This is a genomic window from Pseudomonas sp. ICMP 10191, assembly GCF_001467335.1.
Taxonomy (GTDB): domain Bacteria; phylum Pseudomonadota; class Gammaproteobacteria; order Pseudomonadales; family Pseudomonadaceae; genus Aquipseudomonas; species Aquipseudomonas cerasi.
Genome location: NZ_LKGW01000157.1, coordinates 170097 through 227767 on the forward strand (window position 1 = coordinate 170097; position 57671 = coordinate 227767).

At 60.2% G+C, this 57671-nt stretch carries 31 protein-coding genes, 1 tRNA gene and 1 riboswitch (2 of these 33 cut by a window edge); of the genes, 20 read left to right on the forward strand and 12 right to left on the reverse strand.

All coding sequences use genetic code 11. The annotated features are described in order from the left end of the window. Window positions 1-530, forward strand: partial view of a phosphate ABC transporter ATP-binding protein PstB gene (pstB, locus tag AO388_RS23960; protein ID WP_002553918.1) — the 3' portion only. The gene continues 250 nt to the left of window position 1, outside the view; 530 of the gene's 780 nt are visible here — the last part of the coding sequence; its start codon lies off the left edge, out of view; its stop codon occupies window positions 528-530. Here pstB and AO388_RS23965 read toward each other — a convergent pair whose 3' ends face one another. Further along, the gene (locus AO388_RS23965; RefSeq protein WP_003371946.1) at window positions 531-1460 is read right to left on the reverse strand and encodes a LysR family transcriptional regulator; all 930 of its coding nucleotides are present in this window, start codon (window positions 1458-1460) and stop codon (window positions 531-533) included. A 216-nt stretch (window positions 1461-1676) separates the two neighbouring features. Between AO388_RS23965 and AO388_RS23970 the strand changes: the two genes are divergently transcribed. Further along, complete coding sequence (locus AO388_RS23970) at window positions 1677-2675, forward strand: alpha/beta fold hydrolase (protein WP_003435909.1); 999 nt, start codon at window positions 1677-1679, stop codon at window positions 2673-2675. Between the two features lie 68 nt (window positions 2676-2743). On the opposite strand, the gene nirD is transcribed toward AO388_RS23970, so the two are convergent. Both nirD and nirB read right to left on the reverse strand, forming a co-directional pair. Next, window positions 2744-3130 (reverse strand): nitrite reductase small subunit NirD, encoded by a 387-nt coding sequence (nirD, locus tag AO388_RS23975; protein WP_003435908.1) that lies wholly within the window; start codon window positions 3128-3130, stop codon window positions 2744-2746. Then, window positions 3130-5691, reverse strand: coding sequence for a nitrite reductase large subunit NirB (gene nirB / locus AO388_RS23980; protein WP_058417301.1), 2562 nt, complete (start codon window positions 5689-5691; stop codon window positions 3130-3132). Before nirB ends, nirD begins: the two co-directional genes overlap by 1 nt. Before the next feature lie 737 nt (window positions 5692-6428). Here nirB and AO388_RS23985 point away from each other — a divergent pair. Further along, entirely contained in the window at window positions 6429-6923 is a 495-nt protein-coding gene (locus AO388_RS23985; RefSeq protein WP_058417302.1) for a GNAT family N-acetyltransferase, read from the forward strand. A 55-nt stretch (window positions 6924-6978) separates the two neighbouring features. Here the strand turns inward: AO388_RS23985 and AO388_RS23990 are convergent, their stop codons facing one another. The 4 genes from AO388_RS23990 to AO388_RS24005 form a co-directional block, all read right to left on the reverse strand. After that, entirely contained in the window at window positions 6979-8985 is a 2007-nt protein-coding gene (locus AO388_RS23990; RefSeq protein ID WP_058417303.1) for a peptidase U32 family protein, read from the reverse strand. 105 nt (window positions 8986-9090) lie between these two features. Beyond that, entirely contained in the window at window positions 9091-9882 is a 792-nt protein-coding gene (locus tag AO388_RS23995; protein WP_058417304.1) for an ABC transporter ATP-binding protein, read from the reverse strand. Then, a complete protein-coding gene (locus tag AO388_RS24000; RefSeq protein WP_032609862.1) occupies window positions 9879-10901 on the reverse strand; it encodes a FecCD family ABC transporter permease in 1023 nt (340 codons plus the stop codon). The genes AO388_RS23995 and AO388_RS24000 overlap by 4 nt, the downstream gene beginning before the upstream one ends. Then, window positions 10898-11911 carry an ABC transporter substrate-binding protein gene (locus tag AO388_RS24005; RefSeq protein ID WP_003371964.1) on the reverse strand — a complete coding sequence of 338 codons (1014 nt, stop codon included), beginning with the start codon at window positions 11909-11911 and terminating at the stop codon, window positions 10898-10900. Before AO388_RS24005 ends, AO388_RS24000 begins: the two co-directional genes overlap by 4 nt. A gap of 130 nt (window positions 11912-12041) precedes the next feature. Further along, window positions 12042-12240: riboswitch (cobalamin riboswitch) on the reverse strand. Between the two features lie 316 nt (window positions 12241-12556). Here AO388_RS24005 and AO388_RS24010 point away from each other — a divergent pair. From AO388_RS24010 to AO388_RS24020, 3 genes are read left to right on the forward strand one after another with little or no spacing between them, the layout of a single operon-like run. Further along, the gene (locus AO388_RS24010) at window positions 12557-13252 is read left to right on the forward strand and encodes a histidine phosphatase family protein (protein WP_003371965.1); all 696 of its coding nucleotides are present in this window, start codon (window positions 12557-12559) and stop codon (window positions 13250-13252) included. Then, on the forward strand, window positions 13219-14121 hold the full coding sequence (locus AO388_RS24015) for a phosphatase PAP2 family protein (protein WP_044308774.1): 903 nt from the start codon (window positions 13219-13221) through the stop codon (window positions 14119-14121). Before AO388_RS24010 ends, AO388_RS24015 begins: the two co-directional genes overlap by 34 nt. Before the next feature lie 20 nt (window positions 14122-14141). Next, on the forward strand, window positions 14142-14816 hold the full coding sequence (locus tag AO388_RS24020; protein ID WP_003435895.1) for a response regulator transcription factor: 675 nt from the start codon (window positions 14142-14144) through the stop codon (window positions 14814-14816). A gap of 7 nt (window positions 14817-14823) precedes the next feature. Here AO388_RS24020 and AO388_RS24025 read toward each other — a convergent pair whose 3' ends face one another. Continuing rightward, the gene (locus AO388_RS24025) at window positions 14824-15861 is read right to left on the reverse strand and encodes an AraC family transcriptional regulator (RefSeq protein WP_003371972.1); all 1038 of its coding nucleotides are present in this window, start codon (window positions 15859-15861) and stop codon (window positions 14824-14826) included. 9 nt (window positions 15862-15870) lie between these two features. Further along, entirely contained in the window at window positions 15871-16785 is a 915-nt protein-coding gene (locus AO388_RS24030; protein WP_058417305.1) for a GGDEF domain-containing protein, read from the reverse strand. A gap of 565 nt (window positions 16786-17350) precedes the next feature. On the opposite strand from AO388_RS24030, the gene AO388_RS24035 reads away from it, so the two are divergent. From AO388_RS24035 to AO388_RS24060, 6 genes are all read left to right on the forward strand, one after another. Continuing rightward, a complete protein-coding gene (locus AO388_RS24035) occupies window positions 17351-19867 on the forward strand; it encodes a TonB-dependent receptor (RefSeq protein WP_058417306.1) in 2517 nt (838 codons plus the stop codon). A gap of 37 nt (window positions 19868-19904) precedes the next feature. Continuing rightward, window positions 19905-21839, forward strand: coding sequence for a phytase (locus AO388_RS24040; protein ID WP_058417307.1), 1935 nt, complete (start codon window positions 19905-19907; stop codon window positions 21837-21839). A 55-nt stretch (window positions 21840-21894) separates the two neighbouring features. After that, window positions 21895-22605 (forward strand): protein TolQ, encoded by a 711-nt coding sequence (gene tolQ, locus AO388_RS24045; RefSeq protein WP_058396306.1) that lies wholly within the window; start codon window positions 21895-21897, stop codon window positions 22603-22605. A gap of 9 nt (window positions 22606-22614) precedes the next feature. After that, window positions 22615-23061 (forward strand): protein TolR, encoded by a 447-nt coding sequence (tolR, locus tag AO388_RS24050; RefSeq protein ID WP_003371985.1) that lies wholly within the window; start codon window positions 22615-22617, stop codon window positions 23059-23061. Further along, window positions 23058-23909, forward strand: coding sequence for an energy transducer TonB (locus AO388_RS24055; RefSeq protein WP_058417308.1), 852 nt, complete (start codon window positions 23058-23060; stop codon window positions 23907-23909). Before tolR ends, AO388_RS24055 begins: the two co-directional genes overlap by 4 nt. A gap of 131 nt (window positions 23910-24040) precedes the next feature. Continuing rightward, window positions 24041-24116: transfer RNA gene (locus tag AO388_RS24060), tRNA-Asn, on the forward strand. A gap of 366 nt (window positions 24117-24482) precedes the next feature. Here AO388_RS24060 and mapR read toward each other — a convergent pair. Then, window positions 24483-25892, reverse strand: a complete 1410-nt coding sequence (gene mapR / locus AO388_RS24065) for a GntR family transcriptional regulator MpaR (protein WP_058417309.1) — start codon at window positions 25890-25892, stop codon at window positions 24483-24485. 429 nt (window positions 25893-26321) lie between these two features. Here mapR and AO388_RS24070 point away from each other — a divergent pair, with 429 nt between their 5' ends. Then, complete coding sequence (locus AO388_RS24070) at window positions 26322-27809, forward strand: SulP family inorganic anion transporter (RefSeq protein WP_003411446.1); 1488 nt, start codon at window positions 26322-26324, stop codon at window positions 27807-27809. 23 nt (window positions 27810-27832) lie between these two features. Here AO388_RS24070 and AO388_RS24075 read toward each other — a convergent pair whose 3' ends face one another. Both AO388_RS24075 and AO388_RS24080 read right to left on the reverse strand, forming a co-directional pair. After that, entirely contained in the window at window positions 27833-29008 is a 1176-nt protein-coding gene (locus tag AO388_RS24075) for a sensor histidine kinase (protein ID WP_058417310.1), read from the reverse strand. Window positions 29009-29013: 5 nt separating this feature from the next. Then, complete coding sequence (locus tag AO388_RS24080; protein ID WP_003435879.1) at window positions 29014-29703, reverse strand: response regulator; 690 nt, start codon at window positions 29701-29703, stop codon at window positions 29014-29016. Between the two features lie 98 nt (window positions 29704-29801). On the opposite strand from AO388_RS24080, the gene AO388_RS24085 reads away from it, so the two are divergent. The 7 genes from AO388_RS24085 to AO388_RS24115 form a co-directional block, all read left to right on the forward strand. After that, window positions 29802-31274: an efflux transporter outer membrane subunit gene (locus tag AO388_RS24085; protein ID WP_058417311.1), complete on the forward strand. Its 1473-nt coding sequence runs from the start codon at window positions 29802-29804 to the stop codon at window positions 31272-31274. A 19-nt stretch (window positions 31275-31293) separates the two neighbouring features. Beyond that, window positions 31294-32142: a MipA/OmpV family protein gene (locus AO388_RS24090; RefSeq protein WP_003435876.1), complete on the forward strand. Its 849-nt coding sequence runs from the start codon at window positions 31294-31296 to the stop codon at window positions 32140-32142. 16 nt (window positions 32143-32158) lie between these two features. Next, a complete protein-coding gene (locus tag AO388_RS24095) occupies window positions 32159-33292 on the forward strand; it encodes an efflux RND transporter periplasmic adaptor subunit (protein WP_050557993.1) in 1134 nt (377 codons plus the stop codon). Beyond that, window positions 33289-36342 (forward strand): efflux RND transporter permease subunit, encoded by a 3054-nt coding sequence (locus AO388_RS24100; protein ID WP_058417312.1) that lies wholly within the window; start codon window positions 33289-33291, stop codon window positions 36340-36342. The genes AO388_RS24095 and AO388_RS24100 overlap by 4 nt, the downstream gene beginning before the upstream one ends. Window positions 36343-36415: 73 nt before the next feature. Beyond that, a complete protein-coding gene (locus AO388_RS24105) occupies window positions 36416-37657 on the forward strand; it encodes a M20/M25/M40 family metallo-hydrolase (RefSeq protein WP_016568387.1) in 1242 nt (413 codons plus the stop codon). 615 nt (window positions 37658-38272) lie between these two features. Next, entirely contained in the window at window positions 38273-39982 is a 1710-nt protein-coding gene (locus AO388_RS24110) for a ShlB/FhaC/HecB family hemolysin secretion/activation protein (protein ID WP_058417313.1), read from the forward strand. A 39-nt stretch (window positions 39983-40021) separates the two neighbouring features. Continuing rightward, window positions 40022-57671, forward strand: partial view of a hemagglutinin repeat-containing protein gene (locus AO388_RS24115; RefSeq protein ID WP_236713948.1) — the 5' portion only. Its footprint extends 1157 nt past the window's final position; the window shows 17650 of its 18807 coding nt (coding positions 1-17650); the start codon lies at window positions 40022-40024; its stop codon lies beyond the right edge, outside the window.

Below are 57671 nucleotides of genomic sequence, written 5' to 3' on the forward strand. Positions count from 1 at the left end.
CAGGTTATTCGATGAACCGCCTGCGCAGTCATGTGGGCATGGTGTTCCAGAAGCCGGTGCCGTTCCCGATGTCGATCTACGACAACATTTCCTACGCCATCAAACATCACGAAAAACTATCGCGTCGGGAAATGGAAGATCGCGTCGAGCAGGCCCTGCGTGGCGCGGCCTTGTGGGACGAGGTCAAGGACAAGCTCAAGCAGAGCGCGACCGGTCTGTCCGGCGGTCAGCAGCAGCGTCTGTGCATCGCCCGTACCATCGCGCTGCGTCCTCAGGTATTGCTGCTTGACGAGCCGACCTCCGCGCTCGATCCGATCTCGACTGGTCGTATCGAACAGCTGATCACCGAGCTTAAAGAGCAGTTCACCGTGATCATCGTGACTCACAACATGCAGCAGGCGGCGCGTTGCTCCGACTACACCGCCTTCATGTTCATGGGTGAACTGATCGAGCACGGCGACACCGATACCATCTTCACCAAGCCCTCCAAGACCCAGACCGAAGATTACATCACTGGTCGTTTCGGCTGATCATCCGGCCAGGGCGGGCGCTTCCTGGCGCTCGCCCATGAACTCCTCGATCCTGCTGCGTAGCCAACGCTCGGCAGGGTCGCTGTCCATCACACTCAGCCACGTCATCGACAGGTCCAGCCCCGGTGTGGGGAAGGGCAGTGGCTCGTCATACAGCAAGCCCAATGCGCTCATGGCCTTTGCCGCATAGTCGGACAGCCCCGAAATCATGTCGGTGCCGGCCATCAATGCGGGCAGGGTGGCGAACTGCGGCACCGACAACACCACCTGACGCTTGCGCCCCAGCGCGGTCAGCCACTCATCGGCGAAACTGCTGACACTCGCGACGTGCGACACCACAACATGTGGGCGCGAGCAGTATTCGTCCAGGCTCATGGGGCTGGCAGGCTTGTCGGCGCGCACCAGCCTCGGCTGCACGTTACGCAGCGTCTTGCGCTTGGCATTGGCGGGCAGTTCACGGGTCAGGCAGACGCCAACGGTGATATCGCCGGACATCAGCACCTCGGAAATATTCAGGTAGTCGACGTGCTTGACCACGATCACCACGCCGGGCGCTTCCTGGCGGATGGCCTTGAGCATCGCCGGCAGCAGGCCGAATTCGACGTCATCGGTCAGGCCGATGCGAAAGGTCATCTTGCTGACCGACGGGTCGAAGTCGGTGGTCAGGCTGAGCGCTGTGGACATGGCGTCCAGCGCAGGCGTCAGGTGCTTGAGAATCTCGTGAGCGCGCGCGGTGGGTTCCATGCGATGGCCGACGCGGATGAACAGTGGATCATTGAGCAGACTGCGCAGGCGATTCAAGGCAGCGCTTATCGTAGGTTGGCCGAGAAACAGTTTTTCGGCTGCGCGGGTGACGTTACGCTCCTGCATCAATGTTTCGAATACCACCATCAGGTTGATGTCGGCCTTGCGCAGTTCATTTCGATTCATTGCTGTTCCTTGGCATCAGACCTGGACGGCCAAGTCTAGGCAGTCCACGCAGAAGGCGTCCAGCATTTTGCCTCTGCATGATGAAACGTCTGCTTACGGTTCTTCGGGCAGGAAAAGGGCGAATCTGTAAGGGGAAACAGGGTCTACTGGCAGGCCTGCGGTTTAACGTAAAAACCGCCTTGGATTCCCGATCCCTAGCTACAGGAGGTGCCCCTTATGCGGGCTGCAAAGATTGCCGGTATGTTGATGTCGCTGACGCTGTCAGGCGCAGCACTGGCTGAGACGCCCGGTTATGGCCAGCAACTGGAGGGTTTTACTTACCCTCACGCGCTGCATAAATTCAGTTTCCAGTCCCAGGGCCAGACGCTGGAAATGGGTTACATGGACGTCGCGCCGAGCGGCAAGGCCAATGGCCGCACAGCGGTGCTGCTGCATGGCAAGAATTTTTGCGCTGCGACCTGGGAAGACACCATCAAGGGGCTGAGCGCTGCGGGCTATCGCGTTGTCGCACCGGATCAGATCGGTTTCTGCACCTCGACCAAGCCGGAGCACTACCAGTACAGCTTCCAGCAGTTGTCGATGAATACCCATGCGTTGCTGGAAAAACTGGGTATCGACAAGGCGTCGGTAGTCGGTCACTCCACGGGCGGCATGCTGGCCACGCGTTATGCGTTGATGTACCCGAAGCAGACCGAGAAGCTGGTGATGGTCAACCCTATCGGTCTGGAAGACTGGAAAGCACTCGGCGTGCCGTACCGCAGCGTCGATCAATGGTATGAACGAGAGCTGAAGACCACCGCCGAAGGTATTCGCGCTTACGAGCAGAAGACCTACTACGATGGCCGCTGGAAGCCGGAATATGACAAGTGGGTTGACATGCTGGCCGGTCTGAACAAAGGGCCGGGGCACAAGATCGTGGCCTGGAACTCGGCGTTGATCTACGACATGATTTTCACCCAGCCGGTGTTCTACGAGTTTCCCAGGTTGCAGGTGCCGACGGTGCTGATGATTGGCGATGCCGATACCACTGCCATCGGCAGCGACATCGCGCCGCCTGAGGTCAAGGCAAAGATCGGCAATTACAAGGTACTGGGCAAGCAGGTGACGCAGATGATTCCAGGCGCCAGGCTGGTGGAGTTCAAGGGCAAGGGCCATGCCCCGCAGATGGAGGATCCGCAGGGTTTCAACAAGGCACTGGTCTCCGAGCTTCAATAAGCTGCACGTCATGCCATGCAGCAACCTGGTCCGACAGCCACCAGGTTGCCTGCGACCGGCACTGCAGATTAAACGGCAATTTCTACCAGATCACCCTTGAGCCTCACCGGCCAGACGTCCAGCCGCTGTTCCGGGTATTCGATGCAACTGCCGTCGTGCAGGCGAAAGTGCTGCTTGTACAGCGGCGAGGCGATGACCAGCTCGCCCGCGATCTGCCCGATCAGACCACGCCCGATCACGTTGGCCCCGGATTTGGGATCGCGGTTGTCGATGGCAAAGAGCTGCTCGCCCTGTGCGGTTTCGGGCAGGTAGAACAGCGCGACCTGCGCGCCGTCCAGCCACGCCACGACGCCTGAATTGGCAACCAGATCCGCGCGTCCGCACAGGGGCTGCCAGTGTAACTGCGCTGCCGCGGGCGCATTGTTGCCGGCGATTATTGTCTGAGACGCGTTCATCACACCACCTCCTTGAACAACGGGATAAGGGCCAGCTCTTCGGGTTTTGCCGGCCGGCGCTGGGCGCGTTCCTTGACGAACTGCACGTCGGGGTCAGCACGCCCGTCGTTGACGAAGGTGCGGAAGCGCTTGAGCTTTTCCGGGTCCTTGAGGGCGTTGGCCCATTCGCATTCGTAGCGGTCGACCACCAGTTGCATCTGCGACTCCAGCTCTGCGGCCAGGCCCAGGCTGTCGTCGATGATGACCGCCTTGAGATAGTCGAGGCCGCCTTCCAGCGATTCACGCCAGACCGAGGTACGCTGCAGCTTGTCGGCAGTGCGGATGTAGAGCATCAGGAAACGGTCGATGTAACGAATCAGGGTTTCATCATCCAGATCGGTGGCGAACAGCTCGGCGTGACGCGGACGCATGCCGCCGTTGCCGCACAGGTAAAGGTTCCAGCCGTTTTCGGTGGCAATCACGCCGACGTCCTTGCTCTGCGCTTCGGCGCATTCGCGGGTGCAGCCGGATACCGCAAACTTGAGTTTGTGCGGCGAGCGCAGGCCCTTGTAACGGTCCTCGATGCGCAGCGCCATGGCGACACTGTCCTGCACGCCGTAGCGGCACCAGGTGCTGCCGACGCAGGATTTAACCGTACGGGTCGACTTGCCGTAGGCATGGCCGGTCTCGAAGCCTGCCTCGATCAGCTCGCTCCAGATATCCGGCAACTCGTGCAGTTGCGCGCCGAACAGGTCGATGCGCTGGCCGCCGGTGATCTTGGTGTACAAGTCGTATTTTTTCGCCACCGCGCCAATCGCTATCAGGCCGTCAGGGGTAATCTCGCCACCCGGAATACGTGGCACCACCGAGTAGGTGCCGTTTTTCTGCATGTTGGCCATGAACGTATCGTTGGTGTCCTGCAGAGGCACCAGCGAAGGCTCGGTGATGGGGCGGTTCCAGCACGACGCCAGGATCGAGCCGACTGCGGGCTTGCAGATGTCGCAGCCATGCGCGCCTTTGCCATGGCGAGTCAGCAGCTCGTCAAAGGTTTCGATGCCTTCGACGCGGACCATCGAGTACAACTCTTGGCGGGTATGAGCGAAGTGTTCACACAGGCTTTTATCGACCGCCACGCCGCGAGCCAACAGTTCATGCTCGAAAACCTGTTTGAGCAGTGCGGTGCAACCGCCGCAGCCGGTGGCGGCCTTGGTGCAGGACTTGATTGCGGTCAGATCGGTGCACCCATTGTCGATGGCCGAGCACACGGCGCCTTTGCTGACGTTATGGCAGGAGCAGATGGTCGCTGTGGCGGGCAGGGCATCGGCGCCCAGCGTCGGCGCGCCTTCACCACGCGGCAGAATCAGGCTCGATGGATCGGCGGGCAGCGGGATGCCGTTCTGCGCATACTGCAGCAGCGTGTCGTAATAGCTGTTATCGCCGACCAGCACAGCGCCGAGTACCTGCTTGCCATCGGCCGACACCACCAGGCGACGGTAGCTGGCGGTGGCTTCATCAATGAAGCGATAACTGACGGCCCCGGCCAGCGCACCATGCGCATCACCGATGGAGCCGACATCCACACCCAGCAACTTGAGCTTGGTGGACATGTCGGCGCCGAAGAACGCGTCGGTATCCTGTTCGCACAACTGTGCTGCCACGCCGCGGGCCATTTGATAGCCGGGCGCGACCAGGCCGAACACGCTGCCGTTCCAGGCTGCGCATTCGCCGATGGCATAGATATCAGCGTCGCTGGTGCGGCAGTGCTCGTCGATTGCGATGCCACCGCGTGGGCCGAGCGCCAGCTCACACTGACGGGCCAGGGCGTCTTGCGGACGAATACCTGCGGAGAACACGATCAGGTCGGTCTCGAGAAACTCGTCGTTGGCGAAGTTCATCCGATAGCGATACTGCTTGCCGTCGCTGATCGACTGCGTGGCGCGGGACAAATGCACGCCGACGCCCAGCGCTTCGATACGCGCCTTCAATGCAGCGCCACCGAGGTCGTCCAGTTGCACCGGCATGAGACGCGGCGCGAACTCGACGACATGGGCTTCCAGCCCCAGGGATTTAAGCGCATTGGCCGCTTCGAGTCCGAGCAGACCGCCGCCGACCACTACGCCTCGGCGGGCCTTCGACGCGGCATAGCGAATGCTGTCCAGATCCTCGAGTGTGCGATAGACCAGCCGGGAATTGCCCCGCGCGCCTTCGATAGGCGGTACGAACGGGTAGGAGCCCGTGGCCAGGATCAGTTTGTCGTAACCGAAGCAGCCTTCGGCGGTGATGATTTCGTGACGATCACGATCGATTTCCAGCACCGGTACGCCGAGGTGCAACGTCAGGCCGGGTTGTTCGTAGACAGACATCTCGCTCATGGCCAGCGATTCGGCGTCGCGGCCTGTGAAGTATTCGGACAGGTGCACGCGGTCATAGGCGCGCTGTGTTTCCTCGCCAAAGACGTGGATGCGATAGCGTTCGAGTGCGCCGCCTGCGATCAACTGCTCGACGCAATGATGCCCGACCATGCCATTACCGACGACGATCAGGGTTTTTACATCGTTGAGGGGGAAGACTGTGGTGTTCATAGCGAGTCCCGGCCGAGGCCAATCAGGTTTTTCAAAGCAAAAAAAAGCGCCCGGAACCGTTCGGTTCCAGGCGCCTTTGCCTGTTGTCTTATTGGGTATTCGGGGGTGCCATCGAGCCACGTTGCCGGAAGCACCCGAGTAGCCCTCTGGTCTCTGCGAGACTGGCGATCCACGTCGATCAACCGGGGCGGCCCGACCACATTCATGGTGGGGTTGTTGAGGATTATGCAGAGGTTGTGCCAGCTTGCGTCGGCAGCGCTCCAAGCCCGAACTGGCAATGCACGCAAGGCTGCGCAGTGTTTACGACGGCGTCCGGCGCATGATTTTTCCTGCATTGCATTGGTGCGCATCGAAGGGTTTGCGCTGTAAAGCTGTGCGCCGTACGCGGAGCGTGGGTACGATAACGGCGTGCCTGCGGTCTGTCATTGATTCTGCCCGCAGGGCGCAGGAGCGACCGCGGCGATCCTCATTGTTCGCGAAGACGGTGGGTAAGACGACGCATTTCCTCAGACTGTACCGGCCCTTTCGCGAACAAGTTCGCTCCCACGGCCTTCGGCCAGAATCAAAAGCGGACTTGCGTACAACGCGGAGCGCTCCGCGTGGGAATGCCTGTCGTGACGCTCTGCGTCACAATTCTGCGCCGCACCGCTTGTTCTATAGTTAAGCAGTGCGTTCAAAAGCCCAAGTCTGGCGTAACATTTGTATCTCCCTGCAATTCCCCCAATAAGTCCGTGCTCATGAACATCACTATTACTGAGGTACACCCCTCCGAGATCCCGCACACCGTCGATTTCGTCATGCGTGCGCGTGCCGGAATCTTTCCCTTGCTCGACACTGTCACCGTTCCGCCCGATCTGGCCGGTTTCGAGCAGGTGTATCTGGCCGGGGAGGACGGCAAGTTTCTGATCGCCCGCAGTGAAGGGCAGATCATCGCGGCTGTGGGCTACCTGCCGTTTGATCATCGTTTCCCGCAGCTCGATTATCGCGGGCGCAGAACCGTTGAGATCGTGCGCCTGTTCGTCGCGCCGGAGTTTCGCGGCGACGGGCTGGCCAGCCGTTTATGTCAGGCGCTCTGGGCCCATGCCGAGGCAGGTGGCATAGAGGTTTTGTACCTGCATACCCATCCGTTTCTGCCCGGCGCGATCCGTTTCTGGGAGAAACAGGGCTTTGCCTTGACCGATGTAGAGAGCGATCCGGTGTGGAACACGACCCATATGGAGCGCGTTCTTTAAGAGGGCTTTGTCAGAAGACGAAAGGGGCTGGCAGGGCGCCAACCCCTTGCATCGATCAGTGCGGAGAACGCTGACGCGCAGTCTTGAGCAGGTCTTCCGGTGTGATATGGCCGACCACCGATTTGGCCGCCGCGCTGCCGGGGAGCGGCAAGTCGAGAATGTGACCTTTCATCTTGCCGATCACGTGCATTTCGCAAGGCTTGCAATCGAACTTGAGGGTCAGCACTTCATCACCGTGCACCAGTTGCATCGGCGCGACCTTGGTGCGCACGCCCGTCACACCTTTGGCCTGTTTCGGGCACAGGTTGAACGAGAAGCGCAGGCAATGCTTGGTGATCATCACGGGCACTTCGCCGGTCTCTTCGTGGGCCTCGTAGGCCGCGTCGATCAGCTGTACGCCGTGGCGATGATAGAAGTCGCGAGCCTTCTGGTTGTAGACGTTGGCCAGAAAAGACAGATGCGACTCCGGGTACACCGGTGGCGGGGTCGTCTCCGCCTTGCGGCCACCGCGCGGATGAGCCTTGATTCGCGCTTCGGTCAGTGCCTCGATGGCGTCGCGGCGCAGGGTCTTGAGCTGCGAGTTGGGTACGAAGAACGCCTGTGGCGCGTCAAGCCTGACGTCCTGGGCATGATAGATCGTGGTGCCCAGTTGAGTGAGCAGGTCACGCAACTGATCCAGCGCCTGTTCGGGCTTGTTGGCCGCGCCAAACGGTCCATCGAGACCGACCGTGACGCTCACGCCTTCTTCGCTGGTGGCTTCCAGGCTCAAGTGTTCTTCGCGCAGCGTGACCTGCCACTGAACGCCGATACGACGTTCGGCCGAGGTCTTGAGCAGCGCCTGTTGCCAGTTGTGGTCCAGGTTGCGGTTCAGCGGATGATTGGGGCGTACGCGCGACAGCGCTGCGGGCATCTCGTTGGGCTCTACGCGATAGCGCCAGCGCTTCTGGCCGTCCTCTTCGAACTCGCCCTTGAGCTCGGCGATGTTGGCACGGAAGCCCACCACTTCACGCTTGATCTGCACATTGAGGCCGTCGCCGTTGGACAGCGGCTCGTGGGTCACGGCGATCAGGTCGCGCTTGCCGAGCTTTTCAACGGTGCCCACCGCCAGACCGGTGAAGGTCGGCGTGTCGAACGCGCCGATGTCGATCTTGCGGTCGCTGACGAAATAATCGGTGCTGCCGCGATGAAAGGTCTTTTCCGGGTCCGGCACGAAAAAGTGCGCGGTACGGCCGCTGGAAGCGGGTGCGAGGTCCGTGCGGTCTTCGAGAATCTCGTCCAGACGCTGGCGATAATAGGCCGTGATGTTTTTCACGTAGCCCGCATCCTTGTAGCGCCCTTCGATCTTGAACGAGCGCACGCCGGCGTCCACCAAAGCACGCAGGTTGGCGCTCTGATTGTTGTCTTTCATCGACAACAGATGCTTTTCGAAGGCCACAACGCGACCCTGATCATCCTTGAGGGTGTACGGCAGGCGGCAGGCCTGCGAGCAGTCGCCACGGTTGGCGCTGCGGCCGTTTTGCGCGTGGGAAATATTGCACTGCCCGGAGAACGCCACGCACAGGGCGCCGTGGATGAAGAATTCGATGGCCGCATCGGTTTCATCGGCGATTGCGCGGATTTCCTGCAGATTCAGTTCCCGGGCCAGCACCAGCTGCGAGAAACCGGCCTGATCGAGAAACTTCGCCCGGCTCAGGGTGCGAATATCGGTTTGCGTGCTGGCGTGCAGCTCGATGGGCGGAATGTCCATCTCCATCACCCCGAGGTCCTGCACGATCAACGCATCCACGCCGGCGTCGTAGAGCTGGTGAATCAGCTTGCGCGCGGGCTCCAGCTCGTCGTCATGGAGGATGGTGTTGATGGTGGTAAAGATCCGCGCGTGGTAGCGGTGCGCGAATTTGACCAGCTCGGCAATGTCGCTGACCTCGTTACAGGCATTGTGCCGCGCACCAAAGCTCGGCCCGCCGATATACACCGCATCGGCACCATGCAGGATGGCTTCACGGGCGATGGTCACATCCCGTGCAGGGCTGAGCAATTCCAGGTGGTGCTTGGGTAACGACATGGCAACGGGATCCGGCTGCGGGCAAAGCGCGCATTGTAGTGCCACAGACCGCGCGGTGCACCTGTTGCAGATGGCAGCAGGTGCCGGACTGACCATCGGCGTGGTTCAGCGCGAGCGCAGGCGCAGAATCTTCGCCCCGTCACTGGGGTCGGTCAGCCAGTGCGCCACCACGCCGAAGGTGCTCAGCAAGCGTTCCGGAGTCAGTACCTCGAGCGGCGCACCCAGCGCGACCAGCCGACCCTTTTCCATGACCGCCACACGGTCGCAGTCCAGCGCCTGATTCAGATCGTGCAGGGCAATCACGGTGGTCACCGGCAAGGCCCTGACCAGGCCGAGGATGGTCAGTTGATGCTGGATGTCCAGATGATTGGTCGGTTCGTCCAGCAGAAGGATCTGCGGACGTTGCGCCAGCGCCCTGGCGATGTGAACACGTTGCCGCTCGCCACCGGACAAGGTGTGCCAGGCGCGTTTTTTCAGGTGCAGCATGTCCACATCCTGCAGCGCCTGGCGAACGATTGCATCGTCCTCGGCGCTCCACGGCTCGAGTGCCGACAGCCAGGGCGTGCGGCCCAGTTCGACGGCATCCAGCACGGTCACGGCGTCGCTGGTTTCAGCCTGCTGCTCGACCACCGCCAGCAGGCGCGCCACGTCCCTGCGGCTCAATGACTCAAGTGCTTGCCCGCCCAGGCTGACCGAGCCGCTGACCGGCTTCTGAATACCGGCCAGTAGCTTGAGCAGGGTGGATTTGCCCGAGCCGTTGGGACCGACCACGGCCAGGGTTTCACCTGCGGCAATGCTCAGGTCGACATCGCGCAGCAGCGCTGCGCCACGTACCGAATAACCCAGACCGGAACAACCGAGTACCGGTGCACTGAGCGGATGAGGTAAGGCATTCATCGCGTGCTGTTGCCCCGGATAAGAATCAAAGCGAAGACCGGTGCGCCGATCAGTGCGGTAATCACCCCGATCGGCAGCGCCTGCCCCTTGATCAGTGTGCGCGAAAGGATATCGGCAGCGATCAGAAACAGTGCGCCGCTCAAGGCGCTCAACGGCACCAGCCGGGCGTGCCGGACACCGACCAGCATCCGCACCGCGTGCGGGATCACCAGCCCGACGAAGCCGATGGAGCCGACAATCGAGACCATCACCGCGGTGACCAGCGCAGCGCTGGCGATCAGGATGATCTGCACGCGCCGTACCGCGATCCCCAGCGATGCCGCCGAGTCGCTGCCGAAGGTGAACGCGTCCAGCGCTCGCCGGTGCCAGAGGCACACCAGCAGGCCTGCCAGCACCGTCGGCACAGCCAGCCAGACCGAGTGCCAGCGCACGCCGCTGAGGTTACCCAGCAGCCAGAACATGATGCCGCGTGCCTGCTCGGAGCTTGCCGATTTGGTGATCAGAAACGAGGTCAGGGCATTGAACAGTTGCGACCCGGCGATCCCGGCCAGAATGATCTGCCCGGCTGCCGTCGTGCCGCGTGAGGAATGCGCCAGCAGGGCGACCAGCGAAAACGCCGCCACGGCCCCGACAAAGGCGCCTGCCGACATCGAGATCGCACCTGCACCAAAGCCCAGAATGGCGACCAGTACCGCGCCTGTCGAAGCCCCTGCGGAAATCCCCAGCAGATACGGGTCTGCCAGCGGGTTGCGCAATAACGATTGCAACACCACACCACAGATCGCCAGCCCGGCCCCGCAGGCCGCCGCGACAATGGCGCGGGTCAGCCGGTAGTTCCAGACGATGCCTTCGTCTATAGGGTCGAGTACATAGCCAGCGCCCCAGAGTTTGTTGGCCAGCACCTGGAAAACCACGTTCAGGCTGATCGAGGTTTCGCCGATCGCGGCCCCGATCATGATCGCCAGCACCAGCACTGCCGAGACCCAGAGCACATGAACCAACGCTATCGGCAATCTCATTTGGCAGCGTTGAAACGGTTGGCGGCGTCAGCCAGTTCCTCGAAACCGGTAAACAGACGCAGGCCCGCCTGCATGCCCTCGGCGTCGATGATCACGATCCGGTCATGCTTGACCGCGTCCATGTTGCGGGTCACCGGGTCGGTCTTGAGGAATTCGATTTTTTTCAAGTAATCGTCAGCCGGGAAGCGGCGGCGATCCATGCGCGCGATGACCAGAATGCTCGGGTTGGCTTTGGCGATGGTTTCCCAGCCCACAGTCGGCCATTCCTCGTCGGACTGAACGATATTGCGCATGCCCAGGCTGTTGAGCATGAAGTCCGGAATGCCTTTGCGGCCGGCCACGAAAGGGTCGCTGGCGAGGTCGGAGCTGGAGAACCAGAACAGCGCCGAGACGTCATTGGCCTTGTTCTGCCGGACGTTGGCGATCGCTGCGCTCAGGCGGGCCTTGAGGTCGGCAACCAGCGCGTCGCCGCGATCCCGCACATCGAAAATCTGCGCCAGTTGCTCGATGCTCTTGTAGATGGTGTCGATGCGGAACGGCTCCAGGCGTGTGCCATCGGCACCGACCAGATTGTCCTTGCCTTCGCAGTCGGACGGCAGGATGTAAGTGGGTATCTTCAGGTCATGGAACTGCTCGCGGGTGCCGACCACGCCCTGTTTGCCGACCATCCACTCCAGTTGCACGGCCACCAGTTCCGGTCGCTTGCCAATCACCGCTTCGAAACTGGGCTCGTTGTCGGCCAGGCGCTCGACCTTGTCGTTCTGCGCCTTGAAGCGTGGCAATACATTGTTGAACCACAGGGAAGTGCCGACCAGTCTGTCGCCGAGGCCCAGTTCGTAAAGCATTTCGGTGCCGGCCTGGCCAATGGTGACGGCCTTGGTCGGCGCATGCTGGAAGGTCAGGGTCGCGCCACAGTTTTCAAGGGTCAGCGGGTACTGAGTGGGGGCGGCGAGGGCCAGGGTGGACAGCGTCAGGCTGGCAGCGAGTGCGGCGAGGCGGGGCAGCGACATGAAATGCGGTCTCCGTTGGAGCAGGTGCCAGGGCGCAATGCACATCAGGAAACACATCCCCGGATGATCACCGGGCACGACAGGAAATGCCGACGCGTGCGGATGTCCTTCCCGGACACCCCGCCGGTTAGTGGATTGAAGCGGGTCGGCAGGTCTCCTGACTGACACGTCAGCGCCAGGCTCCGGCCTTCCCGGATCACGATCCAGTGGCAGTCATGGAGCAGGCTCGGTGCCTACAGTTGCGGGGGCAGTTTCGTTTTTCGCCTGGTGAGAAAGGCGTGCGAATTCCCTGTTAGTTCCTCTCGGAAACCGACGCGCGGCATGGTAAACGATAAGCGTTTTAGTGGCTAATCCTTTGCGCACAGCTGCTGCAGCACACGGTCTGTGAGTCCAAAACCGTCCCGATGGGCACGGAACTTTCGGGAAAAACGCTTAAATTATCTTCATGTTCACGTCCGTAAAACCGCAAAGGCCCATTCCAGAGCGTTCGCGTGAAAAACATGGCGCTGGGCCACAACACGTTTTTCACATCTTCTTCACCGCATCGGGACGATGCTGAACCTATCTTGCCTGCATGGGAGCGGCACAGACCTCGGGCACTCCCTGGGTCAACGCCACACATAGGTTCATGGCAGGAGTGGTCCCTTGACCGACACGATAATCAACAAGAATGTACTTCCCGGTTCGGGCATCAGTCAGCGCTACAAATTGCATCGGCACATCGTATCGATGTCCGTTGCCGTCGTGCTGACGGCTATCTGTGCATGGTTCTACTCGGCGTTCTCGGGTGTGCATGTGGTGGACCTGGGGGTCGGCAGCAACCTGAGCGTTTCCGGCCTTCGCGAGCACTGGCGGCAAGGCAATGTGGTGGTGATGATTCGCCACGCCGAACGCTGTGACCGCTCAAGCAACCCGTGCATGAGCGACGCCGACGGCATTACCTCCAACGGCCGCGACGCCGCTCTGGCGGTGGGCGCCGGGTTGCAGAAAATGGGCATGGACCACGCGCGCATGATCGCCAGCCCCAAGACCCGCACGCAACAGACTGCGCAACTGTTGGCCGGGCACGCGGTGGCTGGCCAGGACTGGATCAACGACTGTGACAGCGGCTTCATGAAAGCGGTGCAGGCCCACAAGGTCAGCGGCGAGAACATGGTGCTGGTGACCCACAGTGGCTGCATCGATCAGTTCGAGCGCAAGGTCGGCGTACCTGGCGGCGAGCGCTCCAGTGAGTACGCCCAGGCGTTTTTCGTACAAATAGACGGCAGCCATCCGCCGAAAATCCTCGGCTCCCTGAATGCCGGGCAATGGGCAAACCTCAACAGCGAGCAATTCAATTGACGACATCTTCCAGCGCCAGGCTGCGGTTCTACGGCATCAACCTGGGTGTACCGGTGTTTTTCGCGTTACTGGTCTTCGTCACCTTCGACTTGACCACGATCGACCGGCAACTGAGTGACCTGTTTTTTGATTCGACGGCCGGGGTGTTTCCCATCGGCCAGAGCCATCTGTTCGAGAACATCACACACAGATGGGCGCGGATCCTTCCGAACTGGACCGGAGAGCTGGCGATCATTGGTGCGATGCTGTCCTTTGTCTGGCCGTTGCTGGAAAAATATGATGATTCGCGCCTCGCGAGGCGGCTGACGGGCTCTCGGTTGGGCACCTTCCTGCGCTTTGCACGCAGGCACCGGCTGGACTTCTTTTTCGTCATCGTTGCCTTTGCGCTGAGCACCGCCATGATCCATTACCTGAAAAGCCATACCAGCGTTTACTGTCCTGTCGAGACTACCTTGTACGGTGGCAGTCAGGCGCACATCGAGTGGTTCAGGAACTTCAACCTGCTGCACGAGGCCGGCGCCGGGCGATGCTGGCCGGGCGGTCACGCGTCAAGCGCGTTCAGTCTGCTGGCCCTGTACTTCGTGGCTCGTCGCTATTGCTGGCGGCATTCGAATACTCTGCTGGCGACCATTCTGCTGCTCGGGATGATTTACGGCACCACGCGGGTGCTGCAAGGCTGGCACTTCATGTCGCACACCTTCTGGGCAGGTATTGTGGTGTGGCTGAGCACGTTGCTGGTTGCCTTGTGCTTCTATGGCCGATCGAGGTTGCAACAGCCGATTCGCCAGGCGTTGGCCGTCAACAAACCTGATGCATTCGTCACTCGACCTGCAGACGCACTGGCGACAGGTTCCCGGTCGGCCGGGTAGAACAACAACAAGGCGCGGCAATGAACATTCTGGTTATTGAAGACCATCGTGATATCCACGATAACCTGCTGGAATTCTTCGAGCTCAGGGGGCATGCGGTAGAAGGGGCGCTGGACGGCCTGAGCGGGCTGCATCTGGCCGCGTCGAAACGCTTCGATGCGATCATTCTCGACATCATGCTGCCCGGCATCGACGGCAACCAGATCTGCCACAGCCTGCGCCAGTATTCGAAGTCGGAAGTCGCGATTGTGATGCTCAGCGCGCGCGATGAACTGGATGATCGGCTCACCGGTTTCAAGGTGGGGGCCGACGACTACATCACCAAGCCGTTTGCAATGTCCGAAGTGCTCGCCAGGGTAGAAGCGATCGTTAGCCGACGGCAGCGCCAGGACAACCGGATGATGGTGGTTGCCGACCTGCAGTTCGATCTCGACACCCTGGAGGTCACCCGCAAAGGCGTGCCTTTGAAGCTCAACCCGACCAACATGAAGCTATTGGAACTGCTGATGCGCAAAAGCCCGCATATCGTCAAGCGGGCCGAGCTGGAAGAGGCGCTTTGGGGCCGTGATGCCCCGAACAGCAGCAGTTTGCGCAGCAACATCCATGTGCTCAGGCGGGTACTGGATGGCGGGCACGACACGCCGTTGCTGCACACGGCCCATGGCCTGGGTTACAAGCTGTGCGCGCAGCGCTGAGGCGGACTCATTCGAAGTTGAATAGGCGCTGGATCAGGGTCGGTGTGCTGCCGGTCCAGCGTTTGAATGAGCGGCGGAAATTGGCCGGGTCGTTGAAGTTCAGGTAGTCCGCCACAGCTTCGTTGCTCATCCCCTTGATCTGATACAGGTACAACGCGACGTGCTTGCGCGCCAGGTCGTGCTGCGCCTGAAAGTGCGTGCCGTGCTTGTGCAACTTGCGCTTCAGCGTGGCCGGGCTCATGGCGAAAGCGTGAGCGACCTGTTCCAGGCTGGTGGCCTGTCGCACATGTTCACGCAGGTGCTGGTGCAAGCGGTCCAGCAGGCTGAACGACATGCCCAGCGCGGCGAGTTGCCCGTCGGCTTCCTGCTGCGCGACCTGCACGGCAATGGGCGATGCGCCAGGCCAGGCATGGGTAAGGTAATGCCTGGGCAGGCGCATCATGTTCAGCGGGCGGCCAAATGCCGTGTTTTCGCCCAGATGAACCCAGTACTGCTCGATGTAGCGTGGCTCTTCGTGACAGAAACTGCATTCCCACGGCAAACGCTCGCCGCTCAGCGACTGACTCATCGCCACCAGTGCGGTCATGCCGGCTTCGAGCAGGAAGCGTTGCTGTTCACCTGCACCACAACTGTCCAGCCAGTAGAGATAGGCGAACTGTTCGTCCAGCTCCAGACGCGGTATCAGCAGCGGGCTGAGCAGCGCCTGTTGGCGGATCAGTATCTCCAGCGCCTGATGCAGGTTTTGCGCATGACGCAGCGCGTGACTGGCCGCGCCGTAGTGGCCGGGAAACAGCCGCTGGCCGAACAGGAAGCTGGTGTCGTCGGCTTCCATCTGACGTTGCGCGTTACCGATCAGGACGAAAAACTGTTGCGGGCTCAGGCGCGTCTTGCCCGCAACGATGTCCTCGTAAAACAGCCCGGTGCCTTTGAGCAGGCGATGGCTGTCAATGCCGCGCGACAAGGCCAGATCAATCAGCGTTGCCGGCTGGTAGTGGCCGGGGATGAAGCGGCTGTCGATTTCATACCAGTCACTTTTAAGCGTCATGGCAGGCGCTCAGGCAGTGCAGGTCAGAGGGCGTCGGGCGCGAGCCAGCGACAGATTGAGGCGGCGCAGCAGGTTGTCCGGCGTTTCATTGAGTGCCATGACGACCGCCACGCTGGCCGACAGGTGAATGCGTTCGCCCTGTTGGCGGGTCTTGTGCGCCAGACTGGCGACCGCCTGCTGCAACTCAAGCGCCAGCAGCTTTGCCTGGCTTTCTCCGGTGTTGGGCAACAACACCACGAAACGGTCGCCAGCCAGACGGCAGAGCAGGTCCTGACGGCGCAGATTGAGCACCAGCAAGTGGCTGAGCGCCGACAGCACCTCATCGCCTTCGGCATGCCCGAAGGCATTGTTGATCGCGCTGAAACCATCCACGTCCAGCGCCAGCAGCGACAGCGGCTGCTGTTGGCAGACACTCTGTTCCAGGCTGACCACCAGTTGGCGCTTCAGGTAGTCGGCGCTGCCCAGCGGGGTGAGTTTGTCGTACAACCGGTGCTCCCGGAAGCCGCGCTCGCGTTTTTCCATTTGTGCGCTGATTGCCAGTTGTTCGCGATGCCAGTGGTAGATGCCCAGGGTCAACAGAATCAGGCCGACCGGCATCGGGCCGGATTCCAGCCAGTGATCCCATTCGATCGCAGCGGGCAGGCGGATTAATTCGTCGAGCGCGTCGATCCACCACGAGAAGAACACGCAACTCAGGCCGATCGACAGGTAATTGGTCACCCGGCCGGCCGGTCTGCTCTTGAACACCAGAAACAGCCAGACCAGCGACAGCAGGGCTGAGCCACCTTCACCGACGATGTCCAGCCACTGCCATTCGCTGACATGTTTGAGCGTGCCGAATGCCAGAAACGCCAGCAGGCCGAGATTGGAGGCGACCATCAGCACGGCGAGTTTCCAGCGATGAGGTTGGATGATCCTGAACATGAACAGACGGCTCCCGAGGTGCTGATTATCGGCCAGCAGAACAGATGCACATGACACTTCGGTGACGGGTAACGCGAACCGCGAAAGGTCGAATCAGCTCACGTGTGTTGCAGGTTTTTGCTTCGCATCTGACGTATAAGCCACCTCTGATCAGCGCCAGGACTCAGCCGTCACTTACGTCGCACTCTGCGTCGTCAGTGCCATTGCTGCGTTGGCAGCGGTTGCGGGTAACGCATGAGGTTGTGTCGTATCAGAGTTGCCTGCCTGTCGGCGTTTGATTCTGGCCAGCGGCCGTGGGAGCGAGCTTGCTCGCGATCTGTCGGGAACCGACAGTAGAGTCGGTATATACAGTGCGCCAGACACACCGAGCATCAGTACGGCCTACAGCTCCAGCCCCGCCTGAAAGTCAAATCAGCTCATTTACCTGCTCGATTCCCCTCAAACCCGCTGTTTTCAGCCCCTGGGCCCGTTACCTGTCACAGAACCGTCACTGCACGACTCTAGCTTGCGCCTCCAGTTGCCGGGCCATTTGCCTGGTCTGTCGGGTTTATGGGGGAGGACTTACATGCACAGGCGTCGCAGCAGGGCCCAACTGGTCGGTTTCACACTCAGCGCGCTGGCGTTTGCCATCGGCAGCGAACGTTTGCAGGCCGCCGAAGCCGATACCACCGAGCACGTGCAAGTGGTCGGCCAGGCCGCGAGCATCGACAACGCGCTCAAGGAGCAACGCAGCTCCGACAGCATAAAGAGCGTGGTGCATGCCGACGGTGTTGCGCAGTTACCGGACCAGAACGTCGCCGAAGCGGTGCAGCGCCTGCCGGGCGTCAGCGTCGAGCGCGATCAGGGCGAGGGGCGCTTTGTAACCGTTCGTGGCCTGGCCCCCGACCTGAACAGCGTGACCATCAACGGCACCATGGTGCCTGCCCCGGAAAGTGATCGACGCGCCGTGGCGCTGGATGTCCTGCCCGCCGAACTGGTGCAGTCCCTGTCAGTGATCAAGACCCTGACCCCGGACATGGACGCCAATTCGCTGGGTGGCACCATCGATGTCGAGAGCCTCTCGGCCTTCGACCACAAGGGCCTGTTCTACACCGGCAGCAGCGAGGCCAGCTACGACAAGAACACCCGTCAGACCAGTCCCAAGTTTTCCGGCGCGGCGAGCAATCGTTTCAGCCTCGGCGACGGCATCGACAACTTCGGCGTGGCAGCAGCGCTGAGCTGGCAGAAGCGTGACTTCGGCTCCGACAACGTCGAAACCGGCGGTGACTGGGATGGCGCGCGGCTGCAATCATTCGAACAGCGCGACTACGACATCAGTCGCGAGCGCGCCGGTGGCGGCCTGAACTTCGATTACCGGCCCGATGACGTCAGCAAGTATTACCTGCGCACCCTGTACAGCCGCTTCAAGGACGACGAAGTCCGCACCACCAACGGTTTCGAGTTTGCCGATGCGCAAAGCGCAGGGCAGACAGGCGATGCCGAAGGCACGCGCAAGCTCAAGGCGCGTACTGAAACCCAGGAAATCCAGTCCTACGTGTTCGGTGGCGAGCGCATGGTCGGCCTGTGGACCCTCAGCGGCCAGGCCGGTTACAGCGAATCCAGCGAGGACAGCCCTGGCCATATCGCAGGCGCCACGTTCGTCGGCAACGATGACTTTGCCGACACCGGTTTCTACGACCGCGACAAGCCGCGGCCGATTGTCGGCTCCTCGTTCTACGACAACTCGAACTTCACCCTGGACAAGGTCGACTGGGAAAAGCAGTACACCAAGGACACCGAGAAAAACCTGCGTCTGGACCTGGCCCGTGATTACGATTTCAAGGGCTATGCCTCGCAGTTCAAGTTTGGTGGCAAGGTCAGCCGTCGCGACAAGAGCAATGACCTGGAAGTCTGGAAATACGAGGGTTTCGATGACTTGGGCTTCAGCGACCAGCAACTCAACCTGACGCAGTTCCAGAAAGGCAACATCGACTACCGGCTGGGCAACTTCGGCAGCGGCATCAGTCCCGGTGCGATCAAGGGGCTGATCGGTGGCCTCAACGCTGCTGACGCCTACGACGAGGCCGAAAGCCGCGCCAATGACTTCAAGATCAACGAAGACATCAACGCCGGTTACTTCATGAATACCCTGGATGTCGACAAGTGGCGCTTCATCGCCGGCCTGCGCTACGAAGGCACGGAAATGGACGCCAAGGGCACTGGTGTGCGTGATGGCGCGTTCGAGTCCAGTACCACCAGCCGTCGCTATCATCACTGGCTGCCGGGCCTGCATGCCCGTTATCAGATCGACAAGAGTACCCAACTGCGTGCTGCATGGACCAAAACCGTGGTACGTCCCACGTTCGGACAACTGGCACCGGGTTTTGTGATCGATGATGACGAAGCGTCTTTCGGTAACCCGAATCTCAAGCCGCTGGAGTCAAGCAACCTGGACCTGGGCATCGAACACTTCATGGGCCGCGCAGGCACGGTGTCGGCGTTCGTGTTCTACAAGGACATCCAGAATTTCGTCTACAACACCGACCTGGCCGGCACCGGGCAGTGGGCGAACTTCTCCGAGGCCAACACCTTTGCCAATGGCGACAAGGCCAAGCTGTATGGCCTGGAGCTGGCCTACTCGCAGAAGCTCGACTGGTTGCCTGCGCCATGGAACGGTCTGCTGCTGGGCGCCAATGCCACGTTGAGCCGCTCGGATGCCAGCATCAACGGTTTCGACCAGAGCACCGGCAGCAATCGCAAACGCGATATCGACCTGCCCAGCCAGTCGAAAACCGTCGGTAACGTCATGCTCGGCTGGGAGAACGACAAGCTCAGTCTGCGTCTGTCCGCCAACTACAAGTCGGCCTACCTCTACGAGCTGGCGGCGATCGGCGACAAGGACCATGACCAGTATGTGGACGCGCAGACCTTCGTTGATTTCAGCGCGCGCTATTCACTGACGAAGAACCTCAAGGTCAGCTTCGAGGCCCAGAACCTTACCGATCAGCCGTACTTCGTCTACAGCGGCCATCGCGCCTACAACGACCAGTACGAAGAGTGCGGCCCGACTTACAAGGTCGGCCTGACCTTCACCCATTTCTGATCGATCTGAAGCGCTCATTCAAAGGATTCAACCGTTCATGATGATTTCGCTATTACCCAAGCCAGTGTGCCTGGCGCTCTTGCTTTGCCTGACGGCCGGGGCTGCGCAGGCCTCGTCGCCGATGGATCTGAACCTGACGCGCTGGGCTGAAAACGCCTCGTTCAAGGCTCAGTCTGTCGCCTTCTTGCCGGACAGTGACGGCAGTCGGCGTCTGGCCGCGAGCATCAAGGCCGGCCTGTTGCTGCTGGATGAGCAGGGCCGCGAACTGGCAAGCATGCCCGGTTCATTTCAAGGGCTCGACAGCCGCTCAACGGGCGACAACGTCCTGGTCGCGACGCTGGACAACGCACGTCAACAGGCTTTGCTGACCCAGCTGGACCCGGCGAAGATGCACTGGTCGAAGCCGGTCTACCTGCCGGCACGCGACTATTCAGTGGCCGGCCTGTGTCTGTATCGCGATGACGCCAGCAACCTGTTTGTATTTTTGGTGGGCGAAGAGGGCAAGGGCGAGCAATGGCTGATTGGTGCGAACAACCGGCTCAATGGCGAGCCGCGCCTGGTGCGCAATCTGCCGCTGCCTCCCAACGCCGAGTTTTGTCAGGTCGACGATGCCGCGCACAGGTTGTTCGTCAATGAAGCGAACATCGGCTGGTGGGCTTACCCGGCGCATCCCGAGGCCGATGTCGCCCGGCAGCCGGTGGCGCTGCGCGAGCCGTTTGGCGAGCTGAAACAGGCCGCTGGGGCAATGGCTGTTGTGCCTGGCGGTCTGCTGGCGCTGGACCCGAAGGGCAAGTCGTTGCATCTCTATCAGCAGCAGGATGATCAGCAGCAGGCAGCCTGGGTGCCGGTGGCCGATCTGTCATTGATGAACCTGAAGAAGCCCGAAGGTCTCTCGGTGCATGAGAACAAGGGTGGTTTGCAGGTGCTGGTCAACGACAAGGACGGTGAGCGTCTGTATCAGGGGGCGCTGAACTGGACGCCCAAACCGGTCGCGGTTGCTGCGCCGCTGCCGAGTGTCATGCCGGCCATCCAGAGCCAGTCGGTCGGGCGTCAGGGTGACGCCGCCGACGACCCGGCGATCTGGGTCAACCCGAAAAATCCGGCACTCAGCCGGGTGCTGGGTACCAACAAGAAGCAGGGTCTGCTGGCTTACGACCTGAGCGGCAAGCAGTTACAGGAGCTGCCGGTCGGGCGTTTGAACAATGTCGATGTGCGCCCCGGTTTCATGCTGGGCAACAAGAACGTCGACCTGGCCGTGGCGAGTAATCGCGATCGCAACAGCCTGAGCCTGTTCAGCATCGACCGCGCCAGCGGCACGCTTCACGAGGCGGGGGAAATCGCCACGCCATTGGCGGAAATCTACGGCGTCTGCCTGTTCAAGCCTGCCAGTGGCGAGCTGTATGCCTTCGCCAACGGCAAGGACGGCAGCTTTCTCCAATACCGGCTCAGCGCCCCTGACGGCAAGGCCAGAGGCGAGCTGGTGCGCCGCTTCAAGGTCGACACCCAACCGGAAGGCTGCGTGGCCGATGACCAGCGTCAGCGCCTGTTTCTCGGTGAAGAAGACGTAGGTGTCTGGGAAGTCGATGCGCGGGCCGATCAGCCTGCAACGCTGTCCAGCGTGATCAAGGTGGGCGAAGTGGTGCACGCCGATGTCGAGGGGCTGGCGCTGTACCAGAGCGATGGCCATGACTATCTGCTGATTTCCAGTCAGGGCAACGACAGCTATGTGGTGGTGGATGCCGAGCCGCCTTATGTACTGCGCGGCGCCTTTCGGGTCGGCCTGAACGCGAAGGCGGGGATCGACGGCACCTCGGAAACCGACGGCATCGAAGTGACCGCCATGAACCTCGGCGGCCCCTGGAGCAAAGGCATGCTGGTGGTTCAGGACGGGCGCAAGCGCATGCCCGAGCAGGCGCAGAACTTCAAGTTCGTGCCGTGGGCGGAGGTCATGAAGACCTTGAAGCTGCCGTAAGTCGTTTGTCATCAAGCGGTGCTAATCATTCGTTCCATTACAGAGGACTACCCCGATGCACGCCACTCTCGAACACATGACCATCTGGGGCCTGATCAGCGATGCCAGCCTGCTGGTCAAGGCCGTGATGCTGATTTTGCTGCTCGCCTCGCTGGTCAGCTGGTACCTGATCATTCAGCGCAGTCTTGTCCTGCGTCATTACGAGCGCTCACTGGATGCCTTCCAGCAACGCTTTCGCAGTGCCGCCGACCTGGCGACGCTGCAGGCGCAGGCATCCTCTGCGCAGCGCGATGCGACTGGGATCGAGGACGTATTTCAGGCGGGTTACGCCGAATACATGCAGCTCAAGCAGCGGCCGGGTATCGAGCCTGATGTGGTGCTCTCCGGCGTCGAGCGCTCGCTGCAGGTCGCCATCAGCGAGCAAGAGCTGCAATTGGAAAAAGGCCTGCAGTTTCTCGCCACGGTAGGCTCGGTCAGCCCGTATATCGGCCTGTTCGGCACGGTGTGGGGGATCATGAATTCCTTCATCGGCCTGTCGCAGGTGCAGCAGGCCACACTATCGACGGTCGCGCCGGGTATTGCCGAAGCGCTGATCGCCACCGCCATCGGGCTGTTCGCGGCCATTCCGGCGGTGATCGCCTACAACCGCTTTGCCGCCCGTGGCCAGACCCTCACGGCACGCTACTACAGCTTCGGCAACGAACTGCAGGTGCGCCTGAATCGCACTCTGCAAGGCCTGACACGCAACATGGCCGCTGCTGCCTGAGGACTTGTCATGCTGGTCAAACCGCAACGCAAACATGGCCCGAAGGCCGAAATGAATGTCGTGCCTTACATCGACGTAATGCTGGTGCTGCTGGTGATTTTCATGGTGACGGCGCCGATGCTCACCCAGGGCGTGAAAATCGAGTTACCCAAAGTGGCCAGCGAAGCGCTCGTCACCGACACCCGGCAGCGCATCGTGACGTTGTCCGTCAAGGCGCAGGGCGGCTACTACTGGAACCTGGGCGATACCGTCGACACTCAGGCGCAGACCGATCAGGCCGCGAGCCTGGAAGACATGCAGGCGCGCATTGCCCAACTGGTGGCCGAGCGCAACGACACGCAAGTGTTCATCCGTGCGGATGACAAAGCCGATTACGGTCGTGTGGTTGCTGCCATGGCGGCCCTGCAACGCAGTGGCGTGACGCAACTGGGGCTGGTGACCGAGGCGCCGCAATGAACACCCTGACCCTCGACTATCAGCCGCCGCGCCGCGAATGGGGGAACCGGCCCTGGCTGCGCCGCAATGGCCTCGCGGCGGCGGTCGCGCTGGCGTTGCATGGCGCTTTGCTGAGCGGTCTGATGCTCGGCTGGAACGCCTGGGAAAAACCGCCCGAACCGGTCAGAACCCTGACCACCCAATTACTGATTCTGCCGCCAACGCCCGCGCCTGAGCCGGTTCCAGTGGCAGCGGCACCGGTAAGCGAACCCGTGCAGATGCCGCCACCCCCTGCACCGGCATCGTTGCCGGTCAGCAAACCGCTCGAAGCTGCGAAACCGCAGACAGAGCCGCAACGTCAACCCGACCAGGCTGCAGTGGCCCGCAAGCGCGTCGAAGAGCAAAAGCGCGAGCGCGAGCAACTGCAGAATGCCCAACGCCTGCGCGAGGCCGAGCAGCGCAGGCAGCAGGAACAGCAATTGGCCGAACAGCAACGTCAGCAAATCGAGCAGCAGCGTCAGGCTGAGCAGGCACGCCAGTCCGCCGAGCGTGCCCGCCAGGCGCAGCACTCATCACAGCAGCAGACTGCCGCTGCCGACAGCAGCCAGTACCAGCCGCTGAGCAAGGAGGCCCCGGACTATCCCGAACGGGCGCTGGACAAAGGCATCGAGGGTGATTGCACGGTGGTCTACGACGTGTCACCGCAAGGCACAGTGGTCAACCCGCAAGTGCAGGGTGCCTGCCATCCATTGTTCATCCGTCCGTCACTGGCCGCAGCGCAAACCTTTCGTTATCAGCCACGGGTTGTCGAGGGCAGGGCGGTGACCGTGTCCGGGGTGAAGAATACCTTCCACTATCGGATCAAGTAGGGCTACCTTGTCTGGCAGGCAGTCTTCTGAACCGTGCTCCTGTTTGGCCGCAAATGGCGCACGGATCAACGAGCAAGATTTTTTTCTGCTCTGCTTGACTTCCTTTTCCGAATCAGTAACATAGCGCTCATTCCGCGATAGCTCAGTTGGTAGAGCAAGTGACTGTTAATCACTGGGTCCCTGGTTCGAGTCCAGGTCGTGGAGCCAGACGATATTTCAAAGGCGATGTGTAATGCCTTTGAACAAGAAAAAACCCGCCTGATGGCGGGTTTTTTCGTTTTGGCGCTAATGCAGCGCGGCTTCAGCATTCCTGGCGCCTCAATACGGCGAAATAGTCCCCAACAAACCCACCGCAATCGCCAATAACAAAAAACCTATCAATGAAAGTCCGAGCTTGCCCATGAGCGTCTCCTGCTGATCGATCTGTCTGTAACGAGTCGCAGGCGCCACTCTTGGCGGTTGGCCTGCGCGTTTCAATGCGCTGCCATTATCGTGCTCGGACAGATTCTGGTACAGATTCAGAAACAGCTTAAAAATACGGATCAGTTGTCTTTGTGCAAGGCATGAAAACGCTCAGAACGACGCGATGATACGGCCCAGCATTGCCATGGCCTGCTCGCTGCGTTCGTCCCAGGGAGTGCCGTAGTTCAGGCGCGCGCAATTCTTGAAGCGCCGTGACGCGGAAAAGATCGGGCCGGGTGCCAGGCTGATGCCCTGCGCGAGTGCGAGTTGAAAGAGCTGCAGCGAATCAACCTGCTCGGGGAATTCGAACCACAGAAAGTAGCCGCCGACGGGGCGGGTGACGCGTGTCGCCGCCGGAAAATAGCGGGCGGCAGCGGCGAGCATCGCGCCTTGTTGCAGTTCGAGGGTGTCACGCAGTTTACGTAGATGGCGGTCATAGCCGCCGTGCTTGAGGTAGTCGGCGAGCGCGGCCTGAGCGGGGACCGAAGGGGAGAGGGTGGTCATGAGCTTGAGGCGGTCAATCTGCTCGGTGTAACGCCCGCCTGCCACCCAGCCGACCCGATAGCCGGGCGCGAGGGTCTTGGAAAACGAGCTGCAGTGCATCACCAGTCCGCTGCGATCCAGGCTTTTGACCGGGTGAGGCGCCTTGGCGCCGTAATACAGTTCGGCGTACACATCGTCCTCGATCAACGGGATTTGATGCTGTTCCAGCAGGTCGTAGAGCCTGATCCTGTTTTCCTGAGTCATGCTCGCGCCCAATGGGTTCTGAAAGCTGCTCATGAACCAGCAAGCCTTGATCGGCAGGCGTGTCAGGCTGTCCTGCAGCGAATCGAGGTCCACCCCGTCACGCGGATGCACGGGGATTTCGACGGCTTTCAGCTTCAGACGCTCCAGCACTTGAAGGCAGGCATAGAACGCCGGAGCTTCGATGGCGACCAGATCGCCGGGCTCGGTGACGCACTGCAGGCACAGGTTCAGGGCTTCCATGGCGCCATTGGTGATGACCAGTTCGTCAGCGGGCAAGCGCACGCCACTGATCATGTAGCGCAGGGCGATCTGTCGGCGCAGCTCGGGGTTTCCGGTGGTCATGTCGCTGACGATGCCCGCAGGCGTCAGCGCACGCACAGCTGAAGCCATCGACTTTGCCAGGCTCGCCAACGGATACAGGTGCGGGCTGGGAAACGCCGAGCCAAACGGCACGGTGTCCGGGTCCTTGAGCGAGCCGAGCACTGAAAAGATCAGGTCGCTGACACCCAGTTCGGTGCCTTCGCTGGCGTGTCTGATCAGTTCAGGTTCGGTCAGTGCATTGGCGGCATGCTCGCGCACGTAATACCCGGAGCGTGCGCGGGCCTGAATCAGTCCCTTGTCTTCCAGCAGGTAATAGGCCTTGAAGACCGTCGCCGGGCTGACGGACCAGGTGCGACTCGCGACGCGTACGGACGGGACTTTTTCCCCGGCGGGCAGGACGCCGCTGCGAATCATTTCCGAGATGTCGGCGGCGAATTTTTCGTAACGTTTCATAAGCGGCATCGAATGAACAAGGCTGCATCATGAGCGAAACCGGCCATAACGAACAGAGACACAACAACTGTAAAAAACAGAATCAGATGGCTTGTTCACGTGTTTCAGGGTGTTGCGTCATCCGTCACTCAGGTCGTTCGGGGAGATGACTTGCGCTTGAATCACTCAAACGGATAGGTCTATGATGCCAGCGCCTTACGACCCATCGAAGGAAATAGACGTGTCCCGTTCCAACTGGCTGCCTACGCCGCCTTAGCGCTACGCCCCCCCCTCGCAACACTTGACTGCCTTCTTGCTGCAGTCGCCCGTTGCTGCGCCCGTTTTTTGGTCGCCGCCACTCCCACTCTGACTACTTAATCGAAAACCGATGCTCCTGCTCGTCCGGCAATCGCTGCCGTGCGTCTTGCTGCGTCTGTCACAGGTATTTCCATGCTCGAAAAAATCAAAGCTACGTGGTTTTCCAACGTTCGTGCCGATGTATTGGCCGGGCTTGTCGTTGCATTGGCCCTGATTCCAGAGGCCATCGCGTTCTCCATCATCACCGGGGTAGACCCGAAAGTCGGGCTTTACGCGTCGTTCTGTATCTGCGTGGTCATCGCGTTCGTGGGCGGGCGCCCGGCGATGATTTCTGCGGCTACAGGTGCGATGGCCTTGCTGATGGTGAATCTGGTCAAAGAGCACGGGCTTCAGTATTTGCTGGCCGCCACCTTGCTCTGCGGGGTACTGCAGATCATCGCCGGCTATCTGCGCCTGGGTGAGTTGATGCGCTTCGTTTCACGCTCGGTGGTTACCGGGTTCGTGAATGCACTGGCGATTCTGATTTTCATGGCCCAGTTGCCGGAATTGACCCATGTGACCTGGCCGGTTTACGCCATGACCGCAGCGGGCCTGGCAATCATCTACCTGTTCCCGCGCGTGCCGGTGCTGGGCAAGTTGCTGCCTTCGCCGCTGGTGTGCATTCTGGTGCTCACCGCAATTTCCATTTACATGGGGCTTGATGTACGAACCGTGGGTGACATGGGCGCAATGCCCGACAGTCTGCCGACCTTTATGTGGCCGGACGTCGCGCTCAATCTCGACACACTGCTGATCATTCTGCCGTATTCCGCCGCGCTGGCCGTGGTGGGCCTGCTGGAGTCGATGATGACCGCGACCATCGTCGATGACCTGACCGATACCACCAGTGACCGAAACCGTGAGTGCAAAGGGCAGGGCATTGCCAATATCGCCACGGGTCTGATCGGCGGCATGGCTGGCTGCGCCATGATCGGCCAGTCGATGATCAACGTGAAGTCTGGCGGCAGAACACGTCTTTCAACCCTCAGCGCAGGTTTACTGCTGTTGATCATGATGCTGTTTCTGGGCGAATGGCTGGCGCGTATTCCGATGGCGGCGCTGGTGGCGGTGATGATCATGGTATCGATCAGTACCTTCAGTTGGGGATCGATCCGCAACCTCAAGGAATACCCGCTCTCGACCAACATCGTGATGGTGGTCACCGTGGTGGTGGTCGTGGCGACCCATAACCTTGCCTATGGTGTGCTGGTCGGTTCTCTGCTTGCCTCGATGTTCTTTGCCAGCAAGATCGCTCACTTCCTCGATGTCACGTCGCATCGTGATCCCTTCCACAGCCATCGCACCTACTACGTGACCGGCCAGGTATTCTTCGCCTCCGCTGACCGTTTCATGGCCTCATTCGACCTGCGCGAAAGCCTCGAGACGCTGGTCATCGATCTGCGCGAGGCGCATTTTTGGGACATCACCGCTGTGGCCGCATTGGACAAGGTGGTTTTGAAACTGAGAAAGGCGGGCATCAGCGTCGACGTTATCGGCATGAACCGGGCCACCGCTACGCTGGTGGACCGCTTTGGTGTGCATGACAAGCCGGACGGCATCGATTCGTTGATGGGGCACTGATCTGCGGGGCCGGGCAGGCAGGCTCAGCCCGGAATCTCCAGGCGGATGACGGATCCTCCGCCTGGCCTGTTGCGGACCTCGATAGTGCCGTCGTGCTCGAGACAAATCGCTCTGGCGATGGACAGGCCAAGGCCGCTGCCTCCCGAATAGCGCGCCCGCGAACGTTCGGCACGCCAGAAGCGGTCGAACACCTGTTCGAGGTTCTCCGAGTCAAAGCCGGGGCCGCGGTCCGAGACGGTCAGTTCCATGCGCCCTGCGCCGGCTTTGCCGACAATCAGCAGCTCACCACCCATCGCCGAATAGCGCAGCGCGTTATCGACGAGAATATTCACGACCTGACCGATCCGGTCACGGTCGGCGTTGACGGTCAATTTCCGCGGGATATCGATCGTCACGGCGACACCTGCCTCATCGAGCGGCGTGGCAAACCAGCCCAGACGTTCGACCACCAGTTTCTCAAGGGAAAACTCCGTCTTGTCCAGGGTCAACTGACCCGCGCTGGCGAGCGAGAGCAGGTGCAGATCACTCACCAGTTTGTTCAACTGGCCGAGCTGGCGGTGGACCATTTCCAGTTGTGCCAGGTCACGCGGGAACACTTCGTCGATCATGCCTTGTATGCGTCCCATGGCGGCATTCAGTGGCGTGCGCAGCTCATGGGCAATCATGGCACTGGACTCGCTGACTTCCAGTTCGTAACGGCCGAGCTGAGTGGTCATGGTATTGAAGTCGCTGACCAGCGCCTGCAATTCGTCCGGGTCGTTGGCGCTCATCGGCAGGCGCGTCTTGAAGTCACCCTGGGCGACCTGACGTGCGCCTCTGGCAATCGAGGAGAACTGGCTGGAAAGCGGACGGGAAAACAGAAAGCCGAAGAATATGATGATCGGTATCGCGATCGACACCAGCGCTGCCAGCACCCACCATTCCTTGTTGGCAATGCCCGGCAGCAGGTTTTCGATCGGGTAATACTCGAAGAACAGTTCGCGCAGCTTGACCATGTCCAGGGTGGGCTCTGCCTGCAGCCGCAGGAACTCCATGCGCACGTCGGCCGGCATTGCCTGCAGGGTGAGCCAGTCAGAGACTGTGACGTGTAGCCACATGCAGAACGCGATGACGATGACCGCACCGACGGCGAGCATGCTCATGCGCATGCCGACCCAGTGCCACAACGGTTTTTGTCTGTGCCTGAAAAAATCTCGCATGAAGATCACCTGAACCGATAGCCGACCGAACGGACGGTGACCAGCACATTTTCCACGCCATGGATCTCCAGTTTGCGCCGAAGGTTATGCACATGCGCATCGACAACCCTGGCCAGCGCCTCGCTGTCGGGAAGGCAGATTTCCAGCAGTTCTTCGCGAGTGAAGGCCTTGGACGGCGTTTTCAGCAGCGTTGAAAGGATCTTGAACTCGGTAGGTGTCAGGTCGAGTACGGTCTCTGCGCCATCCTGACCTTCAATGATCGCGGTGACCGCATCCAGCTCCACCAGCAGGTTCTGGTAGCGCAAATGACGCTCGTTGTTGCCGTTCTGCTGGGAGCGCCGCAGAACCGCATGCACGCGGGCCACCACTTCTCGCGGGTTGTAGGGCTTGACCACGTAATCGTCGGCCCCATAGCGCAAGGCGCCGAGTTTTTCCGGTTCGTCGCCCATGGCGGTGACCATGATCACCGGCGTGTCGCTGCAGCGCCGGACGGCCGACAGCACGTCGGTACCACTGACAAGCGGCAGCATGACGTCCAGCAGAATCAGGTCGGGTTTCCACTGACGGTGCATATCGATACCGCGCTGACCGTTTTCGGCCAGCCCGACGTTGAAACCGTCACGACGCAGGTAAGCCTCGAGAATGCTGGCACTGTCGGCGTCGTCTTCAACGATAAGAATGCGTTTTCCTGACACGAGCGCGCCTCTTGATCAAATCTTGATAATTCACGAACGGTTTGTTGAAAGTCGACGTTCAGGATGCTGTCCAGAGCCCACTGTCGCGGACAGATCCTATGCCGATGAGTACACCGCTGTCCAAGCGTATCCGCAACCGCCGCTGGCGTTGCCTGGCCATGCTGGCGAGCCTGACTCTTTCGGGCTGCTCGTTGATACCGGCCTATCAGCGTCCGGCGTTGCCGGTCCCGGTCGATCAGGCGTCCGCTGTGGTCCCGGCCTCGAATACCTCCAGCGCCGTCGTGCTCAGTGCCGACGAAGAAGCGCTGGCTGGCGAGTTGTCGCCAAAAGGCGAACTGCGCCGGTTGCTGCAATCGGCCCTCGCGTTCAATCGCGATTTTCGTGTGGCGGTGCTGCGTGTGGAGGAGGCCAGGGCAATGCGCGGCATTACCCGCGCCGATCGCTTTCCGACCCTTGCTGCAGGTGTCGAGCGCGATCGTCAGCACTTCGATAATGCGGCCGCCGACGAGCGTTATGGCCAGGACATTTCCATCGCGTCGGTGGGCGTCTCTGACTTTGAACTGGATTTCTTCGGGCGCGTGCGCAGCCTGTCAGAGGCGGCGCGGCACGATTATCTGGCCAGCACCTACGGCCAGCAGGCGGCACGCAGTGCGCTGGTTGCGGAAGTCGCCCGCGCCTGGCTGGCCGAGCGTCTGGCCGCTGCCGTGCAACAGGATGCGCAGGCGGTTCACGATGCCCGGCTGATGTTGGTCAAGGCGGCCGAAGAGCAGCAGCGTCAAGGTGCGCTTTCGCTGGATGATCTGATGGCACAGCGCCTCGACACCCTGAGCGCGCAACAGCAGGTACAGGATGCGGCAAGCGATCACGCCAACGCGTCGCAGGCCTTGTTGTTACTCACCGGCTATTCGACGGTATTGCCCGTCAGCACGCCAGACACCCCTGCGCTGACCACCGCGCTGGTCGAGACGCCGTCCTGGCTGTCGAATCTGCCGTCTCAGCGTCTGCTGGAACGCTTTGACATCCGTCAGCGCGAAGAAGCCCTCAAGGCCAGCAATGCCAACATTGGTGCTGCCCGTGCGGCGTTCTTTCCGTCCATAAAACTCAGTACCGGCGTGGGCTTGCAGAGCGACAGCCTGCGCACCTTGTTCAGCAACGGCAGCGGGGCCTGGCTGTTTACGCCGCAGTTGAATCTGCCGCTGTTCGACGGCGGGCGTAATCAGGCCAACCTGGACCTTGCCAAGGTGCGTCAGCAGATCGCGGTGGCCGAGTATGAAAAGGCTGTGCAGAACGCCTTCCGTGAAATGTCCGCTGTGCTGACCCGCCGTCAGCAGGCCCTGAACCATGTCCGCAACGAGGTCGAGCGGGTTGCGCTGGTCCAGGAAAAAGTGCGGCGCCTGTCCTTTGAACTCAATGCGGGCGCCGTCGAGCGCACTGCATTGCTGGTTTCCACTCTCCGTATTGCTGAAGCCGACGCAGCCGCTCGCCAGTCCCTCGATGCGCTGCAGCAAAACCGCATCGATCTGTTTCGAGTGCTGCACGGAGCAGAACCGACAACCCCACCCCAATCTTGAATGACACCGGAGTATCCCCATGAGCCCTGCAATCTCTCGTACTCACCTGCGGTCTGCGCTGCTTAAACCTGTGCTGACCGTGTTGATCACCTCTGCGGCCATGACCCTGGCAGGTCAGGCCTGCGCCCAGGACAGCACTGCCGAAGGCCAGTCGATGCTGGGTGACCGGTTCAACGTCAATTTCGGGCTCGGCATGGCCGTGCTGCCGCGCTACATGGGGGCCGATGAATACCGCAGTCAGGTGGTGCCCATGCTGACGGTCCAGCGCGGTATCTTCTTCGCCGACACCACGCGCGGTCTGGGGCTGCAATGGCAGTCGGATTCCGGGTTCGGTGCCAGCGCTGCACTCAATTACGATTTCGGTCGTACCGAGAAAAACAGTACGAATCGGCCTGGTTCCAACGAGCTGAGAGGGATGGGCACTGTCAAGGGCGCGACCGTTGGCGACTTCATGGTTTCCCAGCAACTCATGCCGTGGCTGTCCGTCAGTGCCGAGGCCGAACTGCGGGTGGCTGGTGAAAAACGTGGCAATCGTTACCGGTTGGGTTTCGAGGGCATCGCCTACCACAGTCAGACCGATACGGTGACCCTCGACATCGATGCGCACGCTGGTGACGGCCGTTACAACCAGACCTATTTCGGCGTGAGCCCGATCCAGAGTCAGCGCACCGGCTTCTCCAGTTTCAGCGCAGACAGCGGCATTTACGCCTACTCGGCGGCGCTCGCCTGGCAGCATACCTTCGACGCCCACTGGTCAACCGTCGCAAGCGTCGGGGTAACGCATTACACCGACCAGACCCGCGGCAGTCCGCTGGTCGAGACCGATGCCGAAGGCAGTGGCCTGATTGCCTTGAATTACGCTTTCTGAAGGGTTGAAGCCTGCCATGCGATTGAATCCTGATGCGTTTCCGGCCCTACGGCGGTGTGTGTCACGCGCTTGCGGCGTCGTGCTGATCACTCTGATGATCAGTGGCTGCGGTGATAAACAGATGGCCAGCGTTCCGCCTGTCCGGGCTGTCAAGGTTGAGACGGTGCGGGCAGGAGAGGGCGCTGCGTTGCGCTTCATTGGCACCGTTCGGCAGCAGGATCGAGCCAGTCTGGCTTTCGAATCGGCAGGCACCCTGACAGAACTGCGGGCCGACATTGGTGATAGCGTCAAGCCGGGCCAGGTGCTCGCCCGCCTTGATCCGCAGCCTGCGCAATTGCGTCTGCAGGAGGCGCAGGCCGCTTTGCGTCTGGCCCGGGCCCAGGCGCTGGAGCGCCAGCGTAACTACCAGCGTCAGCAAAACCTGCTCGCAGCGGGCAGTGTCGCCCAGAGCGTGGTCGAGTCGGCCCAGTCGTCCAGTGAACAAGCCAGCGCCGAGCTGATGCGCACGCAAGCCGAGCTGGACCTGGCCCGTCGCGAACTGGATCGCACCCGCTTGATAGCACCCTTTGCCGGGCGCGTGGTGGCCCGTCATGCACAACCGCAGAGCGTGTTGCCCGCCGGACAGGTGGTGCTGGATATAGAGTCCGCCGCAGAGCAACAAGTGGTGGCGGCTGTTCCGTTGGCACTTGCCGAGTCGCTTGAGCCGGGCGACCTCGCCAGCGCCTCCAGCAGCGCAGACGGTACGGTAGGGTTTGATCTCGCCCTGGAAGGTATTTCGCCCCGCGCCGATGACGGGCTGGTCAGAACGGCCGTGTTCCGAGTGCTACGGCCTGCCGGCAGGCTGCCCAGTGGCGTCACGCTGCTTGTGCAAATGCATCCCGCTGCCGACTCACAGACGCTGTCGGTTCCAGTGCAAGCGTTAAGGATGGGTGCCAACAGCCACCTTGCTGAAGTCTTCGTTTACCAGCCGGGAGGAACAGTCGTCGTACGCTCCGTGACGCTGGGTATGGTCAGAGAAGGTCGGGCACTGGTCGTCAGCGGGCTGGTCGCAGGTGAGCAGGTGGTCACTGCCGGCACCGCTTTTCTGCAGGACGGTCAGCCCGTCACGCTGTTTCATTCAGACACTCGCCTGACCGGTGACGCGCAATGAACCTTACCTCCCGCGCCATGGGCGCAAGCCGCCTGACCCTGTTCGCTGCCTTGCTGATTTTGCTGGCCGGTGTTGTCACGTTTTTGAGCTTTCCTTCTCAGGAAGAGCCGTCGGTGACCGTTCGTGACGCACTGGTCAGTGTGTCTCTGGAAGGGCTGTCCGCAGAGCGCAGCGAGGAACTGCTCGCCAGGCCGCTCGAAGAGCGTATCCGTGAACTGGCCGAGATCAAGAACGTGCTCACCACGGTCCAGCCTGGCCGAGTGATCGTGCAGGTTACGGCGTATGACAACGTCAAGGATCTCGGGCTGCTGTGGCAACGGCTCCGGGCGAAGGTGAGTGAAACGAGGGGTGGTTTTCCGCCCGGCACCCAAGGGCCTTTTGTCGATGATGATTTCGGTCGCGTCGCCGTGGCTTCGATCGCGCTGACCGCGCCGGGCTTCACCATGGGCGAGATGCGCGGCCCGATCAAGCGCTTGCGTAATCAGCTTTATGAGCTCAAGGGCGTCGATCAGGTCCAGCTGTATGGGCTGCAGGATGAACGCATTTACCTCGACTTCAATCACCAGACGCTGGCCGCCGCCGGACTTTCTCCGCAACAGCTGCTTCAGCAACTGCAGGCCCGCAACCTGATCGCGACGGGAGGCAACCCGGTCATCGGGCAGCAGAGCACTACGCTTTCGATCAGTGGCGAGGTGCTTTCGCCGGAGCAGCTTCGGCAGTTCCCGGTGCAGTTGCCCAGTGGTCAGAAGGTCGCGTTGCAGAACCTGAGCAGGGTATCGGTGAGCCCTGTCGACCCGCCGGAAACCGAAGCGATCTATCAGGGAAAGAATGCTGTGGTACTGGCCGTTTCGATGCAGCCAGGCCTCAATGTGCAAACCTTCGGTGATGCCTTGCGCAAGCGACTCGCTGAGCTGGAGCAGCAACTTCCGACGGGTTTTACCTTGCACGTGGTGACCTTCCAGTCCAGCGTGGTCGAGCACGAGATGAGCAAGATGTATCACGTCATGGCCGAGACGGTGGTGATCGTGATGTGCGTGGTCATGCTATTTCTGGGCTGGCGCACCGGGCTGGTGGTCGGGGTGATTGTGCCCTTGACCATCCTCAGTACGCTGCTGGTCATGCGCGCACTGGGGATCGAGCTGCAGACGGTGTCGATTGCCGCGATCATCCTGGCGCTGGGCTTGCTGGTGGACAACGGCATTGTCATCGCCGAAGACATTGAGCGACGCCTGCATGCGGGGGAGGATCGACAGCGCGCCTGTGAGGAGGCCGGGCGCACCTTGATGATCCCTCTGCTGACTTCTTCACTGGTCATCGTCCTGGCGTTTTCGCCTTTCTTTCTGGGGCAGACCAGTACCAACGAATACCTGCGTTCGCTGGCGGTTGTGCTCGCCACGACGCTGATCAGCTCCTGGCTGCTCAGCATCACGGTGACGCCTCTGTTGTGCTTTTACTTCGCCAGGGTGCCGGCCGGCAAAGCGTCGGCGGATGATGCCGATGAGTATGCATCGCTGTTCTACCGTGGCTATCGCAAGGTCATCGAGCGTTTGCTGAATCACTCGCTGCTCTTCATCGCCTGCATGATGGGTTTGCTGGCGTTGGCGGTCGTGGTGCTGACCCGGGTGCCGTACGATTTTCTGCCGAAGTCGGACCGTATGCAGTTCCAGATTCCGCTGGTGCTCGAGCCCGGCAGCAGCTCGCGAGACACGTCTCGAGCGGTGCGTGATATCAGCCAGTGGCTGAGCAGCGATCAGGATGTGGAACACAGCATTGGTTATGTCGCCAGTGGCGGGCCGCGGATCGTGCTGGGCCTCAATCCCCCGTTGCCCGCGCCGAATATCGCGTATTTCACTGTCAGCGTGCGTGAAGGTGCCGACCTCGATGCGGTGATCGAGCGCACACGGCAGTTTATCCTCGCGCAGCACCCCGAAATCGAAGCGCAGCCCAAACGATTCTCGATGGGCACCACCGAGGCGGGGATTGCAGTCTACCGGGTCATCGGTCCTGATGAGGAAGTGTTGCGCGGTATTGCCCGACAGATCGAGCAGGCGTTGTCGGCGTTGACCGGAACCCTGGACGTGCACGATGACTGGCGGACCCGATTGCTGCGTTACGACGTTGTCGTCGATCCGTACAAAGCCCTGCAGGCCGGTGTTGCCACTCAGGACGTCGCCCAGGCCCTGCAACTGAGAAACAGCGGGCTGTCCGTGTCGTCGCTGCAGGATGGCGATACTGCTGTCGCTATTGTGGCACGCGAGCAGAGCACCCTGAGCAAACCGGGCAATGATCTGGACAGCACATTGATTTATCCGGCTTCCGGGGGCGCGCCGTTGATGTTGTCGGCCATTGCCACTGTCGAGCCCAGGGCCGAGGCATCGACTATTCAGCGGCGTAATCTGCAACGCGCAATCACGGTGGTGGGGCACAATCCGTCAATGACGGCGACCTCGATCGTCGAACAGTTGGCACCGCAGATAGCTGCAATCAGCCTGCCGGCGGGTTACCACATCGAACCGGGTGGCGAAATTGAAGACTCGGCCGAAGCCAATCAGGCGCTGTTGCAGTACATGCCGCATGCACTGGTCGCGATGCTGCTGTTGTTCGTCTGGCAGTTCAATTCGTTCCGCAAGCTGCTGATCGTCATCTCCAGCGTGCCCTTCGTGCTGATCGGCGTGGCGCTGGCGTTGGTGCTCACCGGCTATCCGTTCGGCTTCATGGCCACCTTCGGGCTGCTGTCGCTGGCCGGCATCATCGTCAACAACGCCGTGCTGCTGCTCGAACGTATCGAGGCTGAACGCGAGCAAGGCCTGGCGGTGCGTGATGCAGTGGTTAATGCAGCGATCAAGCGCTTGCGGCCGATCGTGATGACCAAACTGACCTGCATCATCGGGCTGGTGCCGCTGATGCTGTTTGCTGGCCCGCTCTGGGAGGGCATGGCGATCACCATCATGGGTGGCCTTGCGTTGGGTACGCTGGTGACACTGGGCCTGATTCCGATCCTCTACGCGCTGCTGTTCGACCGCTTCGAGCGCTGGCGCAAGGCGAGCTGAGCCATGACGGCCGGTGCGTGTGTAGGGTATGGTCCTGAGAAAACCTCGATGATCGAACACAAGGATGAAACACATGCGCTCATTTACCCGCTCGCCACTGGCCGCCCATCTCGCCCTGGCGCTTGCGTTGACAGCTCTGGCACCGGCGGCCATGGCCGAACCGCACAAGGCCATCCAGGCCGATGCCGAGCAATACAAGGACGAAGCCTTGAAGCTGCTGGAGCGTCTGGTGAACATCGACTCGGGTTCCGGGTATGTACCGGGCCTGACCAAGGTCAGCGACATCGCGATCGAAGAACTGAAAAAGCTCGGTGCCACCATCGAGCTCGTTCCAAATACGCCAGAGGCCAGCAACCACGTCATCGCCACCCTGAAAGGCACCGGCAAGGCGAAGATTCTGCTGATGGCGCACATGGACACCGTGTTCAAGGAAGGCTCCGCGGCCGAGCGTCCGTTTCACATCAAGGACGGGCGTGCCTATGGCCCAGGGGTGATGGATGACAAGGGCGGCATCGTTGCGGCTATCTATGCACTGAAGGTGCTGCACAACCTGAAATTCACCGACTACGCGCAAATCACGGTGTTGCTCGACGCCAGTGAGGAGACCGGCTCAGGCGTTGCTACCGAGCTGATCAAGAAAACCGCGAAGGAGCATGACGTGACGCTCAACCTGGAGCCGGGGCGTCCGGCCGACGGTCTGGTGGTGTGGCGCAAAGGCTCGGCAACCGCGCTGGTCGAAGTCAAGGGCAAGGCCTCGCATGCAGGCGTTGCGCCTGAGCTGGGACGTAACGCCGCTACCGAAGTTGCCCATCAGATCCTGCAACTCGGCAAGCTGGGTGACGAGGAGAAGAAAACCACCATCAACTTCACCGTGCTCAAGGCGGGGGATCGCACCAACGTGATTCCCGATCAGGCCAGCGCCAAGGCCGATGTGCGCGCTGCCGTACCGGAAGAGTTCGACCGCGTCGAGCAGGACCTGGCCAGGGTGTCGGCCAACAAGCTGGTGCCCGATACCGAGGTCAAGACCAGCTTGGTCCGTGGCCTGCCACCGATGCCGCAGACCGCGCAGTCCGATGCATTGGTCGCGATGGCGCAAGGCATCTACGGCGAACTGGGTCGCACCCTGACCATCGAGGGCAGCGGCGGGGCGGCAGATTCAAGCCTGTCTGCCAGCGTGGGTACACCAACGCTGGATGGCTTCGGGATTGTCGGCGGCAATATCCATACGCCCGAAGAGTATGCCGAAGTGGGCAGCGTGGCGCCGCGGATCTACTTGCTGTCGCGAATGATCATGAAGTTGTCCGGGCAACAGTGATTCGATAGGCCTCCCGTGCGTGGCGCGGGAGGCTGTAGAGTCGATGACTCGCTTTTAAACAAATGCAGGGCTGCACACCTCGCGATACTGCATACAGCGGGAGACGGCACTGATTCTGGCATAGCGGTTCATTGTCGAGTGTTGGCCGACAACTAGTTGTTATTGCTCATCCCCGTTTTGCTCATGCGCCACACCACAGGGTTTGATCGAAACCTGCTGCCTCTGTTTTACACCCCGTCCATGCAAAAAAGGACCGTCGGCGCCGATCCAGAGCCCTGAAAGGTCCGCATGCTTGCGCCTGTTTCCTTAGACCATAGTCATTTTACTAGTGTATCTGCGGCCTTGACACGATCCGGTTTTCGCGTGCTAGCCGATCAGCATTTCTGCATATATTTAATTATGACCTTAATACTATGTCGAAAAGATACGCTGTCCCCTATCAATATTAAGCACATGACCCTTGAGCGCTGGCTAAAGGTCAGTGTTGTAAAAATAAGCTTTAAAAAAAGTTCAACAAATCGGATACAAGGTCGATACAAATATTTGACGCCGCTATGATGGCGTTCTAGTATTGCCCACCTTTTTGATATCAATATGCTACCGCAAGGACGCGCCGTGTATCCTCATGCCCTAAAACTGGCTTTGCTGCTACTGCTCGCCATCGCGCCAGCTACATCGCTTGCAGCCACTGCTCCCGCCAGTTTGCCAGGTGACCAGGATCTTATTCGTGACCGTCAGGATCGCCTGCTCGAAGAGCAGCGCCGCCGTCTTGAAGAACTCAAGGACCTGCCGGGCAAACAAGCCGCACCCGCTGCCCCGAGTTCTCCGGCCGATACACGTTGTTTTACCATCAATCGTATTGAGCTCAAGGGCGCCGACTCGCTGTCGGCCGCCGAGCGCGATGCGCTGACCAAGCCCTATATCGGCAAGTGCCTTGGTGTCGCGCAGCTCAATGAGCTGCTTAAAGTCATCACCGATCACTACCTCGAAAAAGGCCTGGTGACGACTCGCGCCTACCTGCCGCAACAGGACCTGTCGACAGGCGACCTGCAAGTGCTGGTCATCGAAGGCAAGCTGGAGCATCTGCGTGGCGATGCCGCCAGCGGCCTGTCGGCGCGTGAGCTGGCCATGACGTTTCCCGGTAAAGAAGGCCAGATGGTCAACCTGCGCGAAATCGAGCAGATGGTCGATCAGCTCAATCGCCTGCCATCCAATCAGGCGCAGATGGAACTGACCCCCGGCCAAGTCGTCGGCGGCAGTGACGTAGTGGTCAAGAACACTCCGCAAAAACCATGGCGGGCCAACCTGTCGCGTACCAACGAAGGTCAGCGCAGCACCGGTGAGCAGCAATGGAACGCCGGCCTTGAGTGGGATAATCCGTCGGGGCTGGCCGACCAGTTCAGCCTGCGCGGCGGCCACGATGCGATCAGCGATCGGCAGAAAGCCTCCCGCAACGCCTCGCTTGCCTACAGCCTGCCGTGGGGCTGGTGGACGTTCAGCTACCTGTACAACACCAGTGAATATCGTTCGGTGGCGCAGGCCTCGAACGTCAACTTCAAGCAGGACGGCGATAGCCAGAACCACCAGTTCAAGGCCGAGCGGGTCGTGTATCGCGACGCGCTGAGCAAGACCTCGCTCAATGCCGGTCTGTCCTACCTGCGCACCAACAATTATGTCGAAGACAGCAAGCTGGCGGTCAGCAGCAATCGCATCACCGAGGCGCAGTTCGGTATCAACCATGGGCGGCGGGTTGGCTCGGCGTTCGTCAACATCGATCTGGGCATGCAGCAAGGCATCGGTGCACTGGACGCGCAGGGCAACCACGATCCTCGCCCGGGTGAGGCTGATGCACGTTATCGCAAATACACCGGCACCCTCAGCTACCTGCACCCCTTTCAACTGTGGGGCGAAAACCTGAGCTTCACCAGCCTGGCCACCGGGCAGCGCAGTGAGGATGTGCTGTTCAGCTCGCAACGCACCAGCCTGGGCGGATCAGCATCGGTGCGCGGTTACAAGGATGAGTTTCTGTCTGGCGACAGCGGTGGTTACTGGCGTAACGAGTTGCGCCTGACTCGCCCGGTCACCCTGGACTGGCTGCGCCCGGTGTTCGCCGAGTATGGCGCGGCTGCCGGTTACGACCAGGGTGTTATCCGCAACGATCGTTACAACGGCAGTCAGCATGGGCGCTTGTCCAGTAACTCGTTCGAGCTGTTTACGCGTGGCCAGCACGTTGCTGCCTCAGTGACGTTCGCTCATTCCCTGGAACGTCCCGATGTGATCGAGCGCGAAGCGCCGATCTATTTCCGTATGGACTTTTTCCTCTAATCACACCGTATTCAACCTACCTGTTCCGAGGTCATTTACATGGACGTTCACCAACTGGCTCTGCTTGCTCGTCAGCCTTCTGCTGTGCTGGTCGAGCGCCGGTCTTTCTGGGGAATGCCCAAGCGCGGCCTCGCGCTGATTCTCGCCAATGCGATGTTCTGGCAGCCGATGCTGGTTCAAGCCGAAGGCATCGTGGTCAGCGGCACGAATACCAGCCTGAATCAGGCCGGCAATGGCGTGCCTATCGTCAATATTGCCACGCCTAATGCCAACGGCCTGTCACACAACCAGTATCAGCAGTTCAACGTCGACAGCCAGGGCGTCATCCTCAACAACTCCACCAACCAGACCCAGAGCACTCAACTGGGCGGCATCATCGTCGGCAACTCCAACCTGCGCGGCACGGCGGCCACCACCATTCTCAACGAAGTGGTGGGCGCCAACGCCAGTCAGCTTAGAGGCTATACGGAAGTGGCCGGGCAGGCGGCACGTGTCATCGTCGCCAACCCCTACGGCATCAGTTGCAACGGCTGCGGTTTCATCAATACCCCGCAGGTCACGCTGACCACCGGCAAACCGGTGCTGGATGCCAACGGGCAGTTGCAGCGTTTCAATGTGCAGGGCGGCAGCATATCCATCGACGGTGTGGGGCTGAACGCAGACAACGTCGACCAGTTCGACATCATCACCCGTAGCGCGAAGATCAATGCCGAGATACACGCCAAGCGCCTCAACATCATTGCCGGTCGCAACGATGTCGACGCACAGACGCTGAACCCCACCGCCTTGCCTGACGACGGCAGCGCCAAACCGGAACTGGCCGTCGACAGCTCGGCGCTGGGCGGCATGTATGCCGGTGCTATCCGTCTGGTGGGCACCGAGGCGGGTGTCGGCGTCAGGCTGGCTGGCGATCTGGCGGCCAGTGGCGGAGATATCCAGCTTGATGCCAACGGCCACTTGAGCATGATGCAGACCGCTGCCAGCGGTGCTGTGGCGGTCAAGGCCAACAGTGCCGAGGTCAACGGGCCGGTTTATGCTGGGTCGTCACTGGGCATGACCACGGCAGGTGATCTCATCACCCGGCAGAACGTCGCCGCACGCGATGCACTGACACTTTCCGCAGGCGGTCAGATCAATAACACCGCGGTGATCGAGGCGGGAGTCAATGCAGACAACAGCCGCAACACATCGGGCGATGTGACGCTGTCTGCCAACGGGCTGAACAACAGCGGCAGCATCACCGCCAGCCGCGCCCTGCAAGCCAGCATCAGCCAGACCCTGAACAATCAGGGGGCCACACTGAACGGTCAGTCGAGCACACGCATCGTAGCTACTGCCATCGACAATCGTCAGTCAGGCCGAATTTTGAGCCAGGGCGGCACTGTCGACATCAACGCTTCTCAGGTACTCAACAGCCAGAGCGGGCTGATCAGCAGCAATGGCACTATGACGATCACTGCGAGTTCGCTGGACAACAGCCAGCAAGGCAAGCTGTTCAGCAGCAGCGCTTTGTCCGCCCGTATTTCCGGGCCGTTGCTCAACCAATTGGGGCTTATCAGCGCCAATGGCGATCTGCTGCTCAACGCGGCAAGCGTAGACAACCGCAGCGCGGAAATCTCCAGTCTCGGCAGTCTGACCTCGACCGTCAGCCAGTTCGACAACCGCGAAAAAGGCCGTCTGCTGGCCAACGGCGCGCTGCAACTGACCTCTGACCACCTGAACAACCAGAACGGCTCGGTCGCCGGACAGCAAGGCGTACAGCTGAATCTGGGGCAACTGACCAACACCGGCAACGGCAGTGTCTACGGCAAAAGCAACCTGAATGTGGCCGTCAACGGCGCTTTGGGCAACGATCAGGGCGTGCTGCGCAGCGACGGCACACTGGCCGTGCGCGCGGCCTCTCTGAGTAACAATAGCGGCAGCTTGACCAGTGCCGGCACGGCAACCGTCAGCACAACGGGCGCAGTCGCCAACCGTGGCGGACAGATTCTGAGCGATGCGGGTCTGACGCTTTCCAGCGGCAGTTTGGATAACAGCCAGAGTGGTCGCATTGCCGGCAATAGCGTGGTGCTTACCACTGGCGCTTTCGACAACCATCAGGACGGCCGCCTGACCAGTACCGGCGCGCTTCAACTGAACGCCGGGCTGGTCAACAACAGCGACGCCGGTCGCATCGCCAGCGCTATGGCGCTGACTGCCTTGGTTACGGGCCTCAATCAGACCAATGACGGGCGCTTGTACAGCAACAGCGATGTCAGCCTGGACCTGAGCAATGGCCTGTTGACCAACCAGGGCGGCCAGATCACTGCACCTGGTCAGTTGCTGCTGAAAAACCTCACAGTGGTCAATAACCAGAGCGGCAAGATCTCCAGCGCCAACAGCTTCACGCTGGCAGCCACTTCGCTGGACAACACCGACGGTTCGATACTCAGCGATAAAGCGCTCGTTGTGCGCATCGATCAGTTGCTGACCAACCTTCGCGGTCTGGTTTCTGCGACCGGTCTTGATCTGACAGCGGGCTCACTGAACAACCGCAATGGCGAAATATCCAGCCTTGGCAGTCTGACGGCCAACGTTGGCCAGTTCGATAACCGTGAAAAAGGCCGCCTGCTGGCCAGTGGCGCGCTGCTGTTGACTGCGGACGGCTTGAACAACCTGAACGGGATCGTTTCCGGTCAGCAGGGCGTGCAACTGAACCTGGGGCAATTGAACAATACCGCTGGGGGCAGCGTTTACGCTAAGGATGCGCTGAACCTGACGCTGGGCGGTGTGTTGCAAAACGATCAGGGCGTATTGCGCAGTGATGGCGCAATGGACCTCAAGGCAGCCGGTCTGGCCAACACCAACGGCAGTGTGACCAGTGCCGGCACAGGTGTGCTCAATTTCAATGGCACGATGGTCAATCAGGGTGGACAGATAGTCAGCGATGCACAACTGACACTCACCAGTGGCAGCCTTGATAACAGCCGGAGCGGTCGTATTTCCGGTAAAGGTCTGGTGCTCGGTACTGGAGTCTTCGACAACCATCAGGACGGCCGCCTGACCAGTACCGGCGCACTCCAGCTGAATGCCGGGCTGGTCGACAACAGTGACGCCGGTCGTATTGCCAGCGCCATGGCTCTGACTGCCGTGGTTACGGGCCTCAATCAGACCAATGACGGGCGCTTGTACAGCAACAGCGATGTCAGCCTGGACATGAGCAACGGCCTGCTGAACAACCAGAGCGGGCAAATAACCGCTCCTGGTCAGCTGCTGCTGAGAAATCTGAATGTCGTCAATAACCAGAGCGGCAAGATCTCCAGCGCCAACGATTTCACGCTGGCAGCGACTTCGTTGGACAACACTGACGGCTCGCTGGTCAGCGACAAAGCGTTGATCGTGCGTATCGCTCAGCTGCTGACCAACCTGCGCGGGCAGATCTCCGCCAACGGCGTCACCCTGAGCGCCGCAGCGTTGGATAACCGCAACGCCGAACTGTCCAGTCTGGGCAGCCTGACGGCAACCATAGGCCAGTTCGATAATCGCGAAAAAGGTCGCCTGCTGGCCAATGGCGCGCTGCTATTGACCGCGGGCGGCTTGAATAACCTGAACGGGATCGTTTCCGGGCAGCAGGGCGTGCAACTGAACCTGGGCCAACTGAACAATACCGGTGGGGGCAGCGTTTTTGCCAAAAGCAGTCTTGGCCTGACCGTCAGCGGGGCACTGAAGAATGATCAGGGTGTGCTGCGCAGCGACGGTTCACTGACCGGGAGTGCAGCCTCGCTGGCCAGCAGCGCGGGCAGCGTCAGCAGCGCCGGTGTTGCGTCGATCATTATCAATGACGGCGTTGTCAACCGGGGCGGGCAGATACTCAGCGACGCGCAACTGACACTCACCAGCGCCAGCCTCGATAACAGCCAGAGCGGGCGCATTGCCGGTAAAGGTCTGGTTCTCAGTACCGGAGCCTTCGACAACCATCAGGACGGCCGCCTGACCAGTACCGGTGCACTTCAGTTGAATGCCGGGCTGGTCAACAACAGCGACGCCGGGCGCATCGCCAGCGCCATGGCCCTGACTGCCGTGGTCACCGGCCTTGATCAGACCAACGACGGCCGGCTGTACAGCAACAGCGATGTCAGCCTGGACCTGAGCAATGGCCTGTTGACCAACCAAGGTGGCCTGATCAATGCGCCTGGCCAGTTGCTGCTGAAAAACCTGAACGTGGTCAACAACCAAGGCGGTGAAATCTCCAGTGCCAACGGTTTCACGCTGGCGGCCACTTCGTTGGACAACACCGAGGGTTCGCTGCTCAGCGACAAAGCGCTGATCGTGCGTGTCGATCAGTTGCTGACCAACCTGCGCGGCAAGATTTCCGCCAATGGCCTCAATCTGAGTGCTGCAACGCTGGACAACCGCAGCGCGGAAATTTCTAGTCTGAGCACCCTGACTGCCAACATCGGCCAGTTCGACAACAGCGCGAAAGGGCGTCTGCTCGCCAACGGCACAATGCTGCTGACAGCCGATAACCTGAATAACCAGAACGGCGTGGTTTCCGGACAGCAGGGCGTCCAGTTGAATCTGGGGCAACTGACCAACTCCGGCGGCAGCGTTTATGCAAAAAACACGCTCGGTCTGACGCTCACCGGTGCATTGAATAACGATCAGGGCGTACTGCGCAGTGACGGCACGCTGGACCTGAAAGCAGCTTCTCTGGCCAACACCGGCGGTCGAGTCACCAGCGCCGGTGCTGCCACATTGAAAGTCGATGCTGCCGTCGTCAACCAGGGCGGGCAGATCATCAGTGATGCAGGTCTGACGCTTTCCAGCGGCAGCCTGGATAACAGCCAGAGTGGTCGCATTGCGGGCAATGGCGTGGTGCTTACCACTGGCACCTTCGACAACCATCAGGATGGCCGCCTGACCAGTACCGGCGCACTTCAACTGAATGCCGGGCTGGTCAACAACAGCGACGCCGGCCGCATCGCCAGCGCCATGGCCCTGACCGCAGTGGTCACCGGCCTGAACCAGACCAACGATGGCCGACTGTACAGCAACAGCGACGTCAGCCTGGACCTGAGTAATGGCGTGCTGACCAACCAGGGCGGTTTGATCAGTGCGCCGGGGCAGTTGCTGCTGAAAAATCTCACGGCGGTCAACAACCGGAACGGCGAAATTTCCAGTGCCAACGGTTTCTCGCTGGTGGCCACTTCGCTGGATAACACCGAAGGTTCGGTGATCAGCGACAAAGCCTTGATCGTGCGTGTCGCCCAGTTGCTGACCAACCTGCGTGGCCTGATTTCCGCCACCGGTGTCGAGCTGAGTGCCGCGACGCTGGACAACCGCAACGCGGAGCTCTCCAGCCTTGGAGAGCTGACCGCAACCGTTGGCCAGTTCGATAACAGTGGCAAGGGCCGTTTACTGGCCAATGGTGCGTTGCTGCTCAACGCCGACAGCCTGAACAACCAGAGCGCAGGTGCCGTTTCCGGCCAGCAGAGTGTGCAGTTGAACGTCGGGCAACTGATCAACACGGGCGGTGGCAGCGTCTACGCCAAAAACAGTCTGGGTCTGAAAGACACGGGCGTCCTCAGCAACGATCAAGGGACATTGCGCAGCGATGGCACGCTGGTGTTGAGCGCCGCTTCTCTGGGCAATACTGCCGGTAGTATCACCAGTTCCGGCAACTCGTCCCTGACGGTCGATGGTGCCGTGGTGAACCGTGGCGGGCAGATTCTAAGTGATGCAACCCTGACGCTGACCAGCGCCAGCCTGGACAACAGCCAGAACGGTCGTATCGCCGGCAAGGGCGTGAAGCTCGTCACCGGTGCTTTTGACAACCAGCAAGGCGGCCGCCTGACCAGTACCGGAACCCTTCAGCTCGATGCCGGGTTGGTCAATAACAGTGACGCCGGTCGTATCGCCAGCGCCATGGCCCTGACGGCCGTGGTCACCGGTCTGAATCAGACTAACGATGGCCGTCTGTACAGCAACAGTGACGTCAGTCTCGATTTAAGCAAAGGCGTGCTGAACAACGACGGCGGTCTGATTACCGCGCCGGGCCAGTTGCTGCTGAAAAATCTCAATGCAGTCAGCAACCGCAGCGGTGAAATTTCCAGCGCCAACGGCTTCACCCTGGCCGCGACGTCGCTGGACAACACCGCTGGCTCGGTGCTCAGCGACAAAGCGCTGATCGTGCGTGTCGACCAGTTGCTGACCAACCTGCGCGGTCTGGTGTCTGGCAACGGTATCGATCTGGCGGCCAATGAGCTGAATAACAACAGCGGCAGCCTGAGCAGCGATGCCGACCTGTTGGTAAACGTCACTGGCCAGCTGTCGAGCCGCAGCGGCGAGCTGACCAGCGCCGGTAACACGACGCTGAATGCGCTGAGCCTCGATAACGCCGCTGGCCAGGTCATGGCTGACCGGTTCCTGAAACTGGTGATCACTGAAACCATCGATAATCAGGCCGGAACGCTGGGCGCAGGGCAGGGTATCGACATCGGTGCTGCGAGTCTGGACAACCGCCAGTCCGGTGCACTGGTCACAGATGGCCAACTGACTCTGAAACTGAGCGGCGCACTGGACAATCGCGCGGGTGGCAGCCTGCAAGCCAAAGGCTTGATGGACCTGTCGAGCAAGACGCTGGATAACCGTGGCGGCCGTATTGCCGCGCAGAACCTGTTGATCGTGCATAGCGACAGCGTCGACAACCGTGGCGGTTCGATTCGTGCCGAGAAAGGCCTGCAGCTGTTCGTCGATGCCCTCGACAATAGCCAGACCGGCCTGAGCTCCACGCAAAAAGGCCTGATCAACAGCAATGCCGGTCTTGAACTGGTCGGCACGCGTCTGGACAACCAGAACGGTCTGCTCAACGCCGCTGGCCTGATGCAGTTGCAGGTCGACAGCGTTGTCAACGGCAACGGTCGTATCGCCAGTCAGGCAGATATGGTCGCCAATATCGGCAGTCTGACCCAGCAGGGCGGCGAGCTGGTTGCGCAGGGCAATCTGACCCTGACCGGCAAAACCCTCGACAACCGGTCGGGCGGCCTGGTGGGCTCTACAAAAGCGCTGAAAATCGATGTTGCCGACATCGACAACAAGGCCGGTGAACTGTCCAGCCAGATCGGTGTGGACATCATTGGTCAGACGCTCGACAACAGTGACGGCGGCAAGGTCCTCGCCGGTACGGCGCTGGGGCTGAAAGTGGCGCGTGTGATCAACCTCAACAAAGGCCTATTGTTCGGTAACACCCTGCGTCTCGACGGTGCGCGGCTGGATAACGCAAGCGGTACGCTGGCCAGCCAGAAGGACATGAACATTGATGTGTCCGGTGCGCTGGACAACAGCGCTGGTCTGCTCAGCAGTGAAGCGGCGTTGACGATCAATGCCGCCTCGCTGCAAAACGCAGCAGGCAGCCTGTCCAGTGCCGATGCCTTGAGCGTCACCACCACCGGCGCTCTGGAGAACCAGGCGGGCTCCGTTACTACCGACGCCACGCTGACACTGACCAGCGCCAGCCTGGACAACAGTCAGGCGGGCAAACTGGCTGGCAAGGGCGCCACGCAGGTCACCACCGGCACGTTCGACAACAGCCAGGGCGGTCGCCTGACCAGCAGCGATACCCTGCGATTGACGGCAGGCAAGGTCATCAACCAGAGCGCCGGACGTATTGCCAGTGCGCTGGCGTTGACGGCCAGCGTGACCAGCCTCGACCAGCAGGGTGGTGAGCTGTTCAGCAACACCTCGCTGAGCCTCGACCTGAACAACGGCCAGTTGAACAATCAGGGCGGTCTGATCAACGCCCCGGGCATGTTGCTGCTGAAGAATCTCAACGGCGTGGCCAACCAGAACGGCGAAATTTCCAGTACACAGGCCTTCACCCTGAACGTCGACAGCCTCGATAACAGTGGCGGCAAACTGCTCAGCAGTCAGGCCCTGACGCTGATCGTCAACAAGGCGCTGAGCAACGTCAAAGGTACGATTTCCGCTGCGGCCCTTAATACTCGCAGCGACAGCCTGGACAACACCGAAGGCTTGATAAGCAGCCGCGCAGCTCTGGACTTGATGGTCAATACCGCCCTGACCAACGTCAAGGGCACGCTGGTCGGCGACGCTGACATGACGCTGAACGCCGCGACCGTGGACAACCGCCTCGGCCAGATCGCCGGCAAACAGAACCTCAACGCACGGATCGGCAGCCTTCTACAGCAGAACGGCCAGATGCTTGCCCAAGGCACATTGACCTTGCGTGGCGACGCGCTGGACAACCGTCAGAACGGTTTCATCGGCGCAACCCAAGCCCTCGGTATCAATTTCACCAGCATCGATAACCGTGGCGGTGAACTGTCCAGTCAGGATGAGATAACCCTGACCGGCCAGCAACTGAACAACAGCGACAGCGGTCAGGTGCTGGCGCAGAAAGCCTTGAATCTGAACGTTGCGCAGATCACCAACCGAACGAACGGTCTGCTCTCCAGCCAAGGCGGCTTGACGCTGGTCGGTAGCACCCTGGACAACACCGGTGGTGCGCTCAGTGCCCTCAAAGCCTTGGGTATCGACCTGTCTGCAGCACTCGATAACACTCAAGGCCTGATCAGCAACGAAGATGTCCTGACGGTAAAGACCAGCAGTCTGACCAATACCGCAGGCAGCATTTCCAGCGCTGGAAAACTGACCCTCGACAGCACCGGGGCAATCAGCAACCAGGGCGGCAAGCTTTTGACCGACGGCGCACTGGACCTGAAAAGTGCCAGTCTTGATAACAGCCAGAAAGGCAACATCAGCGGCAAAGGCCTGCTGACCCTGAAGACCGGGAATTTCGACAACAGCCATAACGGTCGCGTCAGCAGTAGCAATCGCCTGGACCTGACGACCGCACGACTGACCAACAGCGATGGCGGCAGCATCGGCAGCAGCCAGGCACTGACCGCGAGTGTCAGCCGCCTGAGTCAGCAGGGCGGTAGCCTGTTCAGCAACACCTCCTTGAGCCTGGACCTGAACAACGGCCAGCTCGACAACCAGGGCGGTTTGATCAACGCGCCGGGCGCACTGCTGCTGAAAAACGTCAACGAGGTTCTGAACCAGAACGGTGAAATCTCCAGCGCTCAGGCATTTACCCTCAACGCTCAACAACTGGATAACAGCGGCGGCAAACTACTCAGCAACCAATTGCTGACCCTGCGCATCGCCCGTGCGCTGACTAACGTCAAAGGCATGATCGCCGCAGCCGGTATCGATGCCACCGCCAATACGCTCGATAATACGGGCGGTACACTGACCAGCCGCAACAACCTGGACCTGACGGTTACCGGTCTGCTCACCAACCGCGACAAAGGCCTGATCAACGCTGCTCAGGCGCTCAAGGTGGGCGCGGCCAGCCTCGATAACCAGAATGGCCAGGTGCTGGGCGGCACCAGCCTGATCCTCAACGCCACATCGATCAACAACACCGCCAAAGGCCTGATCAACAGTACCGGCACCCTGAACCTGACGGCGGGCAGCCTGGATGCCGGCAACAGCGGCGAAGTGTCGGCCACGCGTGACATGACTCTGGTCCTCAATGCACTGTCGCTCAATGGCGGACGCGTGATGGGCGACGCCGGGTTGTCCATCGACATGCAAGGCAACGACCTCAACAACCTCGGCGGCCTGATTACCGCTGATGGGACTTTGACCCTTAACCGCATTCGCGACCTGAATAACCAGTCTGGCGAGGTCTCCAGCGCACAGAGTTTCAGGTTCGATGGCCGCACCCTCAATAACAGTAGCGGCAAGCTTATCAGCAGCAACGTGCTGACAGTCAACGCGACCAACCTGCTCAACCAGAACGGCCTGATCTCCGGCTGGCAGGGCCTGAACGTTTCCGGCAATCGACTCGATAACCGTACCAATGGCACCTTGTCCAGCCGCAACGGCAACCTCGTTACAACCCTGACCGGTGAATTGCTCAACGGCGGCAACGGTGCGTTGGTCAGCCAGAACACACTGAGCGTAACCGCTGACAGCCTCGACAACAGCGGCGGCATCCTCTCCAGCGGAACCGGCCAGACCCTGACCGTCGCGGGCCTGCTGAACAACAGCCAGAACGGCCTGATCGACAGTGGTGCAGGGCTGACCATCAAAGGCAATGCCCTGAACAACGCGGCCGGTAACCTGACGGCGCAGCAGGGTTTCAGCTTCGAAGGCAGCAGCCTCGACAACAGCGCCGGTAACCTGAGCAGCAAGGCCGATATGACACTCGACCTGCTGGGCAGCCTGACCAACACCAGCGGCAAACTGGCCAGCGGCGGTAACTTGCTGTTGCGGCGCAGCGCGGCGATCAACAACCAGGCCGGGCAACTGATCAGCCAAAGCCTGATGACCCTCAATACGTCCGGGCAACTGGACAACCGTAACCGCGGCACTGTTGCTGCCAACAACACACTAAAAGTCGTCGCGGGTGGCAGTGTCCTCAACGATGCTGATGGCTTGATCTATAGCCAGAACGCCGATGCGCATTTGAATGCAGCGAGCCTCTCCAACGTTCGTGGCGCGGTCCAGAGCGTCGGCGCACTGGTTGTCGATGTCGCTGATACCGTCGACAACCAGAACGGCCGGATCATCGCCCAGGGCGGCGACCTGAACCTGACCGGTGCCAACCTCTACAGTCAGGGCGGAGTGCTGTCCAGCCTGCAAGGTCTGTTCACCGCGAACGTGAGCGGCGTGCTGAAAAATGGCTATGACGCCAATCGCCATGGCGGTGTCATCCAGGCGCAACGCCTCAACCTGACCGCGCTGGGCGGCTTCGACAACTACGGCGGGCGAGTCTCCGCACGCAGCGGCGAAGCGCTGATCACTACCCCCGGCTTCGACAACCGCAACGGCGGCCTGTACGCCAAAGGCCTGGTGCGGGTCAACGGTGGCAACTTCGACAACAGCGGCGACAACGACGGCCAGATCGCTGGCGGCCAGGTCGAGCTGAACCTGAGCGGCGCACTGAACAACCGCTTCGGCATCATCGAAAGTGACAGCACTCTGGCCGTGACCGCTGCCAGTCTGGACAACCAGACCGGACAACTGCGTGCGCTGGGCGGTGGCGGCGCCACAAACTTCCAGATCGGCAACCTGTTCGACAACCGCAACGGCACCCTGGAAAGCGCCAACAGCGACCTGACTCTCAACGCTGGCAACTTCCTCAATGGTGGCGGTTCGCTGCTGCATACGGGTAATGGCACGTTTGATATTTCTACGGCCAACGTCACCAATGCTGGCGGCAGCGTCGTTACCCGTGGTGGTTTGACACTGAGTGCCGATAGCTGGACCAACAGCAACGTTATTCAGGCCGGGCGTCTGAACGTCAACGTCAATAACTTCAGCCAGACCGCCAGCGGCCAACTTCTGGCTTCCACCAGCTTCGTCGGTAGCGGCGGCAACTGGAACAATGACGGACTGATTGCCAGTGACGGCTCGCTAAGCCTCAATATCGGCGGTACATACGGCGGCAATGGCCGTCTCAGCAGCCTCGGGACGCTCGGACTGAGTGCCGCGCAAGTGAACCTCAACGCCGCTTCGACCATCGCTGGCGGCGGTGACACCACGGTTTCGGTTGGGGGGCAATTAAGCAATGTCGGCCGCCTGACATCGGCGAGTAACCTGACCGTCAATGCAGGGAGCATCAACAACCAGGGCACGCTGGGCAGTGGTCAAGCACTGACCGTGACCACCGGCTCGCTGGTCAATGACCGCGGGCTGATCTTCAGTGGCAACAACATGAGCCTGCGGGTCAGTTCGCTGAACAACAGCTACGCCAACATCTACAGCCTGGGTAATCTCACGATTGACCGTAACGGGCAAGGCGCCCTTGCCGACAGCATCGTCAACAGTTCGGCGTCGATGCAAAGCGACGGCAGCATGAGTCTGGCGGCGAGCACGATACAAAATATCCGTGCGTTGTTGACCACCAGCAATGGCGGTATCTACACCGCCAGGATTGATGAGGGGGCATGTAACCGGGAGTTTTATAACAATGACTGCGGCGGCGGCAAGGCAACTCATACCTGGGAAATCACCCAGCGTGAAAAGCTGGAAGTAACCGCAGCCAGTGCTGCGTCCGGCATCACCGCTGGCGGTAATCTGAACATCAACGGCGGTGATCTGTACAACCAGAGCAGCACCATCGTCACTAGCGGCAACTTCACCGCTACGCTGAACAACCTGACCAACACCGGCATAGAAGCCAGCGATACCGAAACAGTGCGTGTTTACCGCAGTGCTCGCACCACCAACGCCGGTTCCTGGACCAATGCCGCCAGCGACTTTACTGAAAAGTACTGGCTTACCAGCAGCGGTTATAACGCCAACAACCTCAGCGGCCTGGAACCGGCAATGGCCGACTTTATCGCCACCACTGAAACCGAGATGCCCGAGTTCCGCAAGGTTACTCAGTTATCGAACGGCGATCAGAGCTATGCCGCCATTATTCAGGCCGGCGGTGCGGTCAACGTCAACGCCAGTAAAAACATCGGCAACAACGTCGTACGCGCTGGCTACAGCTACGTGAGCGGCGGTTCGCGCACTGATACCAATGCTCCGGGCAGTCAATTCTCCACACGCATTACTGTCAATCAGCAACTGCCGCCAGACCTGGCCCAGCAACAAGTCAACCCGTTAAGTCTGCCAGGCTTTAGCCTGCCCACCGGCCAGAACGGTCTGTTCCGCCTGAGCGGCCAGACCGGCACCGCAGCCACTGTCGCTCAACCTGTAGGCCTGCCGCAAAGCTGGACGATGGGCAGCGCAGCGGTCTCCGTCGCGCAACGCCAGCAAACCGTTTCTGATGCCCAGGCAAGCACCATCCAGATCGGCTCGGTAGGCCAGATAGCCAGCGCCACTCGCCAGCTTGCTTCGGTTACACGGCAAAGCGCAGGCGTGAGCGCCAATGCATCTGCTTTCGACACCAGCGCCCCAGGTGCCGCACCTGTCGGCGGGCTTGTACTCCCTGGGCATACCTCTGATTCCGCAGGTGTCACCAGCGTCGACGGCGTGACCGGCGTTGCGACGGGCAACCAGGGCAGTGGCGCGTTGCTGCCTGTCCAGAACGCAGGCTCGACGTCGGGTCTTCCGACTATCAGTGCGATTTCTTCCGGTAACTCGGCCGCTCAGAACGCCGGAATGGTGCAGGGCATCCAGGTCAATCAGGCGGGGCAGGTTGTAAATGGCACGCAGGGTAACTTGCTCAGCGCGGTCAATCAGGCTACGACAGGTGCCCGGTCAGGCGCGACTGCTGCCGTTACCCAAGTGGTTGTAAATGCCCAGGGCGTTCCGGTCGTCGCCCCTGTTCGTAACCCTGTTGCTACTCAGGGCGGCGCTTTGACTATTGCCGCTCCAAACCCTGTCAGCACCCCGACCACCAGTACTCAGCCCGCCACCGTGGCGCAAGCCAGCGCGATTACGCCGGTCGTTTCTGCCGCAGCGCAAACGGTGACCAGAGTAGAAGGTTTGCCAAGTAGCTCGTCCGTTTCCAAACCGCAGAAATACCTGATCGAAACCAACCCGGTCCTCACCGAACTCAAGCAATTCATGAGTTCGGATTACCTGCTCGCAGGCTTGGGCTACGACCCGGAAGCCAGCGCCAAGCGCTTGGGCGATGGCTTGTATGAGCAGCGCCTCGTTCAGCAAGCCGTTGTGGCCAGAACCGGCCAGGCGTTCATCGACGGCCAGACCTCGAACGAGGCCCAGTTCAAGTACCTGATGAACAATGCCATCGCCAGCAAACAGCAGTTGAACCTAGCGGTCGGCGTATCGCTTAGTTCACAGCAAGTTGCAGCGCTGACCCACGACATCGTCTGGCTCGAAGAGCACGAAGTGAATGGCGAAAAAGTGCTGGTGCCAGTGCTGTATCTGGCTCAGGCCGATAATCGCCTTGGCCCGACCGGGGCATTGATTGCCGGTAACGACGTCTCGCTGATTGCCGGGCAAAACCTCGACAACGTCGGCACCTTGCGTGCGGCCAACAACCTGTCGGCGGCCGCTGGAAATGACCTGGTCAACAGCGGCCTGATAGAAGCTGGCAACCGTCTGGACTTGCTGGCAGGTAACGACCTGATCAACAAGTCCGGGGGCATTATCGCCGGACGTGATGTGACACTGACCGCCCTGCGCGGCGATGTCATCAACGAACGTACCGTGACCAGCCATCAGAGCGCTGCGGATGATGCGACCTGGCGTAAGGACTTCGCCGACAGCTCGGCACGTATCGAAGCGGCCAACGACATGTCCCTGCAAGCGGGTCGTGACGTGAAAAACACCGGCAGCGTGTTGCAGGCTGGTCGTGATTTGAGCATCTCTGCGGGCCGTGACGTCGCTATCGATTCGGCCCAGACCGAGAACGGCCAGACACGCGGCGCGAACTCCAGTAATTCCAGCATCACGCAACTGGGCTCCACGGTCAGCGCCGGACGCGACCTGACGGCCCAGGCCGGCCGCGACATCAACGTGATCGCCAGCAGCATCGACGCCAAGCGCGACATCGCGATGGCCGCAACGGAAAACCTGACCCTGTCCTCGGCGGCTGATGAACAGCATTCGTACGGCAAGAGTAAGAAGGTGACCGAGCAGGAAGATCATGTGACACAAGTCGTGACTAATCTTAATGCTGGAGGAAGTATTGCGTTGAGTGCTGGCAAGGATCTGAGCATGATTGCCAGCCGAGTGAGTGCAACAGATCAAGCATATTTATATGCAGGCAATGACGTCAATTTACTCGCCGCACAGGACAGCGATTACTCATATTATTCAAAAACCAAGAAAGGTTCATTGGGTAAGAAGACTTCCGGAATGACAGAGAGCGAAAGCGATATCGCTGTCAGCTCAGTAATCGAATCTGGAAAAAAACTCGTTGTTTCAGCCGGTAATGACATCAATTCCCAAGGAGCCAAATTGGAGAGTGCCGGCGCTCTAAACGCCAGTGCTGGCCGAGATATCAACCTTGGCGTTGCTGAGAGCTCTGAAAGTCAATCCAGCGCTTCGTCAAAAAAAGGGATTTTCTCCAGCAAAAGTAATGCTAGCTCGTCCAGTCAGACAATGGTCACGAGTACAGAGTTTCGAGGCGAGAGCATCAGCTTGCAGGCTGACAACGACATCAAGTTGAACGCAGCAGTTATCTACGCGCAAGAGCATGCAAAACTGGATGCAGGACGTGACGTCGTCATTGGCACTGCCGAGCGACAGCAATCGGCCAGTCAATCAAGTTCTTCGAGCAAGTTTTCTATAAACTTTGCTGGTGCCCCTTCGTTGGCACAAAAAGGAAAAGCAGGCCAGGAAAATTCAAGTGAAAGCGTTGGCAGTAGCATTAGTGCCGATACGCTGGACGTAATAAGTGGACGTGATACTGCAATACGTGGAAGCACGCTGGTTACCGATGGCGATACAAAAATCGACGCAGGACGCAATGTTGAAATTGTAAGCGCTCAGAACAGCTCAAACTCCACCAGCAGTTCTTCTGGAAAAAAAGCGGGAGAGATTGGTTCATGGTGGCAGAGTGCGCTAGGCGTAGTGAGCCTTAAAGAAAGCAACGACAATGATGTAACTCGACAAGTCGGTAGCCAAGTCGCTTCGTTGGGCGGCAATGTCAACATTAATGCCGGTGAAAATTACAATCAGGTTGCCAGTCAGGTCATCGCGCCCAAGGGCGATATTTCGATTAAGGCGAAGGACGTCGATATTCAGGCTGGATTCGATGTGCTAAGCGCTAACCATACTGCAGGTTCGAGCAGAACAGCGATTGGCGGAAGTATCAACGTACCGTTGGTTGACGCAGTACGTAGTGCCCAACAAGCGGTGCAGGCTGGAGCAAAAACTGACGACGCACGCATGCAGGGATTGGCTGCAGCCAACGCTGCGATGAGCGCTAATCAGGCTTATGACAGTGGCCAGGCACTCATGAATGGTGAAATGGGTATCAAGGTCAGTGTCAGCCTGAGTAATAGCCAGAGCCATAGCGAAAGTAGTCAGTCCGGAGCCAACGTTGTATCGAGTGGCCTGGTTGCTGGCGGCAATGTCGATATTCAGGCCACCGGCGCAGGTAAAGACAGCAACATCAACATCGTTGGCAGCCGAATCGACGCGGGGCATGACGTTAATTTGAAAGCCGATGGCGACGTCAATCTCCTTTCAGCTCAGAACACATCTCTTCAAAACAGCACAAATGGTAATGCCGGTGGGAGTGTGGGGATCGGCTTCAGCGTTGGCGGAACGCAGAACGGTTTCACGCTTGATCTTGCCGCCAACAAGGGTAAAGGCAAGTCGGATGGCTCTGATGTTACCCAAACAAATACCGTTGTGAGTGCGGGGAATAAAGCATCAGTTGAAAGTGGCGGTGATACGTCTCTCAAGGGCGCAGTTGTTAAAGCCGATCAAGTCCAGGTAAACGCTGGCGGCGATCTGATCATAGAGAGCCTGCAGGACACGAGTAAATTCGCCGCCAAACAGATGGACTCAAGCGTTGGGATCAGCATTTGCATTCCACCATTCTGTTATGGCGTAAGTGGTTCGGCGTCATTCAATCAACAGAAAATGCAGAGTGACTATGCAAGTGTCGTGGAGCAATCCGGCATCAAGGCCGGGGACGGCGGTTTTCAGATTGATGTCAAAGGTAACACTGGCCTTGTGGGTGGCGTGATTGCCAGCACAGATCAGGCCGTAAAAGACGGCAAGAACACGCTTTCGACTGGAACATTGACGACAGTCAACGTGAAAAATAAAGCGGAATATGAGGCCACGAGTATTGGCCTGAGCGGCAGTAGTGGTGAACATGTCGGTAGGGATGCGAATGGGGATCAGAAAGCTGGAGCGCCAGGAACTCCTGTTGCCGATAACGGTAAGCTCAGCGCGAATACACCGATTGCCCTGTATGCCAGCGGTGAAGCAAGTAGCACCACCTACAGCGGGATCAGCGGTGCAAAAGTCACTATTAAGGATGACGCTAAACAGCAAGCTCTGACGGGGCAAACAGCTGCGCAAGCCATCGCAGACATCAACACGGACGTGGCTAGCGACCGAGATGGCAGCAACAGGCTCAAGCCAATTTTCGATGCGGATGAAATTCAAACGAATTTCAACATTGTAGGCAAATTTGTACAAAACGCAGGGGTCTACCTTGAGTCGCGTGCAAGAGAGGTCGATCAGGCAAAAGCGAATGCAGAGAATGAGCGACTTCAGTCTTTCAATCCTGCGTTGACCCCAGAGCAGCAGCAGTTACACAGGGACAACTATCTTGCCTTGAATCAGCAGGCCCGTGACATTGCGAACGACTGGGGAGCGGGCGGCACCTATCGCCAGATTGCAACAGCTCTGGTTGCGGGTGTGTCAGGTAATGTGACAGGCGCTTCAAGCCAGTTTGCTCAAAACATGGTGGTCAATTATGTCCAGCAGCAAGGCTCCGGGTACATCGGCAAGCTGGTAGCCGCAGGCGATATTCAAGAGGGTGACCCGATTCATACTGCGCTTCACGCAATCCTAGGTTGCGCAGGCGCGGCTGCCAGTAGTCAGAGCTGTTCGGCTGGTGCAACGGGAGGCGCTGCTGCAAGCGCACTGGCCGCGCTTTTCAACGACACCAAACCAGATGAAACAGACCAGGAGCGGGAAGCCAAGCGAAACATAATCACCAGCCTCGTTACAGGCATAGCTGCCGCCACGGACCCCGGTAGCGCCTCCGCCGCCAGCAACGCAGCTATTGCCA

Coding starts and splice junctions, on each gene's coding strand:
- AO388_RS24015 (WP_044308774.1), top strand. CDS start 13,219: ATGGGCAAACCTCAACAGCGAGCAATTCAATTGACGACATCTTCCAGC.
- AO388_RS24075 (WP_058417310.1), bottom strand. CDS start 29,008: ATGCGAGATTTTTTCAGGCACAGACAAAAACCGTTGTGGCACTGGGTC.
- AO388_RS23995 (WP_058417304.1), bottom strand. CDS start 9,882: ATGAATGCCTTACCTCATCCGCTCAGTGCACCGGTACTCGGTTGTTCC.
- tolR (WP_003371985.1), top strand. CDS start 22,615: ATGCTGGTCAAACCGCAACGCAAACATGGCCCGAAGGCCGAAATGAAT.
- AO388_RS24025 (WP_003371972.1), bottom strand. CDS start 15,861: ATGACGCTTAAAAGTGACTGGTATGAAATCGACAGCCGCTTCATCCCC.
- AO388_RS24090 (WP_003435876.1), top strand. CDS start 31,294: ATGAGCCCTGCAATCTCTCGTACTCACCTGCGGTCTGCGCTGCTTAAA.
- AO388_RS24035 (WP_058417306.1), top strand. CDS start 17,351: ATGCACAGGCGTCGCAGCAGGGCCCAACTGGTCGGTTTCACACTCAGC.
- mapR (WP_058417309.1), bottom strand. CDS start 25,892: ATGAAACGTTACGAAAAATTCGCCGCCGACATCTCGGAAATGATTCGC.
- AO388_RS24000 (WP_032609862.1), bottom strand. CDS start 10,901: ATGAGATTGCCGATAGCGTTGGTTCATGTGCTCTGGGTCTCGGCAGTG.
- nirD (WP_003435908.1), bottom strand. CDS start 3,130: ATGAACGCGTCTCAGACAATAATCGCCGGCAACAATGCGCCCGCGGCA.
- AO388_RS24105 (WP_016568387.1), top strand. CDS start 36,416: ATGCGCTCATTTACCCGCTCGCCACTGGCCGCCCATCTCGCCCTGGCG.
- AO388_RS24020 (WP_003435895.1), top strand. CDS start 14,142: ATGAACATTCTGGTTATTGAAGACCATCGTGATATCCACGATAACCTG.
- AO388_RS24095 (WP_050557993.1), top strand. CDS start 32,159: ATGCGATTGAATCCTGATGCGTTTCCGGCCCTACGGCGGTGTGTGTCA.
- AO388_RS24085 (WP_058417311.1), top strand. CDS start 29,802: ATGCCGATGAGTACACCGCTGTCCAAGCGTATCCGCAACCGCCGCTGG.
- nirB (WP_058417301.1), bottom strand. CDS start 5,691: ATGAACACCACAGTCTTCCCCCTCAACGATGTAAAAACCCTGATCGTC.
- AO388_RS23965 (WP_003371946.1), bottom strand. CDS start 1,460: ATGAATCGAAATGAACTGCGCAAGGCCGACATCAACCTGATGGTGGTA.
- tolQ (WP_058396306.1), top strand. CDS start 21,895: ATGCACGCCACTCTCGAACACATGACCATCTGGGGCCTGATCAGCGAT.
- AO388_RS24030 (WP_058417305.1), bottom strand. CDS start 16,785: ATGTTCAGGATCATCCAACCTCATCGCTGGAAACTCGCCGTGCTGATG.
- AO388_RS23990 (WP_058417303.1), bottom strand. CDS start 8,985: ATGTCGTTACCCAAGCACCACCTGGAATTGCTCAGCCCTGCACGGGAT.
- AO388_RS23970 (WP_003435909.1), top strand. CDS start 1,677: ATGCGGGCTGCAAAGATTGCCGGTATGTTGATGTCGCTGACGCTGTCA.
- AO388_RS24005 (WP_003371964.1), bottom strand. CDS start 11,911: ATGTCGCTGCCCCGCCTCGCCGCACTCGCTGCCAGCCTGACGCTGTCC.
- AO388_RS24070 (WP_003411446.1), top strand. CDS start 26,322: ATGCTCGAAAAAATCAAAGCTACGTGGTTTTCCAACGTTCGTGCCGAT.
- AO388_RS23985 (WP_058417302.1), top strand. CDS start 6,429: ATGAACATCACTATTACTGAGGTACACCCCTCCGAGATCCCGCACACC.
- AO388_RS24040 (WP_058417307.1), top strand. CDS start 19,905: ATGATGATTTCGCTATTACCCAAGCCAGTGTGCCTGGCGCTCTTGCTT.
- AO388_RS24055 (WP_058417308.1), top strand. CDS start 23,058: ATGAACACCCTGACCCTCGACTATCAGCCGCCGCGCCGCGAATGGGGG.
- AO388_RS24100 (WP_058417312.1), top strand. CDS start 33,289: ATGAACCTTACCTCCCGCGCCATGGGCGCAAGCCGCCTGACCCTGTTC.